This window comes from Bradyrhizobium sp. JHI2711, assembly GCF_056156565.1.
Genome location: NZ_JBPZPT010000002.1, coordinates 1455034 through 1510693 on the forward strand (window position 1 = coordinate 1455034; position 55660 = coordinate 1510693).

Annotated in this window: 55 protein-coding genes (2 of these 55 running past the window's edge); 37 read left to right on the plus strand and 18 right to left on the minus strand. The window is 64.7% G+C overall.

Annotated elements, in window-relative coordinates; translation table 11 throughout:
• Window positions 1-406, minus strand: the 5' portion of a protein-coding gene (locus ACTEK7_RS19355) for a glutathione binding-like protein (protein ID WP_225146436.1). Its footprint begins 239 nt before the window's first position; 406 of the gene's 645 nt are visible here — the first part of the coding sequence; its start codon is at window positions 404-406; the stop codon falls past the left edge of the window.
• 106 nt (window positions 407-512) lie between these two features.
• Between ACTEK7_RS19355 and ACTEK7_RS19360 the strand changes: the two genes are divergently transcribed.
• Window positions 513-1193, plus strand: coding sequence for a TetR/AcrR family transcriptional regulator (locus ACTEK7_RS19360; protein ID WP_225146437.1), 681 nt, complete (start codon window positions 513-515; stop codon window positions 1191-1193).
• A 15-nt stretch (window positions 1194-1208) separates the two neighbouring features.
• Here ACTEK7_RS19360 and ACTEK7_RS19365 read toward each other — a convergent pair whose 3' ends face one another.
• Window positions 1209-2174, minus strand: a complete 966-nt coding sequence (locus ACTEK7_RS19365) for a 2-hydroxyacid dehydrogenase (protein ID WP_225146438.1) — start codon at window positions 2172-2174, stop codon at window positions 1209-1211.
• Window positions 2175-2314: 140 nt separating this feature from the next.
• Here ACTEK7_RS19365 and ACTEK7_RS19370 point away from each other — a divergent pair, with 140 nt between their 5' ends.
• The 4 genes from ACTEK7_RS19370 to ACTEK7_RS19385 all read left to right on the plus strand — a co-directional run bounded on the left by ACTEK7_RS19370 (window position 2315) and on the right by ACTEK7_RS19385 (window position 5067).
• Window positions 2315-2683 carry a YciI family protein gene (locus ACTEK7_RS19370; RefSeq protein ID WP_035998498.1) on the plus strand — a complete coding sequence of 123 codons (369 nt, stop codon included), beginning with the start codon at window positions 2315-2317 and terminating at the stop codon, window positions 2681-2683.
• Complete coding sequence (locus ACTEK7_RS19375) at window positions 2680-3966, plus strand: RNA polymerase sigma factor (protein WP_225146439.1); 1287 nt, start codon at window positions 2680-2682, stop codon at window positions 3964-3966. The genes ACTEK7_RS19370 and ACTEK7_RS19375 overlap by 4 nt, the downstream gene beginning before the upstream one ends.
• Window positions 3967-4083: 117 nt before the next feature.
• Window positions 4084-4623, plus strand: coding sequence for a K(+)-transporting ATPase subunit F (gene kdpF / locus ACTEK7_RS19380; RefSeq protein ID WP_225126328.1), 540 nt, complete (start codon window positions 4084-4086; stop codon window positions 4621-4623).
• A gap of 30 nt (window positions 4624-4653) precedes the next feature.
• A complete protein-coding gene (locus ACTEK7_RS19385; protein ID WP_109142498.1) occupies window positions 4654-5067 on the plus strand; it encodes a VOC family protein in 414 nt (137 codons plus the stop codon).
• A gap of 194 nt (window positions 5068-5261) precedes the next feature.
• Here ACTEK7_RS19385 and ACTEK7_RS19390 read toward each other — a convergent pair whose 3' ends face one another.
• The 3 genes from ACTEK7_RS19390 to ACTEK7_RS19400 form a co-directional block, all read right to left on the minus strand.
• On the minus strand, window positions 5262-5612 hold the full coding sequence (locus ACTEK7_RS19390; protein ID WP_036041329.1) for a hypothetical protein: 351 nt from the start codon (window positions 5610-5612) through the stop codon (window positions 5262-5264).
• Between the two features lie 395 nt (window positions 5613-6007).
• A complete protein-coding gene (locus tag ACTEK7_RS19395) occupies window positions 6008-6445 on the minus strand; it encodes a hypothetical protein (protein ID WP_035998510.1) in 438 nt (145 codons plus the stop codon).
• A 114-nt stretch (window positions 6446-6559) separates the two neighbouring features.
• Window positions 6560-7348 carry an SDR family NAD(P)-dependent oxidoreductase gene (locus tag ACTEK7_RS19400; RefSeq protein WP_036021843.1) on the minus strand — a complete coding sequence of 263 codons (789 nt, stop codon included), beginning with the start codon at window positions 7346-7348 and terminating at the stop codon, window positions 6560-6562.
• Window positions 7349-7611: 263 nt separating this feature from the next.
• Here ACTEK7_RS19400 and ACTEK7_RS19405 point away from each other — a divergent pair, with 263 nt between their 5' ends.
• The 6 genes from ACTEK7_RS19405 to ACTEK7_RS19430 all read left to right on the plus strand — a co-directional run bounded on the left by ACTEK7_RS19405 (window position 7612) and on the right by ACTEK7_RS19430 (window position 10551).
• Window positions 7612-8016 carry a YciI family protein gene (locus tag ACTEK7_RS19405; RefSeq protein WP_035998515.1) on the plus strand — a complete coding sequence of 135 codons (405 nt, stop codon included), beginning with the start codon at window positions 7612-7614 and terminating at the stop codon, window positions 8014-8016.
• A gap of 48 nt (window positions 8017-8064) precedes the next feature.
• The gene (locus tag ACTEK7_RS19410; RefSeq protein WP_036021849.1) at window positions 8065-8430 is read left to right on the plus strand and encodes a YciI family protein; all 366 of its coding nucleotides are present in this window, start codon (window positions 8065-8067) and stop codon (window positions 8428-8430) included.
• Window positions 8431-8554: 124 nt separating this feature from the next.
• Window positions 8555-9295, plus strand: a complete 741-nt coding sequence (locus tag ACTEK7_RS19415) for a TetR/AcrR family transcriptional regulator (protein WP_057028075.1) — start codon at window positions 8555-8557, stop codon at window positions 9293-9295.
• 121 nt (window positions 9296-9416) lie between these two features.
• A complete protein-coding gene (locus ACTEK7_RS19420) occupies window positions 9417-9908 on the plus strand; it encodes a DUF2852 domain-containing protein (RefSeq protein WP_035998538.1) in 492 nt (163 codons plus the stop codon).
• A gap of 254 nt (window positions 9909-10162) precedes the next feature.
• Complete coding sequence (locus ACTEK7_RS19425) at window positions 10163-10420, plus strand: hypothetical protein (protein WP_057028074.1); 258 nt, start codon at window positions 10163-10165, stop codon at window positions 10418-10420.
• Complete coding sequence (locus tag ACTEK7_RS19430) at window positions 10417-10551, plus strand: hypothetical protein (protein ID WP_260344240.1); 135 nt, start codon at window positions 10417-10419, stop codon at window positions 10549-10551. The genes ACTEK7_RS19425 and ACTEK7_RS19430 overlap by 4 nt, the downstream gene beginning before the upstream one ends.
• A gap of 33 nt (window positions 10552-10584) precedes the next feature.
• Here the strand turns inward: ACTEK7_RS19430 and ACTEK7_RS19435 are convergent, their stop codons facing one another.
• Window positions 10585-11748, minus strand: a complete 1164-nt coding sequence (locus tag ACTEK7_RS19435; RefSeq protein ID WP_225146440.1) for an acyl-CoA desaturase — start codon at window positions 11746-11748, stop codon at window positions 10585-10587.
• Window positions 11749-12003: 255 nt separating this feature from the next.
• Between ACTEK7_RS19435 and ACTEK7_RS19440 the strand changes: the two genes are divergently transcribed.
• Complete coding sequence (locus tag ACTEK7_RS19440) at window positions 12004-12774, plus strand: serine acetyltransferase domain-containing protein (RefSeq protein WP_225126320.1); 771 nt, start codon at window positions 12004-12006, stop codon at window positions 12772-12774.
• 7 nt (window positions 12775-12781) lie between these two features.
• Here ACTEK7_RS19440 and ACTEK7_RS19445 read toward each other — a convergent pair whose 3' ends face one another.
• Window positions 12782-13300, minus strand: a complete 519-nt coding sequence (locus tag ACTEK7_RS19445; RefSeq protein WP_035998550.1) for a DUF2231 domain-containing protein — start codon at window positions 13298-13300, stop codon at window positions 12782-12784.
• 422 nt (window positions 13301-13722) lie between these two features.
• Between ACTEK7_RS19445 and tolQ the strand changes: the two genes are divergently transcribed.
• The 14 genes from tolQ (at window position 13723) to ACTEK7_RS19515 (ending at window position 30017) form a co-directional block, all read left to right on the plus strand.
• A complete protein-coding gene (gene tolQ, locus ACTEK7_RS19450; protein ID WP_008546343.1) occupies window positions 13723-14439 on the plus strand; it encodes a protein TolQ in 717 nt (238 codons plus the stop codon).
• Between the two features lie 43 nt (window positions 14440-14482).
• A complete protein-coding gene (gene tolR, locus ACTEK7_RS19455) occupies window positions 14483-14935 on the plus strand; it encodes a protein TolR (RefSeq protein ID WP_036021864.1) in 453 nt (150 codons plus the stop codon).
• A gap of 4 nt (window positions 14936-14939) precedes the next feature.
• Window positions 14940-15899 carry a protein TolA gene (locus ACTEK7_RS19460; protein ID WP_225146441.1) on the plus strand — a complete coding sequence of 320 codons (960 nt, stop codon included), beginning with the start codon at window positions 14940-14942 and terminating at the stop codon, window positions 15897-15899.
• 30 nt (window positions 15900-15929) lie between these two features.
• Window positions 15930-17276 carry a Tol-Pal system beta propeller repeat protein TolB gene (tolB, locus tag ACTEK7_RS19465; protein ID WP_225112957.1) on the plus strand — a complete coding sequence of 449 codons (1347 nt, stop codon included), beginning with the start codon at window positions 15930-15932 and terminating at the stop codon, window positions 17274-17276.
• A gap of 78 nt (window positions 17277-17354) precedes the next feature.
• A complete protein-coding gene (locus ACTEK7_RS19470) occupies window positions 17355-17498 on the plus strand; it encodes a hypothetical protein (protein WP_225112956.1) in 144 nt (47 codons plus the stop codon).
• A 36-nt stretch (window positions 17499-17534) separates the two neighbouring features.
• Window positions 17535-19856: a putative bifunctional diguanylate cyclase/phosphodiesterase gene (locus ACTEK7_RS19475; RefSeq protein ID WP_036021865.1), complete on the plus strand. Its 2322-nt coding sequence runs from the start codon at window positions 17535-17537 to the stop codon at window positions 19854-19856.
• Between the two features lie 160 nt (window positions 19857-20016).
• Complete coding sequence (locus ACTEK7_RS19480) at window positions 20017-20778, plus strand: N-acyl amino acid synthase FeeM domain-containing protein (RefSeq protein ID WP_035998571.1); 762 nt, start codon at window positions 20017-20019, stop codon at window positions 20776-20778.
• A gap of 244 nt (window positions 20779-21022) precedes the next feature.
• Window positions 21023-21511: a peptidoglycan-associated lipoprotein Pal gene (gene pal / locus ACTEK7_RS19485; protein WP_035998574.1), complete on the plus strand. Its 489-nt coding sequence runs from the start codon at window positions 21023-21025 to the stop codon at window positions 21509-21511.
• Window positions 21512-21718: 207 nt separating this feature from the next.
• A complete protein-coding gene (gene ybgF / locus ACTEK7_RS19490) occupies window positions 21719-22801 on the plus strand; it encodes a tol-pal system protein YbgF (protein WP_109142503.1) in 1083 nt (360 codons plus the stop codon).
• A 66-nt stretch (window positions 22802-22867) separates the two neighbouring features.
• Window positions 22868-23923 (plus strand): tRNA lysidine(34) synthetase TilS, encoded by a 1056-nt coding sequence (gene tilS, locus ACTEK7_RS19495; RefSeq protein WP_225146442.1) that lies wholly within the window; start codon window positions 22868-22870, stop codon window positions 23921-23923.
• Between the two features lie 276 nt (window positions 23924-24199).
• The gene (gene ftsH / locus ACTEK7_RS19500) at window positions 24200-26122 is read left to right on the plus strand and encodes an ATP-dependent zinc metalloprotease FtsH (RefSeq protein WP_035998585.1); all 1923 of its coding nucleotides are present in this window, start codon (window positions 24200-24202) and stop codon (window positions 26120-26122) included.
• 252 nt (window positions 26123-26374) lie between these two features.
• Complete coding sequence (locus ACTEK7_RS19505; protein ID WP_225146443.1) at window positions 26375-27214, plus strand: universal stress protein; 840 nt, start codon at window positions 26375-26377, stop codon at window positions 27212-27214.
• A gap of 9 nt (window positions 27215-27223) precedes the next feature.
• Window positions 27224-28456, plus strand: a complete 1233-nt coding sequence (locus ACTEK7_RS19510; protein WP_225146444.1) for an APC family permease — start codon at window positions 27224-27226, stop codon at window positions 28454-28456.
• Between the two features lie 121 nt (window positions 28457-28577).
• Window positions 28578-30017 carry a hypothetical protein gene (locus ACTEK7_RS19515; RefSeq protein ID WP_225146445.1) on the plus strand — a complete coding sequence of 480 codons (1440 nt, stop codon included), beginning with the start codon at window positions 28578-28580 and terminating at the stop codon, window positions 30015-30017.
• Between the two features lie 64 nt (window positions 30018-30081).
• On the opposite strand, the gene ACTEK7_RS19520 is transcribed toward ACTEK7_RS19515, so the two are convergent.
• From ACTEK7_RS19520 to ACTEK7_RS19530, 3 genes are all read right to left on the minus strand, one after another.
• Window positions 30082-31077 carry a glycosyltransferase family 2 protein gene (locus ACTEK7_RS19520; protein WP_057028064.1) on the minus strand — a complete coding sequence of 332 codons (996 nt, stop codon included), beginning with the start codon at window positions 31075-31077 and terminating at the stop codon, window positions 30082-30084.
• Between the two features lie 64 nt (window positions 31078-31141).
• Complete coding sequence (locus ACTEK7_RS19525; protein ID WP_225146446.1) at window positions 31142-32704, minus strand: hypothetical protein; 1563 nt, start codon at window positions 32702-32704, stop codon at window positions 31142-31144.
• A gap of 44 nt (window positions 32705-32748) precedes the next feature.
• Complete coding sequence (locus ACTEK7_RS19530) at window positions 32749-34239, minus strand: hypothetical protein (RefSeq protein ID WP_225146447.1); 1491 nt, start codon at window positions 34237-34239, stop codon at window positions 32749-32751.
• A 297-nt stretch (window positions 34240-34536) separates the two neighbouring features.
• On the opposite strand from ACTEK7_RS19530, the gene ACTEK7_RS19535 reads away from it, so the two are divergent.
• Together ACTEK7_RS19535 and ACTEK7_RS19540 are read left to right on the plus strand one after the other, a co-directional pair.
• A complete protein-coding gene (locus ACTEK7_RS19535) occupies window positions 34537-34701 on the plus strand; it encodes a Flp family type IVb pilin (RefSeq protein WP_035998610.1) in 165 nt (54 codons plus the stop codon).
• Window positions 34702-34869: 168 nt separating this feature from the next.
• Window positions 34870-36099, plus strand: coding sequence for a glycosyltransferase family 87 protein (locus ACTEK7_RS19540; RefSeq protein WP_225146448.1), 1230 nt, complete (start codon window positions 34870-34872; stop codon window positions 36097-36099).
• A 54-nt stretch (window positions 36100-36153) separates the two neighbouring features.
• Here the strand turns inward: ACTEK7_RS19540 and ACTEK7_RS19545 are convergent, their stop codons facing one another.
• Both ACTEK7_RS19545 and ACTEK7_RS19550 read right to left on the minus strand, forming a co-directional pair.
• The gene (locus ACTEK7_RS19545; RefSeq protein ID WP_225146449.1) at window positions 36154-37386 is read right to left on the minus strand and encodes a glycosyltransferase family 87 protein; all 1233 of its coding nucleotides are present in this window, start codon (window positions 37384-37386) and stop codon (window positions 36154-36156) included.
• Between the two features lie 74 nt (window positions 37387-37460).
• Window positions 37461-39059: a glycosyltransferase 87 family protein gene (locus ACTEK7_RS19550; protein ID WP_225146450.1), complete on the minus strand. Its 1599-nt coding sequence runs from the start codon at window positions 39057-39059 to the stop codon at window positions 37461-37463.
• Between the two features lie 440 nt (window positions 39060-39499).
• Here ACTEK7_RS19550 and ACTEK7_RS19555 point away from each other — a divergent pair, with 440 nt between their 5' ends.
• Window positions 39500-40180, plus strand: a complete 681-nt coding sequence (locus ACTEK7_RS19555; protein WP_057028549.1) for a TetR/AcrR family transcriptional regulator — start codon at window positions 39500-39502, stop codon at window positions 40178-40180.
• 33 nt (window positions 40181-40213) lie between these two features.
• Here ACTEK7_RS19555 and ACTEK7_RS19560 read toward each other — a convergent pair whose 3' ends face one another.
• The 3 genes from ACTEK7_RS19560 to ACTEK7_RS19570 form a co-directional block, all read right to left on the minus strand.
• Window positions 40214-41125: a DMT family transporter gene (locus ACTEK7_RS19560; RefSeq protein ID WP_225146451.1), complete on the minus strand. Its 912-nt coding sequence runs from the start codon at window positions 41123-41125 to the stop codon at window positions 40214-40216.
• A 231-nt stretch (window positions 41126-41356) separates the two neighbouring features.
• Entirely contained in the window at window positions 41357-42793 is a 1437-nt protein-coding gene (pyk, locus tag ACTEK7_RS19565) for a pyruvate kinase (RefSeq protein ID WP_036021924.1), read from the minus strand.
• A complete protein-coding gene (locus tag ACTEK7_RS19570) occupies window positions 42790-43371 on the minus strand; it encodes a DUF1036 domain-containing protein (RefSeq protein ID WP_225136421.1) in 582 nt (193 codons plus the stop codon). Before ACTEK7_RS19570 ends, pyk begins: the two co-directional genes overlap by 4 nt.
• A gap of 154 nt (window positions 43372-43525) precedes the next feature.
• On the opposite strand from ACTEK7_RS19570, the gene ACTEK7_RS19575 reads away from it, so the two are divergent.
• The 3 genes from ACTEK7_RS19575 (at window position 43526) to ACTEK7_RS19585 (ending at window position 46152) form a co-directional block, all read left to right on the plus strand.
• Window positions 43526-43831: a DUF1244 domain-containing protein gene (locus tag ACTEK7_RS19575; RefSeq protein ID WP_035998652.1), complete on the plus strand. Its 306-nt coding sequence runs from the start codon at window positions 43526-43528 to the stop codon at window positions 43829-43831.
• 195 nt (window positions 43832-44026) lie between these two features.
• On the plus strand, window positions 44027-44299 hold the full coding sequence (locus ACTEK7_RS19580; RefSeq protein ID WP_018641571.1) for a DUF2312 domain-containing protein: 273 nt from the start codon (window positions 44027-44029) through the stop codon (window positions 44297-44299).
• Between the two features lie 86 nt (window positions 44300-44385).
• Window positions 44386-46152 carry an adenylate/guanylate cyclase domain-containing protein gene (locus ACTEK7_RS19585; RefSeq protein WP_225146452.1) on the plus strand — a complete coding sequence of 589 codons (1767 nt, stop codon included), beginning with the start codon at window positions 44386-44388 and terminating at the stop codon, window positions 46150-46152.
• 49 nt (window positions 46153-46201) lie between these two features.
• Here ACTEK7_RS19585 and mepK read toward each other — a convergent pair whose 3' ends face one another.
• From mepK to ACTEK7_RS19600, 3 genes are all read right to left on the minus strand, one after another.
• Window positions 46202-47794 (minus strand): peptidoglycan L,D-endopeptidase MepK, encoded by a 1593-nt coding sequence (gene mepK, locus ACTEK7_RS19590; protein ID WP_225146453.1) that lies wholly within the window; start codon window positions 47792-47794, stop codon window positions 46202-46204.
• 284 nt (window positions 47795-48078) lie between these two features.
• Complete coding sequence (locus ACTEK7_RS19595; protein WP_225146454.1) at window positions 48079-50247, minus strand: L,D-transpeptidase family protein; 2169 nt, start codon at window positions 50245-50247, stop codon at window positions 48079-48081.
• Between the two features lie 347 nt (window positions 50248-50594).
• Window positions 50595-52091 carry a sigma-54-dependent transcriptional regulator gene (locus ACTEK7_RS19600; RefSeq protein ID WP_225146455.1) on the minus strand — a complete coding sequence of 499 codons (1497 nt, stop codon included), beginning with the start codon at window positions 52089-52091 and terminating at the stop codon, window positions 50595-50597.
• Between the two features lie 127 nt (window positions 52092-52218).
• On the opposite strand from ACTEK7_RS19600, the gene ACTEK7_RS19605 reads away from it, so the two are divergent.
• The 5 genes from ACTEK7_RS19605 to ACTEK7_RS19625 form a co-directional block, all read left to right on the plus strand.
• Window positions 52219-54156 (plus strand): M3 family oligoendopeptidase, encoded by a 1938-nt coding sequence (locus tag ACTEK7_RS19605; RefSeq protein ID WP_225146457.1) that lies wholly within the window; start codon window positions 52219-52221, stop codon window positions 54154-54156.
• An 81-nt stretch (window positions 54157-54237) separates the two neighbouring features.
• Window positions 54238-54462 carry an AbrB/MazE/SpoVT family DNA-binding domain-containing protein gene (locus ACTEK7_RS19610; protein ID WP_225112936.1) on the plus strand — a complete coding sequence of 75 codons (225 nt, stop codon included), beginning with the start codon at window positions 54238-54240 and terminating at the stop codon, window positions 54460-54462.
• A gap of 12 nt (window positions 54463-54474) precedes the next feature.
• Window positions 54475-54870, plus strand: coding sequence for a type II toxin-antitoxin system death-on-curing family toxin (locus ACTEK7_RS19615; protein ID WP_074447732.1), 396 nt, complete (start codon window positions 54475-54477; stop codon window positions 54868-54870).
• A 97-nt stretch (window positions 54871-54967) separates the two neighbouring features.
• Window positions 54968-55120 (plus strand): aa3-type cytochrome c oxidase subunit IV, encoded by a 153-nt coding sequence (locus tag ACTEK7_RS19620; RefSeq protein WP_035998674.1) that lies wholly within the window; start codon window positions 54968-54970, stop codon window positions 55118-55120.
• Window positions 55121-55260: 140 nt separating this feature from the next.
• Window positions 55261-55660: the start of a Re/Si-specific NAD(P)(+) transhydrogenase subunit alpha gene (locus ACTEK7_RS19625; RefSeq protein ID WP_225146458.1), read on the plus strand. The gene runs 728 nt beyond the window's last position; 400 of the gene's 1128 nt are visible here — the first part of the coding sequence; it begins with the start codon at window positions 55261-55263; its stop codon lies beyond the right edge, outside the window.

Genomic DNA, 55660 nt, shown 5'->3' on the forward strand with positions numbered 1-55660 from the left:
AGTCGAGCCGCGACAGGTTCTTCTCCAGGGCATAGGCCTTGACTTCCTGCGGCGCCTTGCGGTCGAGCATGGGGATGAAGAGGCCCTTGTGCAGCTCGGTGCCGATGAAGCAGAGCCATTGATGCAGCCGGGTGCGGTCGATGCCGGCGCTCGCGCCGAGGCCGGCTTGCGGGAAACGGTCCGCGACATATTGCAGGATCGCAGCGTTCTCGGTCAGCACCATGCCGTCGTCGGTGCGCAGCGTCGGCACGAGGCCGATCGGATTCACGGTGCGGAAGTCGGAGCCGTCGCTCAAGACCTTCTTGGTCGGCGGATCGACTTCGAGGTAGTTCGCCTCGGCGCCGGCTTCATACAGCGCGACGCGTGTCGCCATCGAGCAGGCAAGCGGCGAGAAATAGAGATCCATCTGTAGCCTCCTTGGGCAATTCCTCTTTGGGTGTCGCTCAACCTGGCCAGATTGATTTTTGTACCATCTTGCATAATATGGGTGAGGTCAAGGAATAACTTGCGGAATGGTACAAAAATCGAAGCCGCCAGCTGCTGCCAATCAGCCCGAACGCCGCGGCGAGCCCGAGCGTCGCGGTGGGCCTAAGCGCCGCGGCCGTCCGCGCGCCTACGAGCCCGATGTCGCGCTCGGCAAGGCGCTCGATCTGTTCCGCAAGCAGGGTTTCGCGGCCACCTCGCTCGACGATCTCAGCGCCGCCACCGGCATGAATCGGCCGAGCCTCTACGGCGCCTTCGGCGACAAGCGCCAGCTCTACATCAAGAGCTACCAGCGTTATCGCGACGAGGCGGGCGCGGCGATGGTCGCGATCTTCCGCGAGGAGATGCCGCTGCGCCAGCGGCTGGAGCGCATCTACGCGGCCGCGCTGGACATCTATCTGTCCGGCGACACGGGGCCGCGCGGCTGCTTCACGGTCGTGACCGCGGCCTCCGAGGCAGTCGGCGATCCCGAGATCCGCGCCATGGTACTGGACGGCCTCACCGGGCTCGACAAGGCCTTTGCCAGTTGCTTTCGCCGCGCCAAGGAGAAAGGCGAGCTGCCGGAGAGCGCCGATCCGTTCGCGCTGGCGCAGATCGCATCAGCCACGATCCACACCATTGCGATCCGCTCCCGCGCCCGCGTGCCGCGCAAGGAGCTGGAGGCGATCGTCAAGGGCGCGATCGACGTGATGATCGGCGCCAAAGGATAAGCTGGAAGCGAAGCTTCAATATCCCCGCGTTCGATCCACCACGTTCTCCAGCGCGCCGCCCGCCTCGAACCGGGCGATCTGCTCGGCGACATAGGCCGAGATCGCATCCGCGTCGGTGTCGGCGGCATTGTGCGGCGTCAACACCACCTTGGGGTGGGTCCAGAACCGGCTGTCCTTCGGCTGCGGCTCCTGCACGAAGACGTCGAGCGAGGCGGCGCCGAGCGTGCCGTCGTCGAGGCAGGCGAGAATATCGGCCTCGTTCTGCAGGCCGCCGCGGCCGGCATTGATCAGCACCGGCGCGCCGAGCGGGCTGGTGCGATTGAGCTTGGCGAAGACCTCGCGGTTGAGGATGCCGTGCGTGTCTGGTGTCAGCGGCAGCAGGCAGACCAGGATATCGGTCTTGCGCAGGAACGCGTCCATTCCGGCGGCGCCATGGAAGCATTCGACGCCCTCGATCGTGCGCGGGCTGCGGCTCCAGCCGGCGACGTGGAAGCCGAGCCGCCGCAGCACGTCGGCCGCATCGGCGCCTAGCGTGCCCAATCCCATGACGCCGACCGTGACCGCGCTCGCCGGCCACTGATATCTGGGCTCCCAGCGCTTCTCGCGCTGCGATTGCCGCAGGTAAAGCTCCTGGCGGTGATGCATCAGCACGTGCAGCATGACATATTCGGTCATGCGATTGGTGAGATCGGGCACGGCGACGCGCACCAGCGGCACCTCGGGCAGGCTCTTGTCCGCCATTAGCGCGTCAACGCCGGCGCCAAGGTTGAAGATCGCCCGCAGATTGGGGAACGCACCGAGATCGCCGGGCACCGGCTTCCACACCGCCGCATAATGCACCTCCGCCGGATCGAGCCCGGCGTCCGGCAGCAGCACCACGCGGCGGTTGCCGCAGACCGCGTCGAAGCGGGCCTTCCACCGCTCCGGCAGCCAGTTCTGTTGCGTGCTGTTGATCAGGACGGCCAGTGTGCCCATGGTCATTCGAAGTGCCTCTTCGGGTTCCGCTCGAGAAGGCCCTCCTTGGCACGATCTGCCGGATTTTTCTTGCAAATTTTTTCCGCAGCGCTGTCGGCGCGGGGCATATTGGCGCGTCTTCAGAACAGACGAGGGAAGTGCTGCCCATGCTTTACGCCATTCTTTGCTATCACGATGAGGATTTCGTCGGCTCCTGGAGCAAGGAACAGGACGAGGCCGTGATGAAGAAGCTCACCGTGGTGCAGGAGAAGCTCACCAGGCAGGGTCGGCTCGGGCCGGTGGCGCGGCTGTTGCCGACGACCGCGGCGGCGACGCTGCGCAAGGAGGATCCGCCGCTGGTGCTCGACGGTCCCTATGCCGAGACCAAGGAGCAGCTCCTCGGCTTCTACATCGTCGACTGCAAGAATCTCGACGACGCGCTCGACGTCGCACGCGAGCTGGGTGCCGCCAATCCCGGCGGCGCCTATGAGGTGCGTCCCGTCGGCGTATTCCGGCCCGGAGGAAACCTGACGTGAGCGAGGCCGATACCGCCTGGATCGAGACTGCGCTGACTTCGGCGCGACCCCAGGCGGTCGGCGCGCTGCTGCGCTATTTCCGCGATCTCGACACCGCCGAGGAGGCGTTTCAGAACGCCTGCCTGCGCGCGCTCAAGACCTGGCCGCAGAATGGGCCGCCGCGCGATCCCGCGGCCTGGCTGATCATGGTCGGCCGCAACGTCGCGATCGACGAAGTGCGACGCGCGCGCAGGCAGCAGCCGCTGCCTGAGGACGACCAGGCGATCTCCGATCTCGACGACGCCGAGGGCGAACTCGCCGAGCGGCTCGACGGCTCGCATTATCGCGACGACATCTTGCGGCTGATGTTCATCTGCTGCCATCCAGGACTGCCGGCGACGCAGCAGATCGCGCTGGCGCTGCGCATCGTCTCGGGCCTCACGGTGAAGCAGATCGCCCGCGCGTTCCTGGTCTCGGAAGCGGCGATGGAGCAGCGCATCACGCGCGCCAAGGCAAAGGTGGCCGAGGCCGGGACGCCGTTCGAGGCGCCGGGCGCGGTCGAGCGCTCTGAACGGCTCGCCGGCGTCGCGGCGATGATCTACCTGATCTTCAATGAAGGCTATTCGGCGAGCGGTGACACCGCGGAGATCAGGAAGCCGCTGTGCGAGGAGGCGATCCGGCTGGCGCGGCTGCTGCTGCGGCTGTTTCCGAGCGAGCCGGAGATCATGGGCCTGACCGCGCTGATCCTGTTGCAGCACGCGCGCAGCGCGGCGCGCTTTGCCGCGGACGGGTCGCTGATCCTGCTGGATGATCAGGATCGTTCGTTGTGGAACGGCACCATGATCGCGGAGGGCCTCGCGCTGATCGACAAGGCGATGCGCCACCGCCGCAGCGGGCCCTACCAGATCCAGGCCGCGATCGCCGCCCTGCATGCGCGCGCGGCGACGCCGGAGGAGACCGACTGGACGGAGATCGACCTGCTCTACGGCGCGCTCGAAGTGGTGCAGCCCTCACCGGTGGTGACGCTCAACCGGGCGGTCGCGGTCTCCAAGGTGCGCGGGCCGCAGGCCGCGCTCGAGCTGATCGAGCCGCTGGCGCCGAAGCTCGCCAATTATTTCCATTTCTACGGCGTGCGCGGCGCCTTCCTGATGCAGCTCGGCCGCAACGACGAAGCCCGAATCACCTTCGACCGCGCCATCGCGCTCGCCAACACCTCGGCCGAAGCCGCCCACATCCGCATGCATCTCGATCGCCTGATCCGGGACAGCCAGCCGAAGGCAAAGGAAAGCGCCAAGGCGAAGTAGGCCCGTCTGTTTCCACGCCATGACGGGGGGGCGCAGTGCGCCAAAGAATTTCTGTCCCATTGTCGGGCCGGGGCCTCCCCCGTTCGTCCTAGGCTCCGTATCCACGGAGAGCCATCCATGCTGAAAGCCATTGCGGTCATCGCCATCGTTCTCGCCGCCGGCCTTGCCGCGGTCCTCGTCTTCGCCCTGACGAAACCCGACACGTTCCGTGTGGAACGCTCGCTCGCCGTCAAGGCACCGGCCGCTGTGATCTATCCGCTGGTTGCCGATTTCCATCGCTGGACCGCCTGGTCGCCGTATGAGACCCGCGATCCCGCCATGAAGCGGACGTTCGGCGGAACCGCGGCAGGGAAGGGTGCGACCTATGCCTGGGAAGGCAACAACAAGGTCGGCGCCGGCCATATGGAGATCCTGGAGGCGAACGGCCCCTCCAAGCTCCGCATCAAGCTTGATTTCGAGCGGCCGTTCGAAGGCCACAACACCGCCGAGTTCACCTTTGTGCCGCAAGGCGATGCCACACTCGTCACATGGGTAATGTACGGTCCGGCCCCGTTCCTGTCCAAGCTGATGCAGGTGTTCTTCAACATGGACAGCATGATCGGCAAGGATTTCGAGACCGGCCTCGCCGGCCTGAAGAAGCTCACCGAGAAGCAATAAGCCTCACTGCAAACGAAGAGGAGAGAAACGATGCTCAATCCCTATCTGTTCTACCAGGACAATTGCGAAGCAGCGTTCAACTATTACGCCAAGGTTCTCGGCGGCAAGATCGACGCGATGATGCGCGCATCGGATGCTCCGCCGGAGGTGCCGGCTACGCCCGGCCGCGAGAAGATGATCATGCATGCGCGGATGTCACTGCCGGACGGCACGGTATTGATGGCCTCCGACTCGCCGGCCGAGCATTTCCAGAAGCCGCAGGGCTTTGCAATCTCGATTACAGTCAAGGACCCCGCGGATGGTGAGCGCAAGTTCAACGCGCTTGCCGACGGCGGCAGCGTCACCATGCCCTTCAGCAAGACGTTCTGGGCCAAGGGCTTCGGCATGTGTGTCGACAAGTTCGGCATTCCCTGGATGGTGAATTGCCCGGCCGAGGGCATGTGATAGGAGCATGATCCGGAAAAGTGTGAAGCGGTTTTCCGAAAAGATCATGCTCAAACAACAACCTAAAGCGCGATGACGATTTATCCTATCATCGCGCTTTGGGCGCGACCGTCACGTTGCGATCCCCTCTCTCCAATGCTGCGGAGAGGGGACGTACGTTTCGTTACGTCAGGCGCCGATCAGCCGTTGTCCTTTCACCGGATTGATCCGGTGACGTCCTCGGGCGGCGGCGACGATTCCACGCAGCGAGGACAGATCACGAGCTTGGCGCCCAGCTTCCTGTCGTTCTCCGCCTGTATCTCGTCCTGGACCGCCCACCACGCCTCGGAATAGGGGCGCAATGTGCCGAGCACTTTTTCGCGCTCCTGATTGGGATCACTTGCAGCCGGCGCGCCGGTCGTGACGCGCCGCTTGGCCACATGCGGACGGTTCGGATCCTTGCCGAGGCCGTCCCATGCAATGGCGCGGCGTTCCTGCGCTGGCGCCTCTGCGCATCCGATCAGCGCTGTGCAAAAAGTGAGCACGATCAAGCCGTGTCGAATCATGCCGGGCTTTTGCCTCCACAATCGGCGCGCAGAATCTGCGTGAGACACGCGCATCGTCGGTTCAATGGAACTCAAGGCAAAACAAACTTGCCAGCATGGCCGAATATGAGTCGTGCTTTCGCATCACTTTGCGGACGCAGTGAGGCCGCTTCGTGAAGCGAGCTGCATCGCACAACAATTGGCGCAAGATTGGGCTGTGCTCTGCACGTCAGAATCGTTATTGGTGAGTCATAAAAGCTACAAACTGGGATGGACGTCACTTGCAAGGGGAGCGACCGATGGCGGCGGCGCTACAGATCAACTTTGCTCTTTGGGGAATGCTCATTTGCGCCAGCGCGAAGCTGGCGCCAGTGATCCAGACGCTGTTTTGAAAGCGGTGGCGGCTGCCGGCTGTATCAGCGGCAACGCGGATAGATCGCGGCGAGATCGCGCCCCTTCAACAGCAGCAACCGCGAGGTCAGACCGCCACGTCGGCTGATCCAGTCGCGCACCGGACCGGGATAGGCGGCAAGCACCGCGACCGATGCTTCCGGCTCGGCATAGAAGCGGCCGCGCCGGTCAACCGAGCGTGCGGCATGGAAGCCGAGCACGGCGCGCTTGGTGACGCAGATGCGCTCGCCCGGCACGATGCTCAGCACCAGCGTGCAGGCGGACAGGCAGGGGCCGTCGATCACCACGCGCTCGCCACTGTCGCGGACCTTTTCGAACAGATCGAGGAACGGCCCGACCTGTCCGCCCGGGGACTGGATGATGCGGATCTCGGCCGCCGCAGGCGCGGCGGCGAGCAGCGCGGATGCAAGCATCAGAGCTTTGAGGAAGGTGATGCGTTGCATGAACTCTCCACCAACTCGCTTTCGTAGGGTGGGCAAAGCGTAGCGTGCCCACCATCCGCACCGCAAATTTGGGATCGGCGCGTTGCGCCTTTGCCCACCCTACAAATCCTGCGCCTACCCGTTGCGCCTTTGCCCGCGCAGCGTCGGCAGGCCGATGCCCGCCGCATCGAAGCCGCCGTCCACGGCCAAAATTTGGCCGGTGATGTAGCTCGCGCGGCCCGAGCACAGGAAATAGATCGCTTCCGCGAGTTCCTCTTCCAGGCCGTAGCGGTTGAGCGGAATGGCGTCGTGATAGTCGGCGCGGATCTCCTTGGTGTGCACCTGCTTCGCCATCGCGGTGTCGACCGGCCCCGGTGCGACCGCGTTGACGCGGATGTTGAGGGAGGCGAGCTCGACCGCGAGCTGCTTGGTAAGGTGTGCAAGGCCTGCTTTGCTGGTGCCGTAGGCCGAGCGCAGTGTCGAAGCGCGCACGGCTGAGATCGAGGTGATGTTGACGATGGCGCCGCCACCACCGTCGCGCATCAGGGGCACCGCGGCCTTAGTGCAGAGGAACGGTCCGGTGAGGTTGACCTCGAGCACGCGGCGCCAGTCGGCATCCGACGTCTCCATCAGCGGCGCGAACACCGCGATGCCGGCATTGTTGACCAGCGCGTCCAGCCGGCCGAACCGCCGCTCGATCGTCGTCATTGCGGTGCTGACTGCGGCCGCGTCGGCGACATCGCAGGTCAGCGCCAGCGTCGCCTCGCTCTGGCCGATGTCCGCGACCGCGCGGCCGAGCAGTTCGTGCTCGATGTCGAGCAGGGCCACGCGCCAGCCCTCGGCCAGGAATTTCTTCGCGGTCGCAAGCCCGATGCCACGGGCGGCACCGGTGACGAGGGCGACTTTTTGCGGGGCTTGCGGCATTGCCTGATCTGTCCTGTGTCCGGGAGCAGCGCGCGAAGCGCCGGTTCCTTTTACTGCGCTTTCGTTCCGGCATGAAAGGCCTCGCCGAGCCGATCGAGCCCGATGCGGCCCAGAATGCGCCAGCCGCGGCTGCGCTGCGGCCTCGAAATAATTTCTGTCCCGCTGTCGGCCCGGCAGAAGGCCGTTCGTCTTGGAGGGGACGCGGGCCCGGCCGTTTCCGCCGCAGGACATATCGGAATGACTGAGAGCAGCAAGGAACTCCCATGCGATTCATGATGCTGATGATCCCGCTCGGCTACGAGAACGCGCCGCCGGAGCTGCAGCTCGATCCCGAGCGCGTCGCCGCGATGATGCGCTACAACGAGGCGCTGAAGGACGCAGGCGTGCTGATCACGCTCGATGGGCTGCACCCGCCGTCGACCGGGGCACGCGTCTCGTTTGCGACCGGCCAGCCCATCGTCACCGACGGGCCCTTCGCGGAAGCCAAGGAAGTCCTGGGCGGCTATTGGATGATCGAGGTCGCCTCGCGCGCCGAGGCGATCGCCTGGGCCAAGAAATGTCCCGCTTCAGCCAACGAGATCATCGAGGTCCGCCAGGTGCAGGAGATGGCCGACTACTCGCCCGAAGTGCAGGAGATCGTCGCCGGGTTCGGCGACCTGAAGACGTAGACGAGACGGCGGCTGCGCGATTCCCAATCAATCTGAAGGAGAAAACCCATGAGCACCGAACACAAATTTCTCGCCGTCTATCTCGGCAGCACGAGCGGATCGAAAATGGCGGCGTGGCGCGCGCTGCCCGAGGCCGAGCGGAAGGCGAAGGAGCAGGAGGGCATGGCCGCCTGGCACGGCTGGGTCGAGAAGCACAAATCCGTGATCGTCGAGATGGGCGGCCCGCTCGGCAAGACCCGCAGGATCGACGGGAGCGGAATCACCGAGGTCAGCAACGCGCTGACCGGTTTCACGGTGGTGCGTGCCGCCTCGCAGGAGGACGCTGCAAAGCTGTTCGAGAACCATCCGCATTTTGCGATCTTCCCGGGCGAGGCAATCGAGGTCATGCCCGTGCTGCCGATTCCGGAGATGTAGCCCCGGTCACCCGTCATTCCGGGTTCGATGCTCCGTATCGCCCCGGAATGACGTGAAAATACGGGTTAACCAGTCCGGCCGCCGCTAGTGACCTTCACGCCCGGCTCATGTAAAGGTCGTTCACATGAGCTGGCGCAAGGAGCAGCGCCGCGCCGAGCGCGGCTATCACCACGGCAATCTGAAGGAAGCCCTGTTACAGGCGGCCCTCGGGCTGATCGCCGAGAAGGGGGCGGCCGGCTTCACCTTCGCCGATGCCGCGCGCATGGCCGGAGTCAGTGCGGCGGCGCCCTACCGGCATTTCCGCGACCGTGACGAGCTGCTGTCCTCGATCGCCCAGCGCGGTTTCGAGCAGTTCGAGGCGCGCCTGTCGGCGGCGTGGGACGACGGGCGGCCCGACACCGTCACCGCCTTCGAGCGCGTCGGCAAGGCCTATCTCGCCTTTGCCCGCGCGGAGCCGGCCTTCTACAACGCGATGTTCGAATCGGGCGTGCCGGTCGATGCCAATCCCGCCCTTCAGGCGGCCAGCGAACGCGCCTTCAACATCATTCGAGCCGCAGCCGAGCGGCTCGCCGCACTGACGCCGCCCGGCACACCCCGCCCGCCGGCGATGATGATGGCGCTGCACATCTGGTCGATGTCGCATGGCGTGGCCTCGCTGTTTTCCCGCGGCGATGCTGCGCGACGCAAGCTGCCGATGTCGCCGGACGAGCTGCTGGAGGCCGAGGTACTGATTTATCTGCGCGGCCTCGGCTTCCCGATCGACCGCCGTCCTCCGGCCAGGGGCGCCGAGCCGCCGCCGGTGCCGCCGGAGGCTCCCTCCGGTTCGGGCCTGCCGCCCGGCAGCCCCTGGGGCAAGCCGAAATAAGATTGCGCAAGTAATCACGCGGGCGTGTCTTGCTGCCAGCTTGACAAAATCGCGGGATGGTCTAGCTATGTAAATGTTATTTACATTCACAACGGCGCTGGTGCCGTGATGGAGAAGGGAAATGGCCTACACCGCTGATGTCAATCGCTGGCGCGGCCCGTCGGACCAACAGCAATATTACGAGCGCCCCCGCATGCTGGACACGCCCTGGCATCCCGGCTGGATCGCCGTGACCATTCTCGGCTTCATCATCTGGTGGCCGATCGGACTTGCCCTCCTCTTTTTCACACTCGGGAGCAGAAGAATGTCGTGCTGGAGCAATCAGGATCGCTGGCAGAACAAGATGGAAAAGATGCAGTACAAGATGGATCGCATGCGCGACCGCATGGAGCGCCGCGGCTTCGGCTTTGGCTTCGGCCCGCCGTCCTCCGGCAACCGCGCCTTCGACGAGTATCGCAGTGAGACACTGCGCCGGCTCGAGGAAGAGCAGGTCGAGTTCAAGAACTTCCTCGACCGCCTGCGTCACGCCAAGGACAAGGAAGAGTTCGATCAGTTCATGGCGCAGCACAAGACGCGTCCGACCCCGCCGCCGACCGACCAGCAGCAGGGCTGATCCGAAGAATTACACCTCTCAAAGCCTTCAGGCGCATGCCCCCAAAGTCCTGATGGCCCCGAGCCGCCCGCCTGCGCAACCCGCAGGCGGGCGGTTTGGTTTATGTCACACTTCGATGGTCGTCCTGGCGATGCGAAGCGCCTGCGAGGGCTTTGCGAGGCCCATCACGCAGATGTGCAGGATCGATAGAACCCGGACCGCGCGAGCACCGACCAAGCCTTGACTGCGCCTCCGCGGCGCCGACGGGCACGATCATGACCAACATTGAACGCAAACAAATCAGCCAGCGCCTCGCATTGTTCGAGCGCGCGGCCGTGTTGTTCGAGCGCTTCGGCCCTGTGGTGCCGGTGGCGATTGCGTTCCTCAATGGGTGGCCCACGGAAGTTCAGCTCTACCCGGAGTGGCAGCTCGGTGAGTCCTGGCGGTTGTTTCTTAGCGCCTATCTATATTGGGGCGCATCGTACGCACTCAGCCGCGCGGTGTCGTTCGCGAAGGGAAGTATCGTCCCATGATCCTGCTCCGCGATTTCGCGCTTTTCGTCCTGCCCGTGCTGATCGCCGCAGGCGGCTGGCTCTATGCGCTCAGCCTCCGCAAGCAGGCTGACCCCGGCCGCGCCCGCGATGGACGCGCCCCGGCAACATGACCGCTGCCGGCCGGTGTCGCATGGCGTGGAGTTTCAGCGCGCCGTGGCGAGTTGCGCGTGAACCGAGGCCAGGAAGTATTCGTAGGCGTGGTCGACGATCTCGTTGAGCGATCGCGTTCGCGCGAACATCGCCTTGGCCTCCGCGAGAAACTCCTCGCGTGTCGGGATCTTCGGCAGATGCAGATGCGTCAGCGCGTCGACACCTTCATGCGCGCGATTGAGGATGTCGTGCAGCGTCGGCAGCTGCAACTGGGCGAGATCGGCCCGGCGGCGTGCCGACGAGATCGCATGCGCCAGGGTTTGCGCATCGAACCGTCCGGCGAGCTCGCGGGCCGCCCGCTGGATGACCCGCGCGCCGAGCGGCTGCTCGTTGCGCAGCACCTGTTCGGGCGGCGCCTTCATGTTCCAGACGACGCCGATCCACGACAGCAGCGTCAGGATGTAATAGGTCACGTCGACCTCCCACCAGCGAAAGCCCTGTCGCACGCTGCTCTGATAGGCGTGGTGATTGTTGTGCCAGCCCTCACCCAGCGTGACCAATGCCAGCAGCCAGTTGTTACGGGAATCATCGCCGGTCACGTAGCGCTTGCGCCCGTGCACATGGGCAAGCGAATTGATGCAGAAGGTCGCGTGATAGACCAGCACCGTGCTCCAGAGGAAGCCGACCACCAGACCCGGCCATCCTGCGACCAGGAAGCAGAGCCCTGCCAGCACGAAGGCCGGCAGCAGCTCCAGCCGATGCAGCCACATCAGCTCGGGATAGGCGGCGAGATCGCCGACCTTCACGAGGTCGGTTGCGTCGTGCTGCCGGTAAAAGATCCAGCCGAGATGGCTATAGAGGAAGCCGCGGTGACGCGGTGAATGCACGTCGTTTTCAGTGTCGGAATGCAGGTGATGGTGGCGATGCTTGGCGGCCCACCACAACACGCTCTTCTGGGCGCTGCTTTGCGCAAGGCAGGCCAGGATGAACTGAAACACCCGGCTGGTCGCAAACGCCCGATGCGAGAAATAGCGATGGTAGCCGGCTCCGATCGCGAACATCCGCAAGCAATAGAGTGAGACGCAGATCGCGACCGCCTGCCAGGTGACGCCCGACCAGATTGCCGCAAGGCAGCCGAGATGGACCAGCAGGAACGGCAGGGCGGATGGATACATGATGTCGTCGTGCTGGTCGTCGGCGGGGGCGTTGAGCGGCATATTTGAGCGTGACCTCGGATGACGTGGATTCGGAACTGGCCGGCAGCTTGACGTCCGGCGGGTACCAAAACCCGCGGATGCCACCGCGGGCTTCGGCCGAAGGCTGGCCGCAGCTCTCTGGCAAGCAAGCCCGTAGCCTTACGGGGAGCATGGCGCACAGGTGGCCGCGCGTGTTGCCGACGCCAATTGGCGCGCAGGCGGCCTGCGTCCTATATTCGACAGCGAGAAGCAAGCGTCAAAACACCGCAGGCGGCAATGCGGACGGAGACTGCGATCGTGGCGAGCGACATCCTCTGGCAGGAGATACGCGGCGAGGCGCGGCGCGCCGCAGCGGCGGATCCCGTCTTCGGCAAGGCTGTCGCCGATGCCATCCTTGCCCATGACGATTTTACCGCTGCCTTGGCCGATCTGATCGGGCGTCGGCTGGGCGGCAGCGCCGCCGATCGCGAGCGCTTCACGACGTTTTCCCGCGATGCCTTTCGCGGCCAACCGGATCTGGTCGAAGCGGCCGGCCGCGATCTGCGCGCCATCGTGCTCCGTGATCCCGCCATCGCCGGATTGTTGCCGCCGCTGCTGCACTTCAAGGGCTATGTCGCCCTGCAGTCCTGGCGCGTCTCGCACTGGCTATGGCGTCATGACCATCGTGATGCGGCGCTGCTGTTGCAGAACGAGGCTTCGAACGTCCTGCAGGTCAGCATTCATCCGGCCGCGAGCCTCGGCTCGTCGGTTTATCTCGACCATGCCACCGGCATCGTGATCGGTGCCAATGTCGTCATCGGCGACGAGGTGACCATCCTTCAGAATGTCAGCATCGGACGCCATGGCGACCTGCCGATGCGCTCGCCTCGCATCGGTCGCGGCGTGTTCATCGGCTCCGGCGCGACCATCCTCGGCGACATCGAGATCGGCGACTTCGCCAAGATCGGCGCCGGGACTGTCGTGACCGGTGACGTGCCTGGCGGCTGCACCGCAATCGGCAATCCCGCGCGGCTCACCAATTGCCTTGCGGCCGCTTCGTCCGCTTGACTGTCGCTCAGGCGGCGCGGCGGTGGCTTTCGCCGCCATGATGCGGGTTGACCGGCTCCGAGCTGGTCTGGCCCGGCGCATCCAGCACCGCGACGTGGTGGCGATAGACCATTTCCCAGCCCTTCCATCCCGTGAACAGGAGGATGCCGACCACGACCAGGGACAGCACGACGCCCCAGGGCTTGATCGCCGCCTCCGCGCCTTGGGCGTAGCGGAGATAGAAATTGACCAGGGCCAGCACCACCGCCGCGAGATTGCCGACCATGTGGTACCAGGCATCGTTCAGGCGGCGGATGCGTGGCTCGCTGAAGAAGTCGGTGAAGCCGGCTGCGGCGGCAACCAGCGCCATGACGATGCCGGCGCCGATCAGCCACATCGCGGCGCGTGCCCAAAAACCGTCGCCGGTTCCGATGAAGGCCAGATCGGCGATGGGAGCGCCGACCAGGAACGCGACGGGGAACGGAATCAGCATGGGGTGGAGCGGGTGATCGCCGATCGCGGCGGTCGTCTTGGGGTTGATGGACATGGCAGGACCTCGCTGAGAGTGATTTTCCGGACAATTTTCGGCACGAGAGCAGGTTCCTCCGGCCGGTGGGTCCGGAACACGGGATCCGGGGTCCATCCCCCTGCACGGACTGTCTTTCCTGCAACCAAATGCGCCGCCGGTAACCCCGCATTAACCATGGGCGGGCTCTGGTATGTGCGGACAGGCGTGCCCGGAGCCCGACGTCAAGGCCTGGGGTCGAGGCCCCTTAGTTTTGACATCTTGGCGGGGAATGCAGGCGGCCGGCTTTTGACGAGCCTTTGGACGAGCCCTGCACCCCAGAAAGACAAGGCTTTGAGCGGGCTTGCCCGCCGCGCGGGTCCAGCGCGGCTGTTGGGGAACACCGGCCGCGATTTGCTGGCCGAAGGACATTAGGTAACGATCGCCTTGAGAGGATACTGCTTATGAATCCGGCCGAATTGGCTCAGTCAGCCCTTCCGGTTGCTGCCTCCGCCGACGTGTCGCTGATCGCGCTGTTCTGGCAGGCTCACTGGATCGTGAAAGCGGTGATGCTGGGGCTTCTGGCCTGCTCGGTCTGGGTCTGGGCGATCGCCATCGACAAGATCTTTCTCTACGCGCGCACGCGCCGCTCGATGGACCGGTTCGAGCAGGCGTTCTGGTCCGGCGAGTCGATCGAGGAGCTCTATCGCACGCTATCGGCCAAGCCGACGCATTCAATGGCGGCGTGCTTCGTGGCGGCGATGCGCGAGTGGAAGCGCTCGTTCGAGAGCCATGCCCGCTCGGTCGCAGGGCTGCAGATGCGCATCGACAAGGTGATGAACGTCTCGATTGCGCGCGAGGTCGAGCGGCTGGAACGGCGCCTTCTGGTGCTGGCGACCGTCGGCTCCGCCGGCCCCTTCGTCGGCCTGTTCGGCACGGTCTGGGGCATCATGTCGAGCTTCCAGTCGATCGCGGCCTCGAAAAATACCTCTCTGGCGGTGGTCGCCCCCGGTATCGCCGAGGCGCTGTTTGCGACCGCCGTCGGCCTTATCGCCGCCATTCCTGCCACTATTTTCTACAATAAGTTCACCTCCGAGGTGAACCGGCAGGCCCAGCGGCTCGAGGGCTTTGCTGATGAATTTTCAGCCATTCTGTCTCGTCAGATCGACGAGCGGGGCTGACGGACGGCATGTATAGTGTGAAGGGCAATCTGGGCACGCGATCATGGCCATGAACGTTGCGAGTTCGTCCGGCGGCGGCGGGCGCCGCGGCCGGCGCAAGCCGGTCGTGGCCGAGATCAACGTCACGCCGATGGTCGACGTCATGCTGGTGCTGCTCATCATCTTCATGGTGTCGGCACCGATGTTGACGGTCGGCGTCCCGCTCGACCTGCCCCAGACCAGTGCCAAGAGCCTCGAAAACAACGACCAGAAGCCGATCCAGATGTCGGTCGACATCAAGGGCAAGGTGTTCATCAACGACACCGAGATTGCGCTGAACGAGCTGATCCCGAAGCTGAAGGCGATCACCGATGCGCGCGGCGGCCTCGAGGAACGCATCTATCTGCGCGCCGACAAGAAGGCGGATTACGGCACCGTGGCCAAGGTGATGGGCCAGCTCTCGGGCGCCGGATTCAAGAAGCTGGCGCTCGTCACGGAAGCGGATCAGGGGTCTTGAGGCCGTGAAGGTGAACGTCGACAAGACACTCGTTGCGTCGATTGCCCTGCATGTCCTCGTGCTGGGATGGGGGCTCGTCACCTTCAGCAGCAAGGCCTACATCGCTACGCAGGAATCGCTTCCGATCGACATCATCTCCTCCGATCAGCTCGCCAAGATGATGGCGGGGCAGAAGACCGGCAAGAAGGAAGAGCCGAAGCCGAAGGTCGAGAAGATCGCGGAGCCCAAGCCCGAGGAAGACGCCGTCGGCAAGGTCACCGAGAAGAAAGAGCTGATCAAGACCAACTCCCAGCCGGAGCCGCCGCCGAAGCCGGTCGAGAAGCCGGTGGAGAAGAAGCCGGAGCCGCCGAAGCCCGTGGCGGAGGCCAAGCCGAAGGAAGAGCCGAAGCCGCAGGAAAAGAAGCCTGATCCGGCCAAGGAAGATCCGATCGCCGAGCTGCAGAAGAAGATGGAGGCCAAGAAGCCGCCGCCGAAGCCCGTGGAGCAGAAGGTCGCGGCGGTGCAGCCGCAGCAGCAGCCTAAGCCCAAGGAGCGCACCTTCGACCCCGCGCAGATCCAGCGCGACCTCGACAAGCGCGCCGCGACCCGGCACGAGCAGACCGGCTCGGCGTTGAATGCATCAGCCTCGCTGGGCACAGCGACAGGGACGGCCGCCAACAACGTCGCGACTTGGCAGGGAGCTTTCGTCGCTGCCGTCAAGCACTGCTTCAATTTCCCTTATGATGCTCAGGACAGGGATCAGTTTACGGCCGACATAGACATTCAGATGCGCCCCGACGGCACGCTCGCGTCAGCGCCTGTGATTGTCGCGGTTCGAGGACCGTCTCGGGCAATTGCAAATGCGATGGCGGAGAGTGCCAAGCGTGCGATCCAACAGTGTCAGGCCTACACGTTCTTGCCCAAAGCTCAGTACGACACTTGGAAAACGATTGCGCTGACTTTCGATATGAAAGATCAGCAGTAGATGAGACATGAATTAACTCAGGTGAACAAGATGCCATTTCTGACGCGACGTGGATTCATCGCGGCCGCGGGATCGTCAGTCACCCTGCTGGCCGGAGGCGCCGCGACAGCGCAGGGGCGACTTCAAGTCAGTCCCGGCGGATTTCAGCCCATCTCGATCGCGATCAGCAACTTCGTGCCCGGCTCGCCCTCCGACAGCGACGTCGCTAACGGTGTCACGCAGGTCATCACCAACAACCTGAAGCGCTCGGGCCTGTTCGCGCCGATCGACCAGGCCGCCTTCATTGAGCGCATCAGCAACATCGACGTCGCGCCGCAATTCGAGAACTGGAAGACCATCAACGCGCAGGCTCTGGTCACCGGCCGCATGACGCGGCAGCCGGACGGCCGCCTGAAGGCCGAATTCCGCCTGTGGGACGTCCTCTCCGGCCAGCAGCTCACCGGCCAGCAATATTTCACCTCGCCGGAATATTGGCGCCGCATCGCGCACATCATCTCCGATCAGATCTATGAGAAATTGACCGGCGAGAAGGGCTATTTCGACAGCCGCGTCGTGTTCGTGGACGAGACCGGGCCGAAGGAGCGCCGCGTCAAGCGGCTCGCGATCATGGACCAGGACGGCGCCAATGTGCGCTATCTGACCCGCGGCTCCGACCTCGTGCTGACGCCGCGCTTCTCGCCGAATTCGCAAGAGATCACCTACATGGAGTTCGGCCAGGGTGATCCGAAGGTCTATCTCTACAACATCGAGACCGGCCAGCGCGAGATCGTCGGCAATTTCCCCGGCATGACCTTTGCGCCGCGCTTCTCGCCGGACGGGCAGCGCGTCATCATGAGCCTGCAGCAGGGCGGCAATTCCAACCTGTTCGTGATGGATCTGCGCTCGCGCTCGACCACGCGTCTCACCGACACGCCGGCGATCGACACCTCGCCGTCCTATTCGCCCGATGGCAGCCGCATCTGCTTCGAGTCCGATCGTGGCGGCAGGTCGCAGATCTACGTGATGAGTGCGGGCGGCGGACAGGCGCAGCGCATCTCCTTCTCCAAGGATGACACCAACGCCAGCTATTCGACGCCGGTGTGGTCGCCGAAGGGCGACTACATCGCCTTCACCCGGCAGGGCGGCGGGCAGTTCGCGATCGGCGTCATGAAGCCCGACGGCTCGGGCGAGCGGCTGCTCACCTCCGGCTTTCACAACGAAGGCCCGACCTTCTCGCCGAACGGCCGCGTGCTGATGTTCTTCCGCGATCCCGGCGGCAATGGCGGGCCGTCGCTGTACTCGGTCGACATCTCCGGCCGCAACGAATTGAAGGTGCCGACGCCGGGCTTTGCCTCGGACCCGGCATGGTCGCCGCTGTTGTCCTCGACCTCGGGCTGACAACGGCGCAGTTGAAACATCGCGCGTTCAGACGCGCGATGTTTTCGAAAAACCGCGCCGATTTTTTCCGAGTTTGCCGTGACCGGCAACACTTCCTTCACCTTGCGCCCGGCAAGGCTTGCCTACCTGCTTGATATTCCAGCGAAAATCATTTCGCTATTGCCGAAAAACAACCCGACTTTAACGATGTTCCCTCAGAAAAGCTTCATCTCGGCTGGGTAAGACTACGCGCTGAACAGGACGCGCGTACAAACCAAAATGCAGTTCGCAAGCCAGAGCGGAGAGCAGGGGCAGCCGCCGCCGGTCAATCCGGCGGCGCAGATCGATTCGCTCTTTGAAGCGCCCGGACCGCTGCTGGCCGGTCTCATCTTCGTGTCGATCGGTGCTGCGCTGACTGCGCTGAAGACAGGTGAGCCCCTGATTTGGGCGTGCGTGGCGCTGCTCGTCTTGGCCGGAACGGTGCGGGCGATCGATTTGCGTCGCTATCAGGGACGCAAGTCGAGCGTGACCGCCGAGGCGGCCAAACGCTGGCAGGCGCGGTATCAGATCGGCGCGAAGATCCAGGCCGCGGCGATCGGCATCTGGTGCGGCACGACTCTGCTCGCCACCGACGACGCGGTCGCGCATATGATTGCCCTGTCGGTCACGACAGGCATTGCCGCAGGGGGAGCGGGAAGGGCGTACGGACGACCGTCGATCTTCCATCTGCAGGCGCTGCTCATTTTCGCCCCGGCGGTGCTGGCATTGGCGTGGCGCGGCACGCCCTACTACATCGCGATGGCCGTTGTGAGCGCGGCCTTCCTGCTGGCGATCATGCAGCTCTCGGTCAACTTGCACCGGATCTTCATGGGCGCCGTGGTGGCGCGCGAGCGCGAAGCCGCACTTGCGGGCCAGTTCGATACCGCCCTCAACAACATGCCGCACGGTCTTTGCATGTTCCATCGCGATGGCCAGCTCGCGGTGATGAATCACCGCTTCGCGGCGATGATGAACCTGCCCGACCATCTGCCTCGGAGCGGCGCCAGCGCGCGCGACATCATCGCGGCATGCGTGCAGGCAAGATCCATCTCGAGCGCGGACGGCGAGCATATCGTCGCCGGCATCGAAAGTTCGCGGGAGAAGGAGATCATCACCGCCGAGGCGAACCTGGAGCGAAATCGGTCACTGTGCTGGACCGTTCAGCCGATGGCGGACGGAGGGGCGGTGCTGCTGCTCGAGGACATCACCGAGCGGCGCAACGCCGAGGCCAAGATCACCCATCTTGCGCGATACGACGACCTGACGGCGTTGCCGAACAGGGTCAACTTCCGCGACCAGATCGAGCACCTGCTGGCTGTCTCCCACGATGCGGCGCAGCTCTCCGCGCTGCTGTTCATCGACCTCGACCAGTTCAAGCAGGTCAACGACACGCTGGGCCATCCCTGCGGCGACCAGCTCCTGTGCGCCGTCGCCAACCGCCTGCGCGAGATGCTGCGCCCCGAGGATTTCGTCGCCCGGTTCGGCGGCGACGAGTTCGTCGTGTTCCAGCAGAACCTCACGTCGCCCGAGGATGCCGCGGCACTCGCCCGCCGCATCGTCGAGCGGTTGAGCGAGCGGTACCGCATCGACAATCATCTGGTCGAGATCGGCGCCAGCGTCGGCATCGCGCTGACCTCGCCGGAGGGCACCAGCGCCGACACGCTGCTCAAGAACGCCGACATGGCGCTGTACCGCGCCAAAGCCGACGGCCGCGGCACCTATTGTTTCTTCCGCGACGAGATGGCCGCGACCGTCGAGGCGCGCCGCATCCTCGAGCTCGACCTGCGCAAGGCGCTCGCCAACGAGGAATTCGAGCTGTTCTTCCAGCCGCTGGTCAATCTGAGGTCCGGCAAGATCACCACCTGCGAAGCGCTGCTGCGCTGGAATCATCCGGTGCGCGGCACGGTCTCGCCGGTCGACATCATCCCGGTCGCCGAGGACATGGGCCTGATCGTCGATCTCGGCCGCTGGATCCTGCGCCGCGCCTGCATGGAATGCATGAAGTGGCCGGAGGGTGTCAGCGTCGCCGTTAATTTCTCGCCGCAACAATTCCACCAGCGCGACGTCCTGAGCGAAATCCGCTACGCGCTCGAAGTGTCGGGCCTGCCGGCGCATCGTCTGGAGATCGAGATCACCGAGTCCTCGCTGCTGCGCAACACCCAGCTCACCCACGACATCCTGTCGCAATTGCATGCGCTCGGCGTGCGCATCTCGCTCGACGATTTCGGCACCGGCTATTCCAGCCTCAGCTACCTGCACAATTTCCCGATGCAGAAGGTGAAGATCGATCGCTCCTTCCTCGAAGGCATCGATTCCGACCGGCCGCTGACGCTGCTGCGCGGTGTCGCGCGGCTGTCCGCCGACCTCGGCATGGCCGTCGTGGTCGAAGGCATCGAGACCAACGAGCAGCTCGAGCTGATCAGCGCCGACGGCACCGTGACCGAAGGGCAGGGCTACCTGTTCAGCCGGCCCGTACCGGCGGTGCGGATCCGGCAATTGCTCAACGCCTCGCATGGTCGTCGCGTGCCCGACGACCAGCTCGCCCTCGTGTCGTCGCGATAGGCCCGATTCCCTTCCCCTCTCTCGCAATCGGCTCCCATCGGCACCGTAGTCTTGCGGGCTCGCAAAGGTTAACCCTAACGATTCTATAGCTTTGCAATTCCGTTAAGGAACCATTAAGGTCTGGCTACTCGTGGAAGTTGCTTGGAGTCAGAGGTTGCAGATGAAGTCCGGAGCCGAACCGAACACGGCGCTCCTTCCACGAGGCGCCGCGTTGTTTGACCGCATCGATTATCGGCTCATCGAAACGCCCGAGGACAAGGACAACCTGTATCTGATGCGCTACCGCGCCTATCTGCAGGCCGGTCTGATCGAGCCATCACCTTCGCTGCGCGTCAGCGATCGTTTCGACGAAACGCCCAACACCTGGAATTTCGGGGTCTATGTTGACGGAGAGCTTTGCAGCTCCGTCCGCATCCATCTGCTGACGTCGGAATGGCGGATGTCCTATACCACCGAGGTGTTCGGCGACATCCTGCATCCCCGCCTCGATCGCGGCGAGGTTTTTGTCGATCCATGCCGGCTCGTTGCAGATCCCGACAAGCACCACCGTTTTCCCGAGCTGCCCTATTTGACCGTCCGCCTCGCCTTTGTCGCGTGCGATCATTTCAACGCCGACACCGGCCTTGCCATGATCCGGACCGATCATCAGGCGTTCTACCGCCGCATCTTCCTGCACGAGACCATTTCGCCGGAGCCGCGGGGCTTTCCGGGCTGGCCCACCAAGAAGGCGGTCCTGATGGCCACCGACGTCCGGCGGCAGCGGGACAAGGTGCTCGCGCGCTTTCCGATCATGCGCTCCAGCGCGTTCGAGCGGCGCATGCTGTTTGAACGCAGCATCCCCCGGCAGGCCGCCACGCGGCCGATTCTGCTCACCACGCCGCGGACCCTGGACGTGGCCTCTCAAGCGCTCGGTTCAGTCTAGGCGGGCGCTCGCCGGTCATTTCGGCCCAAAATTCCAGCAAGTGCCGGCTCTTTTGCCGGCCGACGCGGCTTGCCTTCACCCTCGCGCCACATTTACAACCCATTAACCATGACGTTTGCTTTTCGCTGGTTGGGGGCATTTGACCGGCTGAGGCAAGGTTCCGTCAAGGTTGACGGAACGTTCGCTTAACCAACCCCCTGTAGACCGGACAGCAGTGGACTAACGTGAGCGTGGAGGCTCCGGAATGAGACATCCTATGCGTATCCTCCAGGGATTGAAGCTGGCCGCGGTGCTCGCCGTCGCGCTGTCGATGGGCGCCTGCGCCAACAAGAATGCCGCGACGGATGCGATGGCCAATGCGGCGACGCCCGGCAGCCAGCAGGACTTCGTCGTCAACGTCGGCGACCGCGTGTTCTTCGAAAGCGACCAGACCGATCTGACCCCGCAGGCGATCGTGACCCTGGAGAAGCAGGCGCAGTGGCTGCAGACCTATCCGCGCTACTCCTTCACCATCGAAGGTCATGCCGACGAGCGCGGCACCCGCGAATACAACATCGCGCTCGGCGCCCGCCGTGCCCAGTCGGTCCGTTCGTTCCTCGCCTCGCGCGGCATCGACCCGAACCGCATGCGCACGATCTCCTACGGCAAGGAACGGCCGGTCGCCGTCTGTAACGACATCTCCTGCTGGTCGCAGAACCGCCGCGCCGTCACTGTCCTGAACGCCAGCTCCTGACGCTCGGTCAGGTCCCCGGTGGTCAGTCAGGCCCCGTTCAGCTTTGCAATTGGATGATGCCGGCGCCCTCTCGGGCGCCGGTTTCGTTTCAGCATTCTGTGACTGAAAACCCCTTGGTATCAGTCACATTTTTGGCGTACTCCACTTCGATGTGTGGCGCGTCGAGGGTTCCGTCGCAGGCCATTTCGCTTTCGTCGTCAGGGCAAGATGTCATCCAGATTTAAGGCTTTTACCGGTACCGCGGCGACCGCCGCGCTGCTCTCTTTGTGCTCGCCCGCGCTTGCGCAATCGGTCTACGGGCAGTCGGATGATGTCGACCCGGAGATGCGGATCGAGCGGCTGGAGAACCGGCTGCGCCAGCTCACCGGCCAGAACGAGGAGCTGCAATATCGCAACCGCCAGCTCGAAGAGCGCCTGCGGGCGCTCGAGGGCGGCGCGCAAGGGGCGCCCGGGCAGGCACCCAACGTCGCGGCGATGCCGCCCGCGCAGATCGCACCCAGCCAGATTGCACCAGGTCAGGTCGCGCCCGGCTATCGCCAGCCGCCGCCGCAACAGCAAGCCGCGCAGCCGAGCTACGAGCAGCCGCAGATCGCCGCGCCCGCGCCGATCGTTCAGGAGCAGCCGGCGCCCGGCGCTCCCGGCACACGCCGCCGCGGCGATGCCTTCGACCCCAACCAGAACCCGAATGCACCCGGCGCGCCGCGCGCACTCGGCGGCGGGCAGCAGCCGATGCCGGCGGTCACGCCTGGCGGCGGCCGCAATGCGGGCGAGCCGCTCGATCTCGCCAACACCAGCCCGCGCTACCAACAAGGTGTGCCGCCGGCCGCGCAGCCCGGCTATCCGCCGGCACAATCGGGTTATCCCGCACCGGCCGGTGGCGCTGCTTTGGCCACCCTGCCGCCGTCGGCGACGCCCCGCGACGAGTTCGACCTCGGCATCGGCTACATGCAGCGCAAGGACTACGCGCTGGCCGAGCAGACCATGAAGAACTTCACGCAGAAATTTCCGAGCGACCCGCTGGTCGGCGACGCGCAATACTGGCTCGGCGAGAGCTATTTCCAGCGCCAGCAATATCGCGATTCCGCCGAAGCGTTCCTCGCCGTCACCACCAAATACGAGAAATCGGCCAAGGCGCCGGATGCGCTGCTGCGGCTCGGCCAGTCGCTCGCCGCGCTGAAGGAGAAGGAGGCCGCCTGCGCCGCCTTCGGCGAGATCGGCCGCAAATATCCGCGCGCCTCCGCCGGCGTCAAAGCCGCCGTCGATCGCGAGCAGAAGCGGGTGAAGTGCTGATCCGCTGACAAAGCGGATGGCGTTGCGCTAAACATTCGATCCATTCCCGCGGACGATTGCAGCGTCATGTCAGACGACGACGATTCACCGATCTCGGCGCGCGAGGCGAGGCGGCTCTTCGCGGGCCTGAGAGATGCCCCGGCGCTGGTGCTCGCGGTCTCCGGCGGGCCCGACTCGGTTGCCCTGATGTGGCTTGCAGCGCGCTGGCAGCGCAGCCTCGCGCGAGGCCCGCAACTCACGGTCGTCACGATTGATCACGGCCTGCGCCCGGAGGCCGCCCGCGAGGCGCGCGAGGTCAAGCGGCTCGCCTCGGCGCTCGGATTGCCGCACCGGACCCTGCGCTGGCGCGGTGAAAAGCCGAAGACGGGGCTGCCTGCCGCCGCGCGCGAGGCCCGCTATCGCCTGCTCGCACAGGCCGCGCGTGCCGCCGGCGCGAGCCATGTCCTGACGGCCCACACCCGCGACGATCAGGCCGAGACCCTGTTGATGCGCCTGTTCCGCGGCAGCGGACTTGCCGGGCTCTCGGCCATGGCTCCATTCACCGAGCGCGACGGAATCGTGCTGGCGCGCCCGTTGCTCGACGTTCCGAAATCGCAGCTGATCGCGACCTTGCGGCGGGCGAGGATCGGCTTTGCCGAGGATCCCACCAACCGCGACACCGCCTTCACACGGCCGCGGCTGCGCGCGCTGCTGCCGCTCCTCGCGGCCGAGGGCGGCGACGCCAGAAATCTGGCGCGGCTCGCGACAAGGCTGGCGCGGGCCAATGCGGCGGTCGAGGTGCTTGCCGACGGCGCCGAGCGCTTCCTCCGCCTGCGGGATCGCGGCGATGCGCCGCAGGCGAGTGTCAGGAGCTTCGAGGCCGCGACCTTTGCCGCCCTGCCGGAGGAGGTGCGGCTGCGGCTCCTGCTGCGGGCCATCAACGCGCTCGGCCATGAAGGGCCGGCGGAACTCGGCAAGGTCGAAACCCTGATGTCGGTGCTTGATCGGGCGATCGCCGGCCCCGGTGCAGCCGCAACTGGCCGGCCGGTTCTGAAGCAGACCCTCGCGGGAGCCTTGATCAGCCTTGCCGGCGGGCGTATCCAGATCGCGCCGGCGCCGGCCCGGCGGCGCAAGGGCAGATGAGCGCGACGAGAGCGGATCATGACACCGGTCAATTCGCGTCCGTGCCGTCAGGCCACCTTAACCAGGCAGGAAAAACCCGGGTTCGGACGCCATGATTTCAGCGGGAATCGCGCTAAGATGGGATAAATAGTCCCATCTCGTTCCCTTGGCAGCGACCGGGGCGGCACCTAAATTGTATCCGTCTAACGATGAGGATTCCTTGGGATTTCCTCGCATTGACCAAATCAACTGCCCAAGGATCACGGCCGCGATCCGCGCGACCACGAAGGAAGATCGATGAACGCCAATCTGCGCAATTTCGCCCTCTGGGTCATCATTGTCTTGCTGCTGTTGGCGTTGTTCACGCTCTTCCAGAATCCGGGTCAGCGGGCCTCCTCGCAGGACATCGCCTTCTCGCAGCTGCTGAGCGAAGTTGACCGCGGCAATGTGCGCGACGTCGTGATCCAGGGGCCGGACATCCACGGCACCTTCACCAACGGCTCCAGCTTCCAGACTTACGCGCCGAACGACCCGACGCTGGTAAAGCGCCTCTATGACAGCAAGGTGCAGATCACCGCGAAGCCGCCCGGCGACAACGTGCCGTGGTTCGTCTCGCTCTTGGTCTCCTGGCTGCCCTTCATCGCGCTGATCGGCGTCTGGATTTTCCTGTCGCGGCAGATGCAGGGCGGCGCCGGCAAGGCGATGGGCTTCGGCAAGTCGCGTGCGAAGATGCTGACGGAGGCCCATGGCCGCGTCACCTTCGAAGACGTCGCCGGCGTCGACGAAGCCAAGCAGGACCTGCAGGAGATCGTCGAGTTCCTGCGCGACCCCGGCAAATTCCAGCGCCTCGGCGGCCGCATTCCGCGCGGCGTGCTGCTGGTCGGCCCTCCCGGCACCGGTAAGACCCTGATCGCGCGTGCGGTCGCGGGCGAAGCCAACGTGCCGTTCTTCACCATCTCCGGTTCCGACTTCGTCGAGATGTTCGTCGGCGTCGGCGCGAGCCGCGTCCGCGACATGTTCGAGCAGGCCAAGAAGAATGCGCCCTGCATCATCTTCATCGACGAAATCGATGCCGTCGGTCGTCACCGTGGCGCCGGTCTCGGCGGCGGCAATGACGAGCGCGAGCAGACGCTGAACCAGCTGCTGGTCGAGATGGACGGCTTCGAGGCCAACGAAGGCGTGATCCTGATCGCCGCCACCAACCGTCCCGACGTGCTCGATCCCGCGCTGCTGCGTCCGGGCCGCTTCGACCGTCAGGTCGTGGTGCCGAACCCCGACGTCGTCGGCCGCGAGCAGATCCTGAAGGTGCATGTTCGCAAGGTTCCGCTGGCGCCCGATATCAACCTCAAGACCATCGCGCGCGGCACCCCGGGCTTCTCCGGCGCCGACCTGATGAACCTCGTCAACGAGGCCGCTTTGACCGCCGCCCGCCGCAACAAGCGGATGGTGACGCAGGCCGAGTTCGAGGAGGCCAAGGACAAGGTGATGATGGGCGCCGAGCGCAAGTCGCTCGTCATGACCGAGGAAGAGAAGTTGCTCACGGCCTATCACGAGGGCGGCCACGCCATCGTCGGCCTCAACGTGCCCGCGACCGATCCGATCCACAAGGCGACCATCATCCCGCGCGGCCGTGCGCTCGGCATGGTCATGCAGCTGCCCGAGCGCGACAAGCTGTCGATGTCGCTGGAGCAGATGACCTCGCGCCTCGCCATCATGATGGGCGGCCGCGTCGCCGAAGAGCTGATCTTCGGCCGCGAGAAGGTGACCTCGGGCGCGGCGTCCGACATCGAGCAGGCCACGCGCCTGGCCCGCATGATGGTGACGCGCTGGGGCCTGTCGGAAGAGCTCGGCACCGTCTCCTATGGCGAGAACCAGGACGAGGTCTTCCTCGGCATGTCGGTGTCGCGCACGCAGAACGCCTCCGAAGCCACCGTCCAGAAGATCGATTCCGAGATCAAGCGTCTGGTCGAGGAAGGCTACAAGGAGGCGACGCGCATCCTCACCGAGAAGCGCGCCGATCTCGAGACGCTGGCCAAGGGCCTGCTCGAGTTCGAGACGCTGACCGGCGACGAGATCGTCGACCTGCTCAAGGGCAAGAAGCCGAACCGTGAGTCCGTGCTCGAGCCGACCACACCGCGCGCCTCCGCCGTGCCCCCGGCCGGCAAGCCGCGCCCGCGTCCCGATCCGGATCCCGGCCTGGAGCCGCAGCCGCAGGCGTAATTCCAAGCGGCAGTTGAGAATCGAAAAACGCGGCGGTAACGCCGCGTTTTTTATTGTCCGAGCGCGCTTCGCGAGCTGGCATTGCGCTGGCCCCTCCCGCAAGGCAGGCGCCGCCGAACCAAAGCGTTCTGTTCCGGCGCCATCGTTCGAGCCTGGGCCGTTTTGCCACAGCCATCCGGCTAAATCGGTTGCGGTGGGTCAAGAAGGAGCATCTCGACAGCGTTAGGTTCCGACTCGTCAAAGGAGGCACACATGGCTTTCAAGGATGTTCTGTTGACCCTGGCGAGCTACCCGGAGCCGACGCCGGTTTCAGTGATCGACGATGCCGTCTCGGTGGCCGCCACCCTGGGGGCGCACCTCGCAGCCATTTCCTGCGAGGTCCATGCGGAGGTGCGCGCAAGCCTGCTCGGGGATGTCATCCTGGACATACCCGCGCTTATTGCGCGCGAGGCCGCCAAGAGCCGCGAGAATGCGAAAGCCCTGCTTGCCGCATTCGAAGCCTCCGCCGACAAATCCGGCGTCCGGCATGAGACCATCTTCGAGCACTGTGCAACCGCCAGCGAGGCCGCGCTGCTGGTTGACTATGCAAGGCTTCGGGATCTCACGATCATGGCGGTGCCGGACTCCCATGATCTGGGGTACGCCGAGGAGGTGATCTTCGAATCCGGCAGGCCGACGCTGATCCTGCCCACCGGCCCGCGGTCGCGTCCGTTGCGGCTCGACGCCATCTGCGTGGCTTGGGACTTCAGCCGCACCGCTGCGCGAGCGGTTTCCGACGCACTTCCTTTGCTTGAAAGCGCAAGAAGTGTGCGCGTCGTGACTGTCACCAATGAAAAGCCCCTGGATTCCAGACATTCCGGCCGAGAACTGGCGAAGAACCTGGCTCGTCACGGCATCGAGGTCGTGCTGGATGAGATCGATGCCGAGAGCAAGCCGATCGACGAGGTCCTCACATCTTACGTGCTGTCCCACGGCATCGACGTCCTCGTGATGGGCGCGTACGGAACGCCGAGGTGGCGGGAATTCGTGCTCGGCGGCGCGACCAGGGGCCTGCTGTCCAAGCCGCCGATCCCGATCCTGTTTTCGCATTGACGCTTGGTGATGCAGGAGGTGGCGCCGCTCGGGTCTACGAAACTCGTCAGATCGCTGACGCTCACGCACGCGGTCCTCTATGGGCTCGGCGTGACGATCGGCGCCGGAATCTACGTCCTGGTGGGCGCGGCCGCTGCCCGGAGCGGAATGCATGCACCTCTGGCGTTCCTCGTTGCCGCGGTCGTGATGGGCGTGACGGCCGGGAGCTTTGCCGAACTGGGCACGCGACTGCCGGTCGCGGCGAGCGAGGCCGCCTATGTCCAGGCCGCGTTTCATCGAAAATGGCTCAGCGGTGCCACAGGGTTGCTCGTGGTGGCTGCAGCGACGATTTCGGGCGCGACCATCACCGTTGGGAGCGCCGGCTACATCAGCGTGTTCCTGCCGCTGCCTGCCAGCTGGATCATCGCCGGCGTTGTGCTCGCGATGGGAGCGATCGCCTGCCTGTCCGCGGTTCAGTCCATCAGCTTCGCCGGCTTGATGACGGTCGTGGAGATCGGAGGATTGGTCCTCATTGTCGGAGCCGGGCTGTTTGAGGGCGACGCCCTGGTCTCCCGGCTGCCCGAACTGTTGGCTCCCCTGAACGATAAAGCAGCGTGGACCGGGATCGCACAGACATCGCTGCTCGCCGTGTTTGCATTCATCGGGTTCGAGCACCTCGTGAACATCTCCGAGGAAATGAAAAATCCGTCCCAAACGCTGCCTTGGGCGCTCTTCATCACCCTCGGCGTGACGGCGCTCCTCTACATGATTGTCGTCTGGGTTGCGGTGGTCGCGGTGCACCCGGCCGAGCTCGCGCACGCCTCGGCTCCGCTTGCTTTGGTCTTTCAGCGGTTGACTGGTCTTCCCCTCTCGGTATTGAGCGTCATCGCGATCGTTGCGACGGTCAACGGGATCATCGTTCACATGCTGATGATCGGACGTGTGCTGTACGGGCTTGCGGACCAAGGCAGCCTTCCGGCCTTTCTGGCCCGGGTGAACGCCAGAAGCGGAGCGCCGGTGGTTGCAACCCTCTTCGGCGTGGGCGCCATCCTGATCCTCGCGCTCGGCATTCCCTTGACCGGATTGGCCGAATGGACCTCACGCCTGACGCTCGGGATCTTCGTCCTGGTCAACCTGGCGCTTCTTCGCATCAAGACGAGAGAATCCAAGCCTCCCGCCGGCGTGTTCTTCGTGCCCATTTGGGTGCCGATCGCAGGACTGTTCACAAGCGCCGCGTTGCTCCTGATCGATCTCGTGCGATAGCGCCCGCGTGGCGTTTTGGCGGAGGGCCCGGGCGTTGCGATGGCGGTTCTCTCGCTTCCGCACGCGCGATCGGTGAAACATTAAAGAACACCTTAACAATTAAGGCCTAGCTTGGCCCGCCATGACTGATCAGGTCGTCTCCAGCGCGGTTCAACCGTTTTCGGCGCGTGCAGTGCTCCCTTGGGCTGTGGGGCTCGCCGTCTACGCTGTATTGCTGGCTGTCGGCCCGAAGCTGCTCGGAGATCCCGACAGCTATTCTCACGTCGAGCTCGGGCGCTGGATCATGGCGCATGGGGCCCTGCCGACGAGTGATCCATTTTCGTTTTCGAAGCATGGCGCGCCCTGGATCACGTTCGAATGGCTGTCGGAAGTCATCTATGCCGGAGCCTACGTCCTGTCCGGCTGGTCCGGCGTCGTCGTCGTCGCGGCCGCGGCGATCGCACTCGCCTTTGGTCTGCTCACATACTTCCTGCTGCGCGAGCTGTCGCCGACCCAGACGCTGATCATGGTGATCGCGGCCGTCATCCTGACGGCGCCGCACATGTTGGCGCGGCCACACGTGCTCGTGATGCCCATCATGGTGATCTGGGCGGCTGCCCTGGTGCGTTGCATGGATCATGGCAGGCCGCCACCATACTGGGCCCTGCCGCTGCTGGTCGTGTGGGGCAATCTGCACGGCAGCGGAGTGCTGGCGCTTGGCTTGATTGGACCCGTGGTGCTCGAGGCGCTGCTGCGCGAGGAGCGAAGCCAATGGCCACGCGTGCTGCTGCGCTGGGTGCCATTCACACTGCTTGCCGTCGCCGCATCCTGCCTGACGCCGCATGGGCCGGAACCGCTGCTGATGCCGATCACGACACTCGGCCTCGGTCCCGCGCTCGCCTGGATCGCGGAATGGCGGCCGCAGGATTTCAGCCGCATCGGCGGCTTCGAGCTGCTGTTGCTGGGGGGCATCTTCGCGCTCTCGCGCGGCGTCACGCTGCCGGTCGTGCGGACCCTCGTGGTGATCGGCTTGCTCCATTTCGCGCTGGCGCAGATGCGCAATGCGGATCTGCTGGCCATGCTGGCACCGCTCTACCTCGCGGCCCCGCTGGCCCGGAGGTTCGGCGGGCCGAGCGGGAACGAGACCGACCGCTCCTCGCGTGGCTTGAACCTGGCGGCATTCGGCATCTTGGCCGCGATGAGTGGATTGGCGCTGGCGCGCGACATCCGGCCGGCTCCCCTCATCACCCCCGAGGCGGCGGTCGCCCGTGCCGACCTCGCCAAGGCGGGGCCGCTGCTCAACGATTATTCCTTCGGCGGCTATTTGGTCTTTGCCGGCATTCCAACCTTCATCGACGGCCGCGCGGAACTGTTCGGCGGACCGTTCATCGACCGCTACAATCGCGCCCTGGCGCTGATTGACCTCGGAGATTTTCTCAAGCTGCTCGACGACTACAAGATCCGCGCGACGCTGCTCGCACCGAATACGCCCGCCACAGCGATGCTTGATCGGTTGCCGCACTGGCAGCGCGTGTACAGCGACGATGTGGCGGTCGTCCACAAGCGTCGGGAGATGCAGTAAAGCCCGCTCGGCAGCAGCATCGAAGACCAGGTGTTGGCCTCACGTCCGAGATGATTGCGGCGGATCACTCGTTGATTGCGTGCTTGGCGGGTACGGTCGCCGCCTCGTTGCGATCGAAGCCGGCTCGCTTCTGGACCACGTACAGTGGACGGCGCTTTACTTCGGCATGGATGCGGCCGACGTAAAGGCCCACGATCCCCGTCATCAGCATGTTCATTCCACACAACAGCGAGAGGAGGACGATGGTCGAGGACCAGCCGGTCACGAGATGAGCGTCGTTGCTCAGCCACATCACGACGACCCAGCCGCCGTAGAGCAGAGCGAATGCCGAGACGGTCAATCCGCACCAGATCGCCAGGCGCAAGGGCAGATCAGAAAAGCCGAGCGCGGCGTTCACCGCTAGGCGGATCATCTTGAACAGGGGGTACTTGGTCTCGCCCGCAGCGCGCTCGAGGCGATGGAACGTGACCTCGGCCTGGCGGAAGCCGAGCCAGGCGATCATGCCGCGTACGAAGCGATCCTGCTCCGGCATCTGCCTGAGCGCGTCCAGCACCTTGCGATCGATCAGGCGGAAGTCGCCGACGTCGGCGGGGATGCCGACGGAGGACATCTTGCCGAGCAGCCGGTAGAACAGGTGTGCGGTCGCGCGCTTGAATGGGCTCTCTCCCTCGCGCGACAGGCGGCGGGCGTGGACGACGTCGTTGCCTTCCTGCCATTTTGCGATCAATTGCTCGATCACTTCGGGCGGATCCTGCAGATCGGCGTCCATGACGATGATCGCGTCGCCCTGCGCGGCGTCCATGCCGGCGGTGATGGCGACTTGATGGCCGAAATTCCGCGACAGGCCGATATAGCGAAAGCGGGCGTCGCGCACAGCGAGTGCCTGTAGCACGATCGAGCTGGAATCGCTGCTGCCGTCGTCGACGAAAATCGCCTCTGCCGGCCCGTCGAGCCGGGACAGCAGGAAGTCGAGCCGGCGTAACAATATCGGCAGTACGGCTTCCTCGTTGAAGACGGGAATGACGAGGCTGTAGCGGATCGGTCCGGAATTGGCCGCCATGCGAAGGAGTCCAGCTGGGTTGCAGGGACGGAAGTCTACGGGCAGGTGGTTAAGGTCGCCTTTCTCAGGACTTGCGGCGAATCCTGTAGAGCACGAACCGATCCGAGGTCTGCAATAGTTCCAGCAGATCCGGCAGCGGGTTTGCGGCCCGCGGTCCCAGCACATAGAGGTAGTCGAAATCCCGGTACCAGGTGCGGACAAAGCGCGGCGAGTCCGCCGGCGGGTGGCCCGCTGCTATCGCGGTGAGCAGGCCTGAGGACACCAGTCCGCCATCCGGAGTGGCAAGATGGCGCACGGCCTCGACGGCCCGAACAGGCTGCTTGCCCGCCTCCGTGAAGAGATTGGGCACGAACGCATTGGCATAGTGCACCGCCAGCGTTGGCGCATAATACATCGGATACGCCGTGAGATCGGCGAAGGGCGGGTCGCCAGCTTCGTCCGCATTGCTGACGAGGACGCGCGAGCCACGTTCGACCTTGCGGAACGACTCGACAATGGCCGCGTAGTCAGTGCGGTAGGGCAGCCATACCGTGAAGACAACGGCGAGATTGATCAGCGTGATGCCGCTGATCGCAGCGAGTGCAGCCATCCGCCAAGCCCGGCTTGGCAGCGACAGCGAGCAGAACGCCGGCAGGATCAGCGCCGCAGCAGGAAACACGCGGAGGTCGGCGAAAGAGGTCCCGAACAGCCTCGAGGGAATGGCCACGTACAGGAGCGCAAGACCGAGCGCGATCCAAATCCCGGCGGGCTCGAGCCTGAGCAAGCCGCGCCTTGCGGCGAACAGCAACGCGGTCATGAGGGTCAGCCCGGTCACCGCCGCGGCCGTCAGATTGTAGCCGTTCATGATGCGGAGCGGCCAGACCGGCTTGAATGCGAGGAACCAGTCGTTGCCTTGGTTTCCGATCGCGCCTGCCGTGACATGCATGATCGCAAGCAGCGCAAGCGCCGGCAGGGCCAGCGCGCCAAGCCGCGCGGCCGCGACGGGATACGCGATCCGCCCTTGGCGGATGCGAGACAGCTCGAAAAGGCCGAGCGTTGCGCCATAAATGCCGAGCGAAAAGAAATGCGCCACATAGAGCGCGGCGACGAAGATCAGATTGGCCATGAAGCGCAGCAGCCAGGGGCCTTCCGCCAGCATCAGATAGACGGCGATGCCCCAGAGCGCGAGGCCGAGCCCGAACTCGAAGTTCACGAAACCCCAGCTGAACGGCAGGCAATAGAGGAAAGCGAGCGCGGCGAAACCGGCGAGATGGATGCGTCCCTTCCTGACCCATTCGAGCAGAAGCGCACCGGTGACGATCAGGCATTGGCTCAGCAATAGAAACAGCCGCGTCGCGTTCTCGACGCTCATCAGCCGCGCCAGCTGCGGGACCAGCAGGTCCATTCCGAGGTTGGGATAGAAGGCCCACCTCACCTCGTAATACGGATTTGCACCCGCGGTGCCGTTCTGGCTCAGAACAGACATGCGGGCGAGGTGATTGGGATAATCGACCATCGCCGGAATGGGCGTCAGCAGCACCGGAACAAACGAGACCACAGCCAGCATCGCAAGCACGATCATCGCCACGGCTCGGTCCGGGTCGGGACGCGCCGGATCTGTCAGGATCGGCTTGCTGGAAGGAACCATCTGATGAAGTCGCTGAGGCCGAAGACGCGCGCTGGAGCGGGTCGTCACTTCGAAGGCGCCGCGGTCGCGCCGTCTGCGGCGTCGCGCACGTGGATCACGGCGATGTCGTCCGCATAGATCCGCTTCCAGCCTTTGAGCTGGTCGAGGATCTGCGGCCCCGGCGCATCCGCGCCCAGCAGCGTCGCATCGATCTTGTGCTCGTCGAGCAGGCGTGGCAGCAGCTCGGGCTTCTTGCCCTCGGTCGCCTTGAAGAAGTCCATAATGAATTTCTCGCCGTAGAGCTCGGCGCGGCCGTCGACGAAAACAGGGATATTGCGCGAGATCAGATAGCCGCCGAACTGGTAGGCGTTGAAGACGCGCTGCACCTTGCGTTCCTCGAGCAGGTCGACCGCCGCAACCGGCGTCTGCGTCATCGTGAAGGTGAAGCGGTGGTGCCCCAGATAGAGCGAGGTCGAGGTCCAGCTTGCCGCCACGATCATCAGTGCGCCGAGCGCCGTGACGTAGCGGCCCGGCCAGCTTTCGGCACCGGCGGGCTCAAGTGCCGGCTGCGGGAACATCTCGCCGAGCGGCTTTGCCAGCACCAGCGGCACCAGGAATGCAAATGCGTCGATGCTCCTGACGTGGCTCAGCGCGCTCCAGGTCAGGAACAGGATCAGGAAGATCCGGGGCGCCGACAGCACCAGGCCGCGATAATAACCGAATGCGATCAGGGCGAGCAGGGCGCCTTCGAACGGGGTGAACGTGGCGAAGTTCGCCGGCATCCATTCGACGATCAGTGTCAGCAGCTCGCCGAGGCTGAGGATGTTGGTCGCGCCCTGCAGCGTTCGCCAGCCGTACGACGTGCAGCAGCTCGCGATCAGCGCCCCGATTCCGAACAGCACCCAGCGCATGAACAGGGCGAGCCGCCGTCCCTTCCCGGCATGCTCGACCGCTTCGAGCGAGATCGGGCCGATCAGCGCGAGCCCGAGCACGAAGCCGCCGTGCAGGTTCGCCCACAGCGCCATCAGCGGCAGCCAGGTCCAGGACGGCGCGCTCCGGCGGCTCGCAGCCGCCATCAGCAAGCCGACCCACGCCACCATCACCGGCAGCGCCAGAATATGCGGCCGCGCCAGCACGTGATGGATCGACAGCAGCAGCGCCAGCATCGCGAACAGCACCGCGCGCGGGGCTCCGATATGCGCCTCGAGCAGATGGACGAAGATCGCGACGGTGAGCGCGACGGCGGCCGCGGTGAGGATGACGGGGCCTGCCCAGCCCCAGTGCGCATGCGAGAAGGCGAACGCGACCTGCGACAGCCAGGACGTCGAGATCCACGGCGCGCCCGTCCGCGTGAAGGAATAGAAGTCGATCATGGGCATGGCGCGGTGATCGAGGATCCATTGCCCGATCTTGATCTGCCAGAACGAGTCGGAATCCTGAAGCAGCGTGTCGCCCAGGAACAGGAAGAACAGATAGGCGCCGGCGCCGACGCACAACGGCACCAGGGCACGCGCGCGGCCCTGCACCGCGATGCTGTTGGCGAAGGAAAGGGACATGCCGTCTCGTCGTCCTGGTTGTTCTTGCCGGCCCGAGCGGGCGGCATTGGACCACGCCGGTCATAACTTCGGGTAAACCGGCCGCGCCAGGCCGGCGTCAGATGCTTACAATTTAACGGATTGTTTCGAACTTGGATTTACCATGGGCCGATACACGCAATCCGCTCGGTGTTTACGCAGCCGAATTAACTGCGGTGCAATTCTTTGCCTCTACGTTCCGTTGCCATGGTCGGGCGGCGCTGGGAAGCCGAAGAGACCAGATCAGTTGTAGCCTCGTGTACTCATTTGGAGCACTCTATGAAGAACCTCGTTGCGCGTTTCATGAAGGATGAATCCGGCGCCACCGCCATTGAATACGGCCTGATCGCTGCCGGCATCGCGCTGGCGATCATCACCGTCGTCAACAACCTCGGCACCACGCTGAACACGAAGTTCAGCTCGATCTCGACCAGCCTCAAGTAAGGCTGGACGACCAGCGGAATAGCGAGGAGCCCCGTCATCGACGGGGCTCTTTTGCTTTGCCCGGGAATTCGGCGCGGGGCGTTCGACGATCGGGCTTAAGCCTCCTTCAAGCCACTCGGGTGTATGGCTTGGACGTATCCGCCTCACATGATCGCGTAAGGAAGCCGCATGGCCGAAGCCTCCTCCGTTCCGCCTGCAATCGGCCGTCACGGTGCGGTCCCAGCGATCCTCGTCAACATCTCCTTCGTGCTGGCGATCGTCACGCTGGCGTATTTTCCGACGGCCTATCTCGCCCATCTCTGGATCTTTGACGCCGACGGGCGCGGCATCCCCACTGATTTCGTCAACGTCTGGGCGGCCGGAAGACTGGCGCTCGAGGGGCATCCCGCGCAGGCCTGGGATTGGGACATTCAGAAGCAGGTCGAGCTTGCGCTGCTCAAGCAGGATTTTGTCGGCCATTTCGCCTGGCATTATCCGCCGCCCTTCCTGTTCGTCGCGTCCTTCCTCGCGCAATTTCCCTATACGGTGGCGTTCATCGGCTGGGCCGCGTTCAGCATGGTACCCTATCTCGCCGTGATGCGCGCCATCATCGGGCGCAACGCGGGCTTGGTAATTGCGGTTGGATTTCCGGCCGCCTTCCTCAACATCCTGGTCGGGCAGAACGGTTTCCTCACGGCCTCGCTGATCGGCGGCATGCTCTATCTGTTGCCGACGCGGCCGGTGCTGGCTGGAATCTGCCTCGGCCTTCTCAGCTACAAGCCGCAATACGGATTGTTGTTTCCGATTGTCCTGCTCGCCGCCGCCGAATGGACCGTGCTGTTCAGCGCCGCGATCGTCACCGTTGCGATCGCTGCACTATCCTGGTTCGCCTTCGGCACCGAAAGCTGGCAGGCGTTCTTCCACTGGATTCCGATGTTCTCCCAGGCCTTCCTGACCGAAGGCAGGGCGCCCTGGTTCAAGATGCAGAGCATCTTCGCGCTGGTGCGCTATCTCGGCGGCACCGAGCAGCTCGCATGGATCTTCCAGTGGGTGTTGACCACAGCTGTTGCCGTGGCGCTGGTCGTGGTGTGGCGGAGCCGGCTGCCCTATGCCCTCAAGGCGGCGATGCTCGCGACCGCGGCGCTGCTGACGACGCCCTATCTTTTCATGTACGATCTGGTCGTGCTGGGCATCGCGGTAGCCTTCCTCATCCGCGCCGGGCTCGATGAAGGTTTTGCACGTCACGAGGTGATGGCGCTGGCGCTCGTCTTCGCGCTGCTTGCGAGCTTCCTGTTTTTCGGGCAACCGGTCGGCTTCCCGGCGATCCTGATCGTCTTCGGGCTGATCCTCGGCCGCTGCGCCGCCTGGCGGAGCGCCGAGGCCGCGTCAACGCAGGTCGCTCTCACACGAACGAGCTGAGAAGCTCGGTCGGGCACAGGCACCGGTCAGACGTCAGATGGGAAATGTCGCCACTCAAGCTAAAGCTGGCGATGCCACTGACGAGGCCTGCTTTGTTTTGCCATTGGACAACCGCCATAGGAGACGAGCGGCGAACAAGGGGAGGATCAGTAAGGCAATCGGTATTTGCGCGAAGCCGAATGGAAACATCAGAATGGGCAACATCCACAACGCAAGCGAAAGAACTTGATCGGCGAACGTTTCGTTTCCGCGCTGACGCAGGAGCGCGACAATCCATCCGAATACGACCATGTCGTAGTTCAAGATCCAGGGTGAAAACAAGAAGGTGGCGGTAACGAAGAGCGCTACTGAGAGGACCGGATCGCGCTTGCGCCAGAACGTCCAAACCACCGCGCCGACGGCGCATACCGACGCCGCTCCTTGTACCACCCAGGCCAGATCAGCCGGAAGACCCGCAAGGCGCGCGTTGATCAAGGCTGAGGCGACGATCGGCCAGCCCATGATACCTGCCACGTCGAGCAGTTCGTGCTGTTGCGGCAAAACCTTATGCCAATATGCTGTCCAGATTTCTGGACCAAACCATGCTGCAGTCGCGGCGCCAAGCAACACTGTTGTCACGACGGCAGAAGCAATGACTCGCCAGTGCCCTCCCAGCACCAGCAAGATCGGAAGCAGGAGTCCGAGTTGCGGCTTGATCGTCAGGATACCAAACAAAATTCCAGCGAGTATCGGCCGCCGCTCGAGGTTTGCCAGACCGCCGATCAAGAGCGCAGCGGTCAAAAAACCGTTCTGGCCGAGGAATACATTGACCGTGACGGCAGGTGCGACGGCCAGAAACAGCCAGTATTTTCGTTCGACACCACATGATGCTGCCGCCCAAACATAGAGGGCGAGCCCGGCGACGCACCACACAATGTACGACGGCAGAAAGCCGAGCAAGCCAAAGGGCCAAATGGAGAACAGAAGATGCGGCGGATACGACCAATACAGAGGTGCCAGATCGGGAATGCCGGTCACCTTCGCTATCGCAGCCATGTAGGCGCCGGAATCAAACCAGTCCGCAGGACCGCCGGAAAAAGCCGATCGGCCGCCCATCCAAGTGTTCAGAAAATCTCGACCAACCGGAAAGCCGCCTGGGTCAAGTACGAACGACGGGAACGACTGGGCTGCTGCCAGCTGGAAGTCAAATATGACAACTGCCAGCAGAATGGCCGCAGCGACCACGGTGAGGGACGCGTAGATCCTTACTGATGCTGGATTGTCTGTGCCGAGCTTGCCATGACTCATTGTACGCTCAAAGGGTAAGGCCTCTGTTCGAGAGGCGCGATGGTTCTCAAGTTTGAGTTCCGCGCGGACGGCGACTAATGCGCAGTCCGCGCGATCAGCGGGCAACTTTCGATCACCGTGCCGGGGCGGGCGCCCTCAATGGTGACGCAGGGCCGGGAGCGATCGATGGTGAGCTCGTAGCGATCCAGCAGCGCGCTGCGGTCCGGATCGCCGCGCATGTGCAATTCGCGGACGCCGCCGGGCAGCGGCGTCTTCAGCCCGGCGCGAATGCGCTGGTCGAAGATGCCGCCGGGGACGATCGGCACGGCGATATCGGCGAGCAGGTAGAAGCGCGATTGGGAGGGCAGCTGCGGCGCGATATAGGCCAGCGGCTTGCCGAGGATGAAATAGGTCGCGGGCTGATCGAGCTCGTGGGCGATCTTCGGCCGGTAGACGTCGGACCAGGGGCGGTGCCACCAGTCCGCCGGCTGCGACCACGCTGCGATCGCGACTGCGAGCGTCAACGTCAACACGGCGAGCGGACGAGGGGACGCCGTCAGCGATGACGGTCCGGTGCTCGCGGCGAGGCGCGTGAGCAGGAGAACGATCAGCGGACCGCACAGGAGCTCCAGAACCACCGCATAGCGCTGGATCGAGAACAAGCCGAGCCATGCGAGGTAAGAGGCCGCAAACAGCACCACCAGCTGCACGTCACCCCGGGTGAGGATCGCGCTCTTGCGCCTCGCGCGGACCCACAGGCCGAGCACGAGCAGGACCATCACCACCGCGAAGCGCGCGTCGCGGAACGGATGCTCCGCGCCTCGGTGGTCGCCGATCAGCCAGTAGAAGGGGTAGGCCAATGCGTCGAGCACGCCATGAGGCATGAACTGCGCATCCATCAGGTTGACGCCGGCCACCTCGCTCGACTGGAACAGTGCATTGAACAGCGGGAAGATCGGATTGCCGGTGTCGCGCCACGTGATCAGGCACCATACCCCGCCGGTGAGCGCTGCGCCGGCCATTCCGCCGATGCCAAGAAGCGTGATCGCCCGCAGCGGACGCGCGGAGACGATCAGCGCCGCGGCAGCGCCGATCGCGTAGACGACATTGGTCAGCTTCAGCCCGACGGCGGCACCGATCAGCAATCCCGCGAGCAGGACGCAGATCGCCGGTCGGCGATCCGCCACCAGGATCAGAAGGCAGCCGCCGATCACGGGCAAGGCCAGCAGCACGTCGGAAAAGCTCGTGCCGACTTCCGAGAGCGTCATCGGACCCGAGGCAGCGATGACGACCACTGCTGCGACCGACGCGATGGTTGCGGCCTGGCGCAGCACCAGACGTGCGAACAGGCAGATCAGCGCGAGGTTGAGGCCGTGAACGGCGCCGATGATCATCAGACCGTAGGGCGCCGGCAGCACATGGCGGAGATAGTAGACGGGGAAATAGACGAGCGGATTGAAGTAGGTCTGAAAGCCCGGCGGGACCACATCGACGCCATAGCGGCCGTTGAGAACGGCCCAGACATTGTATTCGTGGTAGTTCTGCCAATCCCAGTTGACGTCCTCGCCCATGGCCAGGGTGTAGAGCGCGCCCGCCAGCATCGAGCAGACGACAACGGCGATGGCTGTAAGCGCATTGCCGCGCTGCTTCGCCCTCCACGACCGCCGCAGCCTGTCGGCCGCGGGAAGGGACATGACCTCTCGCGGATCGGAAGAAATCGCCGCGCGTTCCAGCATGAAGGCGCCATATGCGCCGGGAACATCACGAGCAGAGCCGGGTCGCTGAACCGCAGAAAGCCCGCTCGTGAAACGCATTGCCGAATTCCAATTTACAACCGTATGACTATGGATAGCCAGTTAGGTTGCATGAATCTTTGCGAGAATTTTCTGATTTGACACCTAGAGATTGTGGATGTCGGAAACGGGAACGAGGGCGGAGTGCGTTGCAGAACGAAGCCCACGCGCCCGCCGACGCAGCTTGACGCCTCCGTCCGCCCACCATGACGCCCCACGCATTTGCATCTTGTCATTCACCCTGAATAGTTGTTCAGTCCTTGCGGGGCGATTTGCATCTATTGCGTGAGAAGCGTTCGGCCGCAGGGCGTGCGGCCGGCGTGTGGGACAGGAAGCGCGCCATGGTTTATCGGCGGACGCATCAAGTGGTGAAGCGCCTTGCGGCGCGGCGCAGCGCCATACTGGCGGCGGCGCGGGAGGCGGCGGCGGAAGGCGGGATGGCGGCGGTGCAGATCGCGCCGGTCGCGGTCCGGGCCAATGTCGCGGCCGGCACCGTCTACCGCTATTTCCCCTCCAAGGCCGAGCTGATCTCCGAGCTCATTGCCGAGGTCTCCCGCGACGAGCTCGCGGCGATCCGAAGGGCGGCCGATGCCGCGCCGGGGCCGTCCTCGGCGCTGGCGGCCGCCGTGACCACGGTGGCGGTGCATACGCTGTCGCAGCGCAGGCTGGCCTGGGGCATCCTGGCCGAGCCGGTCGATGTCGATGTCAGCGCCTCGCGCCTTGCCAGCCGGCGCGAGATCGCCGGCGAGATCGCCTCGCGGATCGACGCCGCCGTGCGTGCCGGCCATCTGCCGGCGCAGGACACCGCGCTCGCCGCCACCGCCTTGCTCGGCGCGCTGCATGAGGCCCTGGTCGGGCCGCTCGCGCCCGACAATCTCGATGATCCCGTCAAGATGCGCGATGCGGTGCAGACCGTGACGCTGCTGGCGCTGCGCGCCGTCGGCGTCATGGACGCTCGTGCCCGCGGCCTCGTGGTGCAGCAGACGCTGCTGCCGACGACCAAGGCGCTGGTCGGCGCCTGAGCCGACCGCCACCGGGATCGCCCGGGCCCGCTGTTATCCTGCTACATCAGCATTTTCCCGGCCGGACTGATCAACCCCGGTGGGACGCTTCAGAAGAATGAGCCCGGCGGTCACAATGAGGACGGCTCCGGCGATCGTGGAGCCTTGCGGGATATCCTTGAAGACAAGATAGCCGATGGCTGTGGAACCGAGCAGTTCGAGATAGACCAGCGGCGACAGGGTGGACGCTTCGGCGAAGCGAAATGCCGCGATGGACAGGACATGACTGACAGCAGAGAGCGCACCCAAAGCCAGAAAGAACATGACAGCGTCCCAAGCCGGTGTGGTCCAGGTCAAGATGGCTTGTGGCGTCAGGAGCACCATGCCGACGACACACTGGAAGGCGAGCGTCTTGACGGGATCGCTGACCAGAGAAGCCTGCCGCGTTGCGATCAGATAGAGCGCGAACGTTAGCCCGGCGCCGAGCGCCAGCAGGATGCCGAGCTCGATGTCGCCGTCCGGGCGCAGAATGACGATGGCGCCGGTGAAGCCCAGCGCCAGGCTCGCGATCTTTCGTTGCGTCAAACGCTCCTTCAGGACCATGGCGGCGAGCGCGACCGCGATGACCGGCCCCACGAAATAGGCGCTGACGGCTGTAGCCAGCGGAACGGTCGCGATGGACAGGAAGTAGAGCGTCATCCCGGTGACGAGGAACACCGTCCGCAGCATATGGGAGGCGCGCCGTTCGGCGGGAAAGATCTCTCCTTTGTACCTGATCGCGGCCACCGGAAGGACGACGGCGCTTGCCACGGCGTAGCGCGCCCAGGCGATGAAGAGCGGCGAATAGTCGGCGCTCAGATATTTGGCGATCCCATCGACCAGCGGGATCGAAAGCATCGCGGCCGCCATGAGCACGATGCCCAGCGTCGGGCGGGCGCGGGCTTCGGATTCTACGGTGGTGGCCATATAACCGGTTCCTAGCGATAGCGGCCTGGTGCAGCAGACGCTGCTGCCTGCGAACACGGCGCTGGTCGGGACCTGAAGAAATCGCGCCGCGAGCCAAAAGGCGACCTGATCGCGCTCAGGCCATTGCCCGAGCGTGCCTTTTCGCAAAACCCCGGCAAGACCGGCCAGAGTGGCCGGCTACTGTGCATGGGGTTGTTTTTCGACTTTTTGTTTGGCCGCCCCCGGCGGGCCTCACATGTTGGCGTCGCCCTCGGGGCCGACCGAGGCGATGCGCACCATGTTGGTGGTGCCGGGGATGCCGAGCGGCACGCCGGCGACGATGATGACGCGCTGGCCGGCGCGGACGAAACCGTCGCGGAAGGCGATCTGGCCGGCGCGGCTCACCATGTCGTCCTGGTCGCGCGCGTCCTCCGCCACCACGCAATGCACGCCCCAGGCGACCGCGAGCCGGCGGCCGGCGGTGATGTTCGGCGTGATCGCCACGATCGGCGGCTTCGGCCGCTCGCGCGCCACGCGCACGGCGGTCGAACCCGATGAGGTCCAGCAGATCAAGGCCGGCAGGTCGAGCGTCTCGGCGATCTGCCGCGCGGCGTCGGCGATGGCATCGCCCGCGGTGGATTCCGGCGCCGGACGTTGGGCCATGATCACCGAACGGTAGGTCGGATCGCGCTCGACCTCTTCGCCGATGCGGTTCATGGTCGAGACCGCCTCGACCGGGAATTTGCCGGCCGCCGATTCCGCCGACAGCATGATGGCGTCGGCGCCCTCATAGACCGCGGTGGCGACGTCGGAGACTTCGGCGCGGGTCGGCACCGGCGACTGGATCATCGATTCCAGCATCTGGGTCGCGATCACCACCGGCTTGCCGGCGCGGCGCGCCATCCGCGTCATCTGCTTCTGCAGGCTCGGCACCCGCTCCAGCGGCAGCTCGACGCCGAGGTCGCCGCGCGCCACCATCAGCGCATCGGAAGCCTCGATGATGTCGGCGAGGCGGTCGATCGCCTGCGGCTTCTCGATCTTGGCCATCACGGCGGCCCGGCCGCGGATCATCTTCTTGGCCTCGATGACGTCGTCGGCGCGCTGCACGAAGGACAGCGCGATCCAGTCGACGCCGGTGACGAGGGCGGCCTCGAGGTCGGCGCGGTCCTTGGGCGTCATCGCCGAGACCGGCAGGTCGGTGTCGGGCAGGCTGACGCCCTTGCGGTCGCTCATCTTGCCGCCGACCACGACACGCGTCACCGCATGCTCCTTCGAGGTCTCCTCCGCGATCAGCCGCACCTTGCCGTCGTCGAGCAGCAGCGCATGGCCGGGCCTGAGCGCCGCCAGGATCTCCGGATGCGGGAGCTGGACGCGCGTGGCATCGCCGGGTGTCTTGTCGGAATCTAGCGTGAAGGTCTGTCCGTTCTGGAGCTGGATCGCCCCTTCGGCAAAGGAGCCCAGTCTCAGCTTCGGGCCCTGCAGGTCGACCAGGATGCCGATCGGCCGGCCGTAGCTGCTCTCGACGTTGCGGATCGTCGCCACCAGCTCCCGCATCTTGTCATGCGGGGTGTGGCTCATGTTGATGCGGAACAGGTCGGCGCCGGCCTCGAACAGGCGGCGGATCATCGCGAGGTCTGAAGAGGCTGGTCCCAGGGTCGCGAGAATCTTGATACGGCGAAGGCGCCTCATGGCTTATTTCCAGACGGGGGTGGCAGGCCGGGCGAGCCCGGGGGCGTAGCACCGGGCGGGCTATTGGGCAAACCCGGAACGCCGCCCGGGCCCACCGGGCCGGGCAGGCCAGGCACGCGCTGCTGCGCCGGCTGTTCGTTGGCGTCGGTCAGCTGCACCGTCCAGGCGCGCTGCTCGCCGGTGTCGACCTCGAAATAGCCGGTGCGGTCATAGCCGCGGGCCAGGCAATCCTCGGTGCCGCGGATGGTGAACTCCTTGTCGCGGGAGCACATGAAGGCTTGGCCCGACCATTCGCCGCCGCGGTCGTAGTCGATGGCGTAGATGTAGTAGTACCGGGCGACCAGCGTGCCGCGCAGCAGCGTCTCGCAGGAACGGGACGAGATGTTCCACCAGCCCTCGGTGGTCCAGCCCTCGGCGTCCTTGTAGCCGAGCGCGATCCCGACCCGGCTCGACGTGTTGTTGCAGAGGCGGAAATCGGCGGAGGCCGGGCCGGCGTAGAGGCACGCCAGGGCGACCACCAGCACCGGGACCAACCGGGCGAGCAGGTAAAGCGGGGAGTGGGGAGATTCGGCAGTCATTGTCGCGGAAGCTATACCAGATCATTGACGATTTGGCGTTGGGCCGGGGGCAGCCGGGCAGTGGCCCCTTTGCGCCGCGATATGGCAAAATCTGTGACAAGACCCACCTGATCCCGTAACCCTGCCCCGGAACGGACCTTGAGGAAAGACAGCCATGGCAATCGACGACAAAACCAGAACGGAGCTCGAGGCGGCCGCTTTTCGGCGCCTGGTCGAGCATCTGCGGAGCCGCACCGACGTCCAGAACATCGACCTGATGAATCTGGCCGGCTTCTGCCGCAATTGCCTGTCCAACTGGCTCAAGGACGCCGCGGACGCCCAGGGCGTCGCCTTGAGCAAGGACGAGAGCCGGGAAGCCGTCTACGGCATGCCCTATGAGACCTGGAAGGCGAAGCACCAGGGCACGGCCACGCCCGAGCAGCTCGAGGCGATGAAGAAGGTCCATCCCCACGGGCATTGAACGGCCCATCGCCGAGCCCTGAGTCGCACCACACAACAGCTTTCTGTGTGTCGGCGCAGGAAGGTGTGGGCGCGCTGTGGACGAGCGTGATGCTTGCTTGAACGCTGGGAGCGCCGACCCTAAGGGTCTACCCAGCACGCGCGGTGAGGGATGCCGGCGTCACCTCGTTTTGCCAGTTCCATTGGGAGTACCAAGATGGCCACCTCCGCCGCCGTCCGCGACGACGAGCCCGCGACGAAATTCGCCAAGGACCAGCTCAAATCCATCATCGAGCGCATCGAGCGGCTGGAGGAAGAGAAGAAGGCGATCTCCGACGACATCCGCGACGTCTATGCCGAAAGCAAGGGCAACGGCTACGACGTCAAGGCGCTGCGCACCATCGTGCGCCTGCGCAAGCAGGACCCCAACGAGCGCGCCGAGGCAGAGACCATCCTCGAGACCTACATGCAGGCGCTGGGGATGCTCTGAGGCGCCCCGCCCGGTCGGCGTTGCAGCGCACCAAGCTTGGGCAAAATCTCGGCATCTGCTAGGTTGCTCGGTGAAGGGACCGAGCGATGGATGTGCCGGGACCAGAGCGCAGGCTTGCCGCGGTTCTCGCTGCCGACATGGTCGGCTTCAGCCGGCTGATGGAGGTCGACGAGGCCGGCACTCTTGCGCGCCTCAAGACCCATCGTGTCGAGCTCATCGATCCTGCCATTGCCAAGAATCGCGGCCGTATCATCAAGACGACCGGCGACGGCATGCTCGTGGAATTCCACAGCGTCGTCGATGCCGTGCTATGTGCGGCCGAGGTTCAGCGCCGCATGGCGCGGCGCAATGCCGACGTCCCGCCGCCGCGGTGGATCCAATTCCGCATCGGCATCAATCTCGGCGACGTCATCGTCGATCAGAACGACATATTCGGCGATGGCGTCAACGTCGCGGCGCGGCTGGAGACGCTGGCCGAGCCCGGAGGAATCTGCGTCTCCGGCGCGGTGCGCGATCAGGTCGGCGACCGGCTCGACGGCGTTCAGTTCGACGATCTCGGTGAACAGAGCGTCAAGAACATCGCCCGTCCGATCCGCATCTTCCGCATTCGGCTGGCGGAGGGGCCCGCAAGCCTGCCTGACGGGTCCAATCGTGCTCTGACGCCGCCGGGTATTTCGAAAAAGCCGTCCATCGCCGTGCTGCCGTTCGCCAATATGAGCGGCGATCCGGAGCAGGAGTTCTTCGCTGACGGTCTCACCGAGGACATCATCACCGAGCTTTCGCGCTTCCACGACCTGCTCGTCATCTCCCGCAACTCGACGTTCGTCTACAAGGGCAAGGCCGTAAAGGTTCAGGACATCGGCCGTGAGTTCGGAGTCGACTATGTCATCGAGGGCAGCGTTCGCAAGGCCGGGGAGCGCGTCCGCGTCACCGTGCAGCTGATCGATGCAGAGACCGATCGCCATATCTGGGCCGAACGCTACGACCGCGAGCTCCGGGATATCTTCGCCATCCAGGACGAGATGACCCGCGCGATCGTGGCGACGTTGCCGGGTCGGGTAGAAGCCGCAACGCACGACCGCACCAAGCGCAAGCCGACCGACAACATGCCCGCTTACGAATGCGTGCTGGCTGCAAAGCTCCTGCATCATCGATCAACCCGCGACGACAACGCTCAGGCGCAGACGCTGCTCAACCGTGCGCTGGCGATGGATCCGAACTATGCCCACGCTCATGCCTGGAAGGCATGCGTGCTCGGTCAGTGCTGGATCTATGGCTGGTGCGCCGACCGCGAGGCGACCTTCGAGCAGGTTGCTTCGGAGCTGGAAATTGCGTTGGCGCTCGACGACAACGACGCGGACGTGCACCGAATTCTCGCCGCGCTCAATCTGACGCGACACGACTACGAAAAGGCCACCTATCACCAGGAGCGTGCACTCGCCCTCAATCCGAACTACGACCTCGTCGTCGTGCAACAGGGAGAGCTTCTGACCTGGCTGGGCCTGCCGGAGGAAGGCATCGACTGGATCAGGAAAGCGATGCGTCTCAACCCCTATCATCCCGAGCGCTTCTGGAGCCATCTGGGCCGCGCCTATTATTGCGCGGAGAAATACGCCGAGGCCGCCGAGGCGTTTTCAAGGATCACGCGCCCCGACTATACCCATCATGCGTTCCTGGCGGCGACATTCGCGCAGATGAAGAACGCGATCGCGGCCGGCGCTCACGCCGCCGAGGTCTTGAAGCGCGAACCGGGATTCTCGGTGGCAGCTCATCTTGCGACGCTGCACTATAAGCGCGAGCCCGACCGGCAGCGTCACGAGGCCGGCCTCATCGCGGCCGGCTTGCCGGCTTGATCAACCCCGGGCAAGGACGAACAGAGAGAGCTTTGCTGGTACAGAGGACTCAGCGCAGCGCGGCGGTGCGCACGACGAACGACGTCGTCTCGAGCTTTGCGGTCGCGCTGCCCGAGAAATTGTCGCAGGACAGGCCCTGCATTGGGTCGTCGGAGAAGCCCATCGCGATCACGGAGCGCGGCTTGACGAAATAGCCGCGCAGCGCCGCGGTATCGAGCTCGCCCATCAGCGTCACCGACATCGCGTGGCTGGCGCTCGGCGACAGCATCACGATCTTGAGCCAGATGCTCTCGCCCTTGGCCGCAGACAGGCGGGTCGCGGTTGCGACCCTGCCGTCGACGCTCTTGCCGACCACGCTGTTGATCTCCGGCGCCTGAGCCACGCTGCGGGGGCGGGTGGTGCGCGGGATCGGCGCCGAGGCGGCGACGACATTGGCGCGGTCGACCGGGGAGGCCGCCGGCGCGTAAGCCAGGGCTTGCAGGGCCGCGTTGGACACGCTCGCGGTCGGTTGCGGATCGGTGGCCGCGGCCAGCGCCTGGCGCGCCTTCAGCGCGGCGACCTGCGCCGGTGTCGCCTGCTGCGGCGTGGCCGGAACGTCATCCCAGAAGCCGCGCGCATTGATGATGTCGGCCGGGGTTTCCGGCTTGCTGGCAGCGGGCTTGTCAGCCACGGGCGCGGGCTTCGGCTTGGGCGGCGCGACGATCTGCGCATCGGCCGACGCGAGCTGGATCGCGGCGGCGATCTGCGGCTTGGCGCGCGGCGTCGGCACCGGCTCGGCGGGCTTGGCGGCGGCTGCGACGACGGTCGGTGCCGCCGGCTTCGCGGCCGGGGCGGGCGCGCCCTCGTCATCCTCGTCGCTGGCGGCCGGAGCTGCCGGCTTGCTCCTGAACAAGGCTGCGAAGAAATTCGGCTTGCTGCCGGCATCATCGCCGTTGCCGCGCCGCTCGATCTCGGCCTTGGCGAGCTCATAGTTCTTCAGCGGCACCCCATCGGTCGGCAGATGCACCGTCTTGCCGTCCGGGAAGACGCGGGCGAGCTGGTCATGCGTCATCCGCGGCCAGTGCCGGACGCTGCCGGTGTCGAGGTGCACGAAAGGCGAGCCGGATGTCGGATAGAAGCCGACCCCGCCGCGCTGCAGGCGCAGGCCGGCGAAGCGGATCTGCTCCAGCGGTACGCCGGGGATGAAGAAGTCTATCGCATGGCCCAGCATGTGCTGGCTGGCGCGCGCCACGCCGGAGGAGCGGCGGCGGAGCATGGCGTTGGTGGCGGGGGAGCGATAGGAGGAGATGATCTGAATCGGCTGCTTGCCGTCGACGTCCCGATAGACTTCCCAGAGGATGTCGAACAGGCGACGGTCCATGACCGTCTGTTCCTGGCTACGCCAGTCGCGCAGGAAGTGGTTGAGCTGCTTCAGCGCCGCCTCGTCGTAGCGCCCGTCGCGCTTGAAGGTGACGGTGAGGTCTTCGCCGGAATGGGTGTGGTGGAACGAGAGCGTCTTGGTCTCGTTCAGAGCGGCGGCGTCATGAACCGAACCGGCGGCCGCAAGCAGCAATGCAGCCGCAAGGCCGATCCGGGATCCGGCCTTCACGCCCGCATGGGACAACGACAGCACAACGAATTGGCGTGCGAGACCAGTCAGCACGTATGAGCCCACCCAGTCGACGAGCGTTCAAATGGACTCTCCCGCCAACCCCGTTAGCAGCGCGAAAGAGGATGAACGCTTTCTTAAAGCGAGAAGGTTAATTTGAGGTTGACCTTCTCGCCCCCAAACCAAGTCAGATTACGATCCTAAGCGGTTGACTGTGGCAAAAAAACGCCCGCCGCCCCATCGCAGGTCGCAGCATGGTTAACGTCAACGACCCCATCCTGGGGACGGGGTCGCTGATTTCCTTGCAGAATTTCAGGAAAACGAGTGCGGGACGGGCGTCAGCGGGTAAACACCCGCTGCTGTTGCGGACGGCGGCCGACCGGTGCCGGCGGCACGGCCTGGGTGGGCGCCCCGAACAGCCGCTCGAAGAAGTTCGGCCCGGACGAGCCGAAGCCGCTGCCGTTGTTGGCCACGGCCACTCCGGAGGGCAGCGTCGTTGCCGGACGCGAATAGCTCGGCTGGGAATGCGCCACGACGGCCTCGAGGTCCTTGCCGCGGTTGTTCTTCAGGACGTTGATCATGGCCGCGTCGCGGCCATAGACGTCCTTGCGGAACTGCAGCTTGCCGGCCTCATCCACGAACGCGGTCTGATAGGTGATGTTGACCGGGATTGGGGTCGGGAATTTCAGGTCGATCTCGCTTTTGCCGTACATGCTGCGGATGCGCTCCGGCGTGTACTTCTCGTTCGGCATGACGATGTTGAGCAGAACGGAGGCGTACTGATCCGGATTCTGCACGCGCATGCAGCCATGGCTGAAGGCGCGCTCTTCCTTGGCGAACAAATGCTTGTCCGGCGTGTCGTGTTGATAGACGAGGAACTTGTTCGGGAAGTTGAAGCGGATGCGGCCGAGCGCGTTGGCTTCGCCCGGCGGCTGCGAAATGTGCACCGAGCCGTCGCGGTTTTGCTCAAGCCTCAGGCCCATGCGTTGAAGCACGGTCGGGTCCTGCTGCAATGCCGGCAGGTACTCGTTGTAAACGATGGATGGCGGCACATTCCAGGTCGGGTTCACCGTGATGTACTTCATCGTCTCGGTGAGGAGCGGGGTGGCTTGCTTGCCCGGCTTGCCGGTGACGACGCGTGTGGTCCAGACCTGCTGGCCGCGTTGCATCACTTTCAAAGTGAAATCGGGAATGTTGAGGATGACATAGGCGTCACCCAGCGCCGGCGCGCCGAGATCGCGCGGCAGCCAGCGCCAGCGCTCCATGTTCACCAGCACCACGTCGATCTGCTTGTCGCGCTTGGGGGTGTTGAGCGCCTTGACCGTCTTGTCGTCTAGGATGCCGGTCGGCTTCAGCTCGGCGCCGGTCTGGAACTTGCGCACGGCTTCGGCGACCGCAGCCCCGTAGCGGGTGTCGCTGGCACTCTCGGCGAGGCCGAGCTTGGCGCGCAGTTGCGGCACGCGCGGATCTTCCACGACGATCTCCGCCTGCTTCTTGCCGGCAGGGGTGTATTTCAGCGCAGGGCCGTCGGCGATCTCGATCACCGGACCGCTGCCCTGGCCGCGCAGCTCGGCGAGCTTGGCCTTCAGCTCCTTGTAGAGCTTGTGCGGCGGGTTGTAACTCTCGAGCGCCGCGGAGGCGTCCGCCGCCGTCGTGATCTTGGCGAGCACTTCGCCGGGATCGACCGGATGCTCGGGATAGAGAATGTCGCCGCCGGCCTGCGACCAATGCATGCGGCCGCTCTGGGCGTGGCGGGCATAGTCGAACATGCTGGCGGTGAGCTTGAGCTCGGCATCAGCCAGCGCATCGGGGGTCGTGGCGGCGAAATCCGGCACCGGATAGTCGGCGGGATTGAGACCGTCGGACGCCGCGTCCTTGAGCCGTGCGATCACGCCCTTGGCCGCAGCAGTCAGGTTGCCGCCTTGCGTCCAGACCGGCGCGAAGTCGCGCGCGCCATAGAACTTCTCAATCGCTGCACGCTCGTTCTTGCGGTCGAAATGGCGCGAGGTCTTAGCGCCGATGATGTCCTTGAGCTTGTCCGCGACCGGTTGGTCGGCGGTGGGCACGTTGCTTGCGGCCTTCACCGGTTCGGCGGCCGGTGCTGCGGGAGCCGCCGGCGTGGCCGTTGCGGTGTCGGCCTTGGCCGGCTCGGTTTTCGCAGTCTCGCTCTTCGGCGCTTCCGGCGCGGGTGTGGTGGCAACGTCGGAGGGCTTGGTCTCCACCTTGTCCGCCGTGGGCGCGACGTTCACCTTGGCGGAATCCCTTGCGACGTCCTTCGTGGAATCCTGCACCGTGGCGGTGGTGTCGAGCTTGATGTCGGCTGCAGTCGGGGGCGGGACGTTTGCCGGTTCGGGGCGCGGGATCGCGGCTTCGATCGCGAGTTCCGCGGCGCTGCTGCGCGGCAGATCCTGCGCCAGGGCCGAGCTGGCCGACACCGTGAGGAAGGTCGCCGCGACCGTCATCAAGACACGGTCAAAGCCCACACGGTGGTTCAAACAGTCACGCATTGTGTCGCACCCCTCGGGTGAACTGTTCCTTCATGGAACAGCTCGTTATCGCTTATTGATGTTTCGGCTAAACCGCGCCGGCCTCTCGAAAGTTGCACGCCTGCACGCAACGATTCTGACGCAGACGATATACAGGCCCCGATTTTGCGGCCAGCGCTGCCCGGGGCAACTCACGACAAACTGACTTCAAGGGAGCCTCTTGGCAACGGATTGTACGCTTCTGCCACGCGCTTTTCCCTCTGTCTGTCACTTCCAAGTCACGGTTCAAATCGCAGACGAATTCCGTCGTCACGCGAACGGCTTAGAGCGATCTCGCACCGCCGCGCGAAGCTTCGTTCGCACTGGGCTCAATGCGTCTCCTCGCCGCTTTTGCCGCCATGCCCGGGAACCCCGGCCTCGTCGAGTTTGCGGTAGAGCGTCGAGCGGCCGATTTTGAGTCGGCGAGCCACTTCGGACATCTGGCCGCGATAATGCGAGATCGCGAAACGGATGATCTCGTTCTCCATGTCCTCCAGCGGGCGGACATCCCCGGTCGCAGTGAGCATAGACAGCGTTCCCACCGCGGGGAGCGGGGCGATTGGTATTTCATTACCCGACACCAGGGAGGGCGTCGCCGCCGGCTCGAGCAGCAACGGAGCGGTCGGAATATCCGTGACGGGATGCGCCTGCGAGGCGAGCAGAGGGAAGTCGCCGAGACCAAGCTGGTCCCCGTCGCTCATCACCACGGCGCGATAGACCGCGTTCTCGAGCTGGCGGATGTTGCCGGGCCAGTCGAGCTGGGCAAGATGGGCCACCGCCTCGCCGCTGATCCCGGTGATCGGGCGGCTCTCCTCGGCGGCAAAGCGCGCGATGAAATGCCTGAGCAGGTGCGGGATATCCTCACGCCGCGCGCGCAGCGAGGGGATCGTCAGCGGCAGCACGTGCAGCCGGTAGAACAGGTCTTCCCGGAATTGTCCCTGCTTCACCCGCTCCAGCAGCTTGCGATTGGTGGCCGAGATGATGCGGACGTCGACCTTGAGCGGCTTGCGGCCGCCGACCGATTCCACGGCGCCTTCCTGGAGCGCACGCAGCAGCTTTACCTGCGCCGTCAGCGGCAGCTCGCTGACCTCGTCCAGAAACAGCGTGCCGCCATGAGCCTCGACGAACTTGCCCGTGTGCCGCTCGGTGGCCCCGGTGAAGGCGCCCTTCTCATGGCCGAACAGGATGGACTCGACGAGGTTGTCGGGAATTGCGCCGCAATTGACCGCAACGAACGGCTTGGCCTTGCGCTCGCCGCTGCCATGGATGGCGCGCGCGAACATCTCCTTGCCGACGCCGGACTCGCCCTCGATCAGCACGGGGATCGCGGAGTTTGCCGCCTTCTGGGCGGCGCGCATCACGCCCGTCATCGCTTCGGAGCGGGTGATGATGTCGGAGAAGGTGAGCCGTCCTTCGCGGCTGTGACGGATGCGCTGCAATTCCCCCTTGAGCGCGGACGTGTTGAGCGCGTTGCGAAGCGAGACCTGGAGCCGCTCGACGCCGACCGGCTTGACGACGAAATCGGCCGCGCCCGCGCGCATCGCGGAGATCACGTTGTCGATACCGCCATGAGCGGTCTGCACGATGACGGGGACGCTCAGGCCGGCTTCGCGGATCTTCGCCAATACGCCCATGCCGTCGAGGCCGGGCATGACGAGGTCGAGGATGACGGCGTCGATGGCCGGTCCGTCGGGGGCAGTGAGGGCGGCAATTGCGGCGTCACCGGAGTCCACGACGACCGTCTCATAGCCGCATTTCTGCACCATGTTCTCGACCAGCCGGCGGGCTACAGCGTCGTCGTCGGCGATCAAAATACTGGCAGCCATGGTGTTCCCCGCACGCTACTACTATCTGTCTCGAATCGGGGCACTCTGGCCGAAGCCGATTAACGCACGCTTAAACCTTGATGCCCCCGCCTGCCGCCGCGATTGTTGAACACAGGTTTCCCACACAATGAATTCGCGCTCCAAGTCCGCCTTGAACAAATCTGCCTTGAACAAGTCCGCTCTCAAGAAGTCCGCTCCCGGCAAGCCCGCTCTCCGCAAGCCAAGCGCCAAAAAATCCGCCCCCAAGGCAAGGCCCTCCAAAGCTGCACCCTCCAAAGCTGCGAGCAAGACCGGCAACCTTCCGGAGTGGAACCTGGCCGACCTCTATTCCGGGATCGAGGCGCCGGAGGTGGCGCGCGACCTCGAGAGAATGGATGCCGACTGCGTCGCCTTCGAGACGGACTACAGGGGCAAGCTGGCGACAGGGACAGCAAACGAAGATGGCGGAAAGTGGCTCGCCGAGGCGGTGCGACGCTATGAGGCGATCGACGATCTCGCCGGCCGTCTCGGCTCCTATGCCGGGCTCGTCCATGCCGGCGACAGTGTGGACCCTGCGATTTCAAAGTTTTACGGCGACGTGTCCGAGCGGCTGACGGCGGCGTCCACGCATCTGTTGTTCTTCGCGCTCGAGCTCAATCGGATCGATGACGATATTTTGAATCGCGCGATGCTGGCCGCCGAGCTCGCGCACTACCGTCCCTGGATCGAGGATCTGCGCAAGGAGAAGCCGTACCAGCTCGACGACAAGCTCGAGCAGCTTTTCCTGGAGAAGGCGCAGACCGGCTATTCAGCCTTCAACCGGCTGTTCGATCAGACCATCTCCAGCCTCCGCTTCAAGGTCGGCGCCAAGGAGCTCGCGATCGAGCCGACGCTGAATCTGCTGCAGGATCGCGACGGCGCCAAGCGCAAGAGCGCGGCGGAGGCACTGGCGAAGACCTTCAAGGCCAATGAGCGCACCTTTGCGCTGATCACCAACACGCTCGCCAAGGACAAGGACATTTCCGACCGTTGGCGCGGCTTCAAGGATGTCGCCGATTCCCGGCACCTGAACAACCGTGTCGAACGCGAGGTGGTCGATGCGCTGGTCGCCTCGGTGCGCGCAGCCTATCCGAAACTGTCGCATCGCTATTATGCGCTGAAGGCGAAATGGTTCGGCAAGAAGCGTCTGGCCTATTGGGACCGCAACGCGCCGCTGCCCTTTGCGGCGACCGATGTCATCGCCTGGCCGGAGGCGCGCAGCATGGTGCTGACGGCCTATCGCGGCTTCTCGCCCAAAATGGCCGATATCGCCGAGCGCTTCTTCACCGACCGCTGGATCGACGCGCCGGTGCGGCTGGGCAAGGCGCCCGGTGCGTTCTCGCATCCGACCACGCCGTCGGCGCACCCTTACGTGCTCATGAACTACCAGGGCAAGCCGCGCGACGTGATGACGCTCGCGCATGAGCTCGGTCATGGCGTGCATCAGGTGCTCGCGGCAAAGAACGGCGCGCTGATGGCGCCGACGCCGTTGACGCTGGCGGAGACCGCGAGCGTGTTCGGCGAGATGCTCACCTTCAAGCGGCTGCTGGCCCAGACGAAGAGTGCGAAGCAGCGCCAGGCGCTGCTCGCCGGCAAGGTCGAGGACATGATCAACACCGTGGTGCGGCAGATCGCGTTCTATTCCTTCGAGCGTGCGGTCCACACCGAGCGCAAGAACGGCGAGCTCACCGCGACGCGGCTCGGCGAGATCTGGCTGTCGGTGCAGGGCGAGAGCCTTGGACCGGCGATCGAGATCAAGGCGGGCTACGAGAACTACTGGATGTACATCCCGCACTTCATCCATTCGCCGTTCTATGTCTACGCCTACGCGTTCGGCGACTGTCTCGTGAACTCGCTCTATGCCGTCTACGAGAACGCGGCCGAGGGTTTCGCCGAGCGCTATCTCGACATGCTCGCCGCCGGCGGCACCAAGCACTATTCCGAGCTGCTGCGGCCATTCGGGTTAGATGCGAAGGACCCAAAGTTCTGGGACGGCGGGCTCAGCGTCATCGCCGGAATGATCGACGAGCTGGAGGCGATGGGCTGACGCATTCGCCATCCGTAAAACATCCGTTGAACCGACTCGTTGGTTGTGTTATACAAGTGTATAACGCGCCGGAGGTCAGCCATGAAAATTGAGATCAAGAAGATCGGCAATTCGGATGGTTTGCTGTTGCCACGCGAGCTGATGCAGCGCCTCGATCTCAAGCGCGGCCAGCAATTGCATGTGGTGGAATTGCCTGGTGGTGGTTTTCAGCTGCTGCCCTACGACCCCGATTTCGAGCGGACGATGGAGATCGCCGACGAGATCATGGATAAGTATCGCGACACGCTCGCTACGCTCGCAAAATAGCTGGCGATGCGCATGAGCGATCCTCAGGAGCCGCTCTGGGTCACTTACGAGCAGGCTGTCGCAATTCATGGTCGACAGCTCCGGCGCTTCGGCGGTGCGCCGGGATTGCGCGACGAAGGCATGCTGCGCTCGGCGCTGGAGCGCCCGATCAACAAATGGCGCTCGGAACAGGCGCCGTTGGACGAACTCGCTGCAGCCTATGCATTCGGCCTCGCGAAAAATCATGCATTCGTCGATGGAAACAAGCGCATCGCCTTCATGGCCATGATGGCTTTTCTTCGCAAGAACGGCGTAGCTTTCAGCCCCGATCCCGCGGAAGCGACAACGATCATCCTCTCCCTCGCCGCCGGCGAAGTCAGTGAGGAGAGTCTGACGCGATGGATCCGGGACAATTGGAATTCCAAATGACCCGATTTGCGGGAAAACCCCGCCTCGGTGCCGTTGCCCTGTCTAAATCTTTCAGGTATCCCAGCCCGAGAATTCGACGTTCGACTGGGGACATTCCATGGCTGACCATAGCGAAGTGGCGTACACCACCGCCGACGGCAACGACTACGTTGCCCACGAGCAGACCTATGAGGGCTTCATCAAGCTGGTGAAGTACGGCACGGTCTCGGTCGCGCTCATCGTGATCCTGATGGCGGTCTTTCTGACCTGATCCATCGTCGGCTGCATCCGCCAACGCCGGCGGCTGCTCATTAAATTTGCATACAAGCCGGTTTCAAAACCGGTATCCAAACGTTGCGGGAGTAACGCTAAGTTCGCGTGCGCGTTTTTGTCCGCGTCGCCGGAGGGCCTATGAAGATCGCCGTTGCCAAAGAAATAGATCCGTCGGAGCCGCGGGTCGCCGCTTCGCCTGATACGGTGAAGAAGTTCAAGGCGTTGGGCGCCGAGATCGCCGTCGAGCCGGGTGCCGGCATCAAATCGGGCCTGCCGGATTCCGAATTCACCGCGGTCGGCGCCACCGTCAGCGCTGACGCGCTCAAGGACGCCGACATCATCATCAAGGTGAAGCGCCCTGAGGCATCCGAGCTGGCGCAGTACAAGCGCGGCGCCCTCGTCATCGCCATCATGGACCCCTACGGCAACGATGCCGCGCTGAAGACGATGGCCGATGCCGGCATCGCCGCCTTCGCGATGGAATTGATGCCGCGCATCACCCGAGCGCAGGTGATGGACGTGCTGTCCTCGCAGGCCA

Excerpts from the sequence above, each read along its gene's own strand:
- ACTEK7_RS19395 (WP_035998510.1), bottom strand. The coding sequence starts at position 6,445 with ATGCAACGCATCACCTTCCTCAAAGCTCTGATGCTTGCATCCGCGCTG.
- ACTEK7_RS19600 (WP_225146455.1), bottom strand. The coding sequence starts at position 52,091 with ATGGCTGCCAGTATTTTGATCGCCGACGACGACGCTGTAGCCCGCCGG.
- ftsH (WP_035998585.1), top strand. The coding sequence starts at position 24,200 with ATGAACGCCAATCTGCGCAATTTCGCCCTCTGGGTCATCATTGTCTTG.
- ACTEK7_RS19360 (WP_225146437.1), top strand. The coding sequence starts at position 513 with ATGGTACAAAAATCGAAGCCGCCAGCTGCTGCCAATCAGCCCGAACGC.
- ybgF (WP_109142503.1), top strand. The coding sequence starts at position 21,719 with ATGTCATCCAGATTTAAGGCTTTTACCGGTACCGCGGCGACCGCCGCG.
- ACTEK7_RS19585 (WP_225146452.1), top strand. The coding sequence starts at position 44,386 with ATGGATGTGCCGGGACCAGAGCGCAGGCTTGCCGCGGTTCTCGCTGCC.
- ACTEK7_RS19370 (WP_035998498.1), top strand. The coding sequence starts at position 2,315 with ATGCTTTACGCCATTCTTTGCTATCACGATGAGGATTTCGTCGGCTCC.
- tilS (WP_225146442.1), top strand. The coding sequence starts at position 22,868 with ATGTCAGACGACGACGATTCACCGATCTCGGCGCGCGAGGCGAGGCGG.
- ACTEK7_RS19580 (WP_018641571.1), top strand. The coding sequence starts at position 44,027 with ATGGCCACCTCCGCCGCCGTCCGCGACGACGAGCCCGCGACGAAATTC.
- ACTEK7_RS19365 (WP_225146438.1), bottom strand. The coding sequence starts at position 2,174 with ATGACCATGGGCACACTGGCCGTCCTGATCAACAGCACGCAACAGAAC.
- ACTEK7_RS19410 (WP_036021849.1), top strand. The coding sequence starts at position 8,065 with ATGAGCACCGAACACAAATTTCTCGCCGTCTATCTCGGCAGCACGAGC.
- ACTEK7_RS19415 (WP_057028075.1), top strand. The coding sequence starts at position 8,555 with ATGAGCTGGCGCAAGGAGCAGCGCCGCGCCGAGCGCGGCTATCACCAC.
- ACTEK7_RS19620 (WP_035998674.1), top strand. The coding sequence starts at position 54,968 with ATGGCTGACCATAGCGAAGTGGCGTACACCACCGCCGACGGCAACGAC.
- ACTEK7_RS19430 (WP_260344240.1), top strand. The coding sequence starts at position 10,417 with ATGATCCTGCTCCGCGATTTCGCGCTTTTCGTCCTGCCCGTGCTGATC.
- tolR (WP_036021864.1), top strand. The coding sequence starts at position 14,483 with ATGGCCATGAACGTTGCGAGTTCGTCCGGCGGCGGCGGGCGCCGCGGC.
- ACTEK7_RS19440 (WP_225126320.1), top strand. The coding sequence starts at position 12,004 with ATGCGGACGGAGACTGCGATCGTGGCGAGCGACATCCTCTGGCAGGAG.
- ACTEK7_RS19385 (WP_109142498.1), top strand. The coding sequence starts at position 4,654 with ATGCTCAATCCCTATCTGTTCTACCAGGACAATTGCGAAGCAGCGTTC.
- ACTEK7_RS19525 (WP_225146446.1), bottom strand. The coding sequence starts at position 32,704 with ATGGTTCCTTCCAGCAAGCCGATCCTGACAGATCCGGCGCGTCCCGAC.
- tolQ (WP_008546343.1), top strand. The coding sequence starts at position 13,723 with ATGAATCCGGCCGAATTGGCTCAGTCAGCCCTTCCGGTTGCTGCCTCC.
- kdpF (WP_225126328.1), top strand. The coding sequence starts at position 4,084 with ATGCTGAAAGCCATTGCGGTCATCGCCATCGTTCTCGCCGCCGGCCTT.
- ACTEK7_RS19475 (WP_036021865.1), top strand. The coding sequence starts at position 17,535 with ATGCAGTTCGCAAGCCAGAGCGGAGAGCAGGGGCAGCCGCCGCCGGTC.
- ACTEK7_RS19405 (WP_035998515.1), top strand. The coding sequence starts at position 7,612 with ATGCGATTCATGATGCTGATGATCCCGCTCGGCTACGAGAACGCGCCG.
- ACTEK7_RS19420 (WP_035998538.1), top strand. The coding sequence starts at position 9,417 with ATGGCCTACACCGCTGATGTCAATCGCTGGCGCGGCCCGTCGGACCAA.
- ACTEK7_RS19605 (WP_225146457.1), top strand. The coding sequence starts at position 52,219 with ATGAATTCGCGCTCCAAGTCCGCCTTGAACAAATCTGCCTTGAACAAG.
- pal (WP_035998574.1), top strand. The coding sequence starts at position 21,023 with ATGAGACATCCTATGCGTATCCTCCAGGGATTGAAGCTGGCCGCGGTG.
- ACTEK7_RS19530 (WP_225146447.1), bottom strand. The coding sequence starts at position 34,239 with ATGTCCCTTTCCTTCGCCAACAGCATCGCGGTGCAGGGCCGCGCGCGT.
- ACTEK7_RS19390 (WP_036041329.1), bottom strand. The coding sequence starts at position 5,612 with ATGATTCGACACGGCTTGATCGTGCTCACTTTTTGCACAGCGCTGATC.
- ACTEK7_RS19560 (WP_225146451.1), bottom strand. The coding sequence starts at position 41,125 with ATGGCCACCACCGTAGAATCCGAAGCCCGCGCCCGCCCGACGCTGGGC.
- ACTEK7_RS19610 (WP_225112936.1), top strand. The coding sequence starts at position 54,238 with ATGAAAATTGAGATCAAGAAGATCGGCAATTCGGATGGTTTGCTGTTG.
- ACTEK7_RS19445 (WP_035998550.1), bottom strand. The coding sequence starts at position 13,300 with ATGTCCATCAACCCCAAGACGACCGCCGCGATCGGCGATCACCCGCTC.
- pyk (WP_036021924.1), bottom strand. The coding sequence starts at position 42,793 with ATGAGGCGCCTTCGCCGTATCAAGATTCTCGCGACCCTGGGACCAGCC.
- ACTEK7_RS19575 (WP_035998652.1), top strand. The coding sequence starts at position 43,526 with ATGGCAATCGACGACAAAACCAGAACGGAGCTCGAGGCGGCCGCTTTT.
- ACTEK7_RS19480 (WP_035998571.1), top strand. The coding sequence starts at position 20,017 with ATGAAGTCCGGAGCCGAACCGAACACGGCGCTCCTTCCACGAGGCGCC.
- ACTEK7_RS19510 (WP_225146444.1), top strand. The coding sequence starts at position 27,224 with ATGCAGGAGGTGGCGCCGCTCGGGTCTACGAAACTCGTCAGATCGCTG.
- ACTEK7_RS19505 (WP_225146443.1), top strand. The coding sequence starts at position 26,375 with ATGGCTTTCAAGGATGTTCTGTTGACCCTGGCGAGCTACCCGGAGCCG.
- tolB (WP_225112957.1), top strand. The coding sequence starts at position 15,930 with ATGCCATTTCTGACGCGACGTGGATTCATCGCGGCCGCGGGATCGTCA.
- ACTEK7_RS19520 (WP_057028064.1), bottom strand. The coding sequence starts at position 31,077 with ATGGCGGCCAATTCCGGACCGATCCGCTACAGCCTCGTCATTCCCGTC.
- ACTEK7_RS19555 (WP_057028549.1), top strand. The coding sequence starts at position 39,500 with ATGGTTTATCGGCGGACGCATCAAGTGGTGAAGCGCCTTGCGGCGCGG.
- ACTEK7_RS19570 (WP_225136421.1), bottom strand. The coding sequence starts at position 43,371 with ATGACTGCCGAATCTCCCCACTCCCCGCTTTACCTGCTCGCCCGGTTG.
- ACTEK7_RS19545 (WP_225146449.1), bottom strand. The coding sequence starts at position 37,386 with ATGAGTCATGGCAAGCTCGGCACAGACAATCCAGCATCAGTAAGGATC.
- ACTEK7_RS19550 (WP_225146450.1), bottom strand. The coding sequence starts at position 39,059 with ATGTCCCTTCCCGCGGCCGACAGGCTGCGGCGGTCGTGGAGGGCGAAG.
- ACTEK7_RS19515 (WP_225146445.1), top strand. The coding sequence starts at position 28,578 with ATGACTGATCAGGTCGTCTCCAGCGCGGTTCAACCGTTTTCGGCGCGT.
- ACTEK7_RS19615 (WP_074447732.1), top strand. The coding sequence starts at position 54,475 with ATGAGCGATCCTCAGGAGCCGCTCTGGGTCACTTACGAGCAGGCTGTC.
- ACTEK7_RS19435 (WP_225146440.1), bottom strand. The coding sequence starts at position 11,748 with ATGCCGCTCAACGCCCCCGCCGACGACCAGCACGACGACATCATGTAT.
- ACTEK7_RS19540 (WP_225146448.1), top strand. The coding sequence starts at position 34,870 with ATGGCCGAAGCCTCCTCCGTTCCGCCTGCAATCGGCCGTCACGGTGCG.
- ACTEK7_RS19400 (WP_036021843.1), bottom strand. The coding sequence starts at position 7,348 with ATGCCGCAAGCCCCGCAAAAAGTCGCCCTCGTCACCGGTGCCGCCCGT.
- ACTEK7_RS19535 (WP_035998610.1), top strand. The coding sequence starts at position 34,537 with ATGAAGAACCTCGTTGCGCGTTTCATGAAGGATGAATCCGGCGCCACC.
- ACTEK7_RS19595 (WP_225146454.1), bottom strand. The coding sequence starts at position 50,247 with ATGCGTGACTGTTTGAACCACCGTGTGGGCTTTGACCGTGTCTTGATG.
- ACTEK7_RS19425 (WP_057028074.1), top strand. The coding sequence starts at position 10,163 with ATGACCAACATTGAACGCAAACAAATCAGCCAGCGCCTCGCATTGTTC.